This window comes from Streptomyces dangxiongensis, from assembly GCF_003675325.1.
GTDB lineage: Bacteria > Actinomycetota > Actinomycetes > Streptomycetales > Streptomycetaceae > Streptomyces > Streptomyces dangxiongensis.
In genome coordinates this window covers 7513734-7569271 of sequence record NZ_CP033073.1, presented here as the reverse complement: position 1 = coordinate 7569271, position 55538 = coordinate 7513734, and the positions used below count along the sequence as shown (strand labels likewise).

Genomic DNA, 55538 nt, shown 5'->3' with positions numbered 1-55538 from the left:
GTGTTCGGCGAGGTCCGCGACGCCGGCCGGACGTGGCGCGGCGCCTCCGGGGTCGCCGACGTCACCAGCGGCCGTCCCGTCGAGTCCGGCATGCGCCAGCGCGTCGGCAGCATCACGAAGTCCTTCACCGCTGCCGGGGTCATGCTGCAGGTCGAGCAGGGCCGCATCGGGCTCGACGCGCCGATCGGCGATCTCCTGCCGGAACTGGTGCCGGGAGAGCGCGGCCGGAGGGTCACGGTGCGGATGCTGCTCAACCACACCAGCGGCATCAGCGACTACCTCCCCTACGCGTTCCCCTCCCTGCGCGGTCTGCCCTCCGGGCCGGACACCTCGCCCGAGAGCCTGGACGACAACCGGTTCAGGCGGTTCCGGCCCGCCGAGCTGATCGAGATGGGGCTCACGGCACCGCCCGCCGGAGAACCCGGAGGCCCCACCGGGGTGTACTCCAACACCAACTACCTGCTGCTCGGCCGGCTGTTGGAGCACGTGACCGGCACCTCGGCCGAGGAGTGCGTCACCCGGGACGTCATCGAGCCCGCCGGGCTGCGGCACACCGGGTTCCCGACGGGGCCGCACGTCAGGGGGCCGCACCCGCGGCTGTACGAGGTTCTGTACGGCCTGATCGACCCGCCGCGCGACTACAGCGTCTACGACATGTCCTGGGTGGGGCCGTCGGCGGCCCTGGTGTCGGTCATGGAGGACCTGAACCGCTTCTACGGCAAGCTGCTCGCCGGCGAGATCGTCAGCCGGTCCTCGCTGGAGCAGATGCAGCGCACGGTCCCGGTGCGCGCCCTCGACGGATCGATGATCGACTACGGCCTCGGTCTGCAGAAGGTCACCGCTCCGGGCGGCGGCATCTTCTGGGGGCACGAGGGGTCGGTCTGGGGGGCCGGAACCACCTCGCTGACCCGGGCCGACGGTGGGCGCCAGATGTCCGTCACCGTCAACCTCGCGCGCTGGAACGAGCCGGACTCCTCGGGAAGGCCGCAGCCTCATCCGATCGACGGTGCCCTGTCGTCGCTGTTCCGCCTGGCGATGGGCGGCGACCAGGACGCCTCCGCACCGGCGTGAGGGTGCGCCGGCCCCCGCAGTATTAGGAGGTGCAGGTTCCACTGCGGATGCTGCGGAGACCGACGCTCTGCTCGCATACCCCCGGATGCGCCCGATACGCCCGTTCTCTCCCTACCCTCCTTCGCGAAGTCGCCCCGCACGAGTGGGGTCGCGCAACACGAGTGGGGCCCGGCCGTCCCCGGCCGGGCCCCACTCGCTCCACTCACCCCACGCGGTACGTCCGCGCGCCGGCAGCCGTCGGCTACCAGCGATACCAGCGGCCCTTACGGCCGCCGCTGTCCGCGGACCGGACGACGAAGCCCAGCACCCACACGATCAGCACGATCACCGCGATCCACCACAGCGCCTTCAGCGCGAAACCCGCGCCGAAGAGGATCAGAGCCAGAAGAAGAACCAGAAGCAGGGGAACCATTGTTATCAACCTCCTGGCCACCTAGTGCCCTTACTTCACCCCTACAAGCCCGCAAATCACGCGTTTCTTTGCGACGGTACGGGGCATCCGCTGAGGTTCGCGGTTCCTGCGGCCGTCCGCCGGATCCCGCCGTACTGCTCGGCACGACACTCCCCCGGGGTGAGCGCGCCGGGCGGCGGGTGTCGCAGCGACGGTGCGGATGTCAGACGGACGGGGCCTTGCCGGGCGTGAGGCTCATGACGGTGTCGAGCCCGAGGATGGTGAACATACGGAGCAGACCGTCATCGAGTCCGGTGATGCCGAGGGAGCCGCCGACGGCGTCCAGCCGCTGGTACCAGCTCACCAGGGCGCTGACCCCGGTGGAGTCCATGTGCAGCGTGCGGGAGGCGTCCAGAACCAGGTGACGGCACCCCGCGTCGATCAGGCCGCCGACCGCCGTCCGAAGCGAGGACGCCGTGTACAGATCCACGTCCTCGGGCAGTTCCGCCCTCGTCCGGTCGCCCTGACTCTCGATGATGTGCAGCAACGTCCCACCTCCCCGTCCCGTGCGGTGCCCGCTGTCGGGTATCCAGGCTACCGGGCGGACATCCGGCCGACTTGTCACACCGCGCGGCCCGGGTGGCCCGTGAACCGGAAGTAGAGCGTCCGCCGGGCCGGGGGCGGGGCCGGACTCCGGGGCTCCACCGGGGCGGGGCCGAGGCGTCCGCCGGGCATCCCGGGGCCCGGCGCGTCACTGCCGTGCCGGGGGACGGCCCGTGGGCGGGTCCTCTTCCGGGCCGCGGTCCGAGGGCAGGGCGTCCGCTTCCGGAGGGCGTCTCATCCGGGGCAGGGCGTCCGGCTCGGCGCCGCCGGCGTCGGTCTCGGCGTCGGTCTCGGCGTCGGACGCGCGGGGTGCCGCGGAGAGGACGACGACCTCGTCCTCGGCCGCCCACACCCGCCGCTCGGACTTGCCGGGGGCGAGCCGGATGCCGTCGTGGCGGTGCGCGGTGCGCGGAAGGTGCGCGCGGTAGCCGATGGCGCACTCACCACGCCGCAGCGAGGCCGCCACCACCGTCGCGAAGGTGGCCTCACGGCCGGGCCGCACGTACAACCCGGCCGGGCGCAGGCCGAGTCCGCCGCCCCGGGCGGAGAACACCTCCTCGAACACCGTGGCGAGCGTGGGCTTCAGTGAGATCTGGGCCATCAGCAGAGCGGTCAGCTCGCCTCGGACCACCGCGTCGGACGCCGGGCCCAGCGGGGCCAGGGCCCTGCTGCGGTGATCGCACAGCTCGGCCACCACCGGCAGCGCGCGCCCCGCCTCCTCCTCCTGTGCGCGCAGCATCAGCAGGGTCAGCAGGGCCCGGTCGTCGGGCCGCCCGGAGCCGGCGTCGGCGTCCGGCCCCAGCACGATGACGCTGTCGTAGCCGAACAGGTCCAGGGCGCGCAGCGTCTCGGGACGGGCGAGGTCGCCGACGTGGTGGGTGACGCCCGGCCATCCGGTGCCCGCGAGGCCCTCGACGTGCCCCGGTACGAGCCCGTCGTCCGGGTCGGTGACCACGTCGAGGACGGCTCCCGGCCGGGCGGTCCGGCGCAGGATGTCCGCGATGAGGGGCGCCCGGCGGTTCCAGCCGAGCAGCAGTACCCGTGCGGGGTTCTGGGGCCCCGGACCGGGCGGGGCCATGGCAGTCTGGTCGATGTGCGCACGGGAGTCGGCCGGCGCGGGCGCCGTGTCGTCGTGGGCGACGACGACCAGTCGGTCCCCGGCCCCGAGGACGGTCTCCGGCCCCGGGGCGAGCAGGGCACTGCCGTCGGCCCGCATGATCCCGACCAGACAGGCGGACTCCAAGCGCAGCGCGGTCTCCGCGAAGGCCGGCCCCGCAGGCCCGGGCGCCTCGATCACGTGGAACTCGGCGCCGGCCACGTCGAGGAGGTCGTGCAGCACGGCCGGCAGGCCGGGGCGCCAGGCCGACTGCACCAGCAGCCGCGCCGTCGTCGTGTCCGTCTCCAGTACGACGCCTCGCGGTCCGGCCGCCAGCCGCGCGGCCGGCAGGTAGCGGCCGTCCCGTACGGCGGCGACGACCGCCGGCCCGGTCTCCGTAGCCGTCAGCGACCGCAGCGCCAGCAGGACCCGTACCACCTCCAGGTCGGCGTCGGTGTCCTCGGCCGGCAGCACCAGTACGGATTCGGCCACGGCGGGGGCCACCAGGGCCAGCGCCCCGGGTGCCGTCAGCGCTCCGGTGCGGCAGACCAGCCGGGCTCCGCCCGCTGCCGGCACGGCGGCGAGCGCCTTCTCCATCTCGGCCGTGTCCCGGTCGGCGAACACCGCCACGATGCCGCGCCCTCGGCCGCCCCGCGCCGCCGTCAGCTCGGCGACCACCGTGAACACGTGCTCCGACCAGCCGAGCACCACCACGTGATCGCGCTCCAGCACGGTCGAGCGTCCCCGCCGCAGCTCGGCCAGCCGGTCCCCGAGCCCGGTGGTGATCACCCCTGTCAGCGTCGACACGCACAGCAGGGCGATCAGTCCCAGCAGCACGGAGAGCAGCATGCGCAGCGGTGTGCCGGTCGCCACCCCGAGGCGCAGGGTCTCCGCGCTGGTGCGCCACACGGCCGCGAGCCGGCCGGACAGGGAACGCGGCGCGCTCGGGTCCATCCACACCAGCAGGATGCTGACGGGCACGACGACCACGAGGCAGCCCAGGGCGAGCCAGCCGAGCAGCGTCCCCGTGCTGCGGGCCAGCCTCGTGTCGAAGAGATAGCGCGCCCGGTCCCGTAACGAAGCGTGCCGCCGCCTCACAAGCGCCCCCTGACGTCCACGGTCCTCGGAGTGACAGCGTGCTGGTGCGGCGCTCCCGACACGCCGTGCCACTGGGCTGTTCATCCTTTCGGGAGCGTCCTCCCGGCTCGCCGGCCGACGGTCCGCACCACCCGCGAGGCCGTCGAGAACCCCGCCCGCAGGCCGACTTGGCGCGGTCCGGCCTTCAAGGGACGGTTTCGTGTGTGGTGAAGTCGTGTCGGGTGGGTACCGGCAGGACGAGGCGACGCGACTCCCCGGAGGGGTGACGATGGGTTCGGTAGGTCAGCTACGGCAGTTGAGGGCCGTGTACGCAGGCGGTGTGGCGGCCTGGTCCTTGTGTCTGCTGTGGGAGATGGTCCGGGACGACGGGTCGGCGCGGCAGACGGTGGTGCTGCTGGCACTGCTCGCCGTCTTCCTCGTCGCCCTGCTGTGGTCGACCTGGCGCCTCTGGGAGGCCGGGACGCACCGCCCCGGCCGCCGGACGGAGGTCATGGTGGCCACACCCGCCGACCAGGTCTGACGCGCGGAGGGCGCTCCGCCGGCCCGGGCATCGCCCGGCGCAATCGTGGAAGAAGGGCCCCATGACTTCACTCACGGAACAGCAGAACGCCGCCGACCTCTACGACTTCGAGAGCGCCCTGACGGAGCAGGAACGCTAGGTCCTCCTCCGCACCAGGGCGTTCATGCGGGACGAGGTCGGGCCCCTGGTCGCCGAGCACTGGGCCGAGGGCACCTTCCCCGAGTAGCTGATCAGTCGTTTCCGTGAGAGCGGGCTGGTCGGGCTGGCGTACGAGGGGTACGGCGATCACGGCCCCGCCGCCAGCCATCTGCTGACGGGGATGATGGCGATGGAGATGAGCCGCGTCGACGCGTCGGTCGCCACCTTCTTCGGCGTCCACAGCGGACTGGCGATGTGCGCGATCCACCTGGGCGGCGACCAGGCCCAGCGTGACCGCTGGCTGCCGGGCATGGCGAGGATGGACACCATCGGGGCGTTCGCGCTCACGGAGCCGCTCGACGGTTCGGACATCGCGGCCGGCATGCGCACCACCGCCCGTCGCGACGGTGACACATGGGTTCTCAACGGTGCCAAACGCTGGACCGGCAACGCGACGTTCGCCGACCACGTCGTCGTCTGGGCCCGGGACGTCGCCGACGACCAGGTCAAGGGCTTCGTCGTCGACAAGGGCACCGAGGGCTTCACGGCGGAGAAGATCGCCCACAAGACGTCGTTGCGCACCGTCGAGAACGCGGACATCACCCTCACCGACGTCCGGGTGGCGGAGGCCGACCGGTTGCAGAACGTGTCCTCCTTCCGGGAGGTCGCCGAGATCCTGCGGGCCACGCGCAGCGGCGTCGCCTGGCAGGCGCTCGGCGTCATGATCGGAGCGTATGAACTGGCCCTGCGCTACGCCACGGAGAGGCAGCAGTTCGGCCGGCCTCTCGCGGGCTTCCAGCTCGTGCAGGACCTGTTGGTGAAGAGCCTGGGGGACATCACGTCGTGCTGGGGGATGCTGTCGCAGCTCGCCCGGTTGCAGGATGCCGGGGTGTTCCGGGACGAGCACTCGGCACTGGCCAAGGCGCACGTCACCGGCCGTATGCGCGAGGTCGTGGCGTGGGCGCGGGAGATCTTCGGGGGCAACGGCATCGTCCTGTACTACGACGTCGCACGCTTCTTCGCGGACGCGGAGGCCATCTACTCCTTCGAGGGCACCCGGGAGATGAACACGCTGATCGTCGGCAAGGCGATCACCGGGGAGAGCGCCTTCGTCTGACGGGCCCGGGTACGGCGCCGGCCTCCGCGAGCGCGCGCCCCGGACGGCCGGCACCGGACAGCCTCCACCGACCCGGAACGTCAACTTCCTCCTATTGCAAGGAATTTGACCAGCCTGCCGGGGCGGACGCGGGGTACGCGCACAGCCCGGACAACGATGGAAGGAGGAGGCCCGTGGTGTCACGGAAAGCCTTTCAGGCCCCCGCGGTCGGGGACCTCGGACCCGGGACGAGACAACGCGAACAGCTCCGTGCCCGCCTCTCGGACATCGCCTGGACCTGCCTGTGCGTGGTGCTGGCGGTGTGGGCGGTACTGGAATCGGTCGGCTCGCTGCACGGATCGGCACGGTGGGCCTACTCCGGCGCGGCGTGGGCCCTGCCGGCCCTGGCGCTCGTCCTGCGCGTGTCGGCCGTGCGGCGCCGGACGCGGTCCTTCCCCGGGGACCGGCGATGAACCGCGTCCGTCTGCTCCTCGCCCGGCACCTGTGGTTGCAACTGACGCTGTCCCTGCTCGTGGCCGTGGCGCTGATCGTGGTGCTCTTCCCCGGGCGACCGGTGCTGTCGGTGCTGCTCCGTACGGCGTTCACCTCCGTCGGGGCGATCGCCGTGGTGCTCACCCGGCGGCGCAAGGAGAGGCGCGCCGCCGGCGGCTCGGCGGACGCGGTCGTGGCACTGGACGCCAAGCTGCGCCGGGGCGAGGTGCCGTCGGCCCCCGAGGAGCGCGGGGCCATGCGCGAACTCGTGGCACAGCGCCTGCACCGCATGCGTCACCGCGTGCCGGCCCTGATCTGCCTGGCAGTGCTCTTCACCGCCGTCACGCTGTTGATGGTGTTCACCGGCACGGTCCGCCAGGCGGTCGGGTTCGCGGTGCTCACCGTGGTCTTCGTCGGCTGGATCATCTACCACGGCAACCGCCGGCACGAGCGCCTGCGCACGATGGACGCCGCGCTGAAGGCCGGAGAGCCGGCCCGGGCACCCCGGTAGCGAACACCGCCGGGGTGCCGGGCACTTCTCGTGCCGCTCAGTGTCTGCGGCCCCGGGCCGTCCAGCCGCTGCCCACCCCCGCGAGGTGCAGGGCGAGCACGGTCAGCCCGAGGAGCATGATGTTCGTCGAGGTGAAGGTGTCGTTGGTCGAGATGTCAGCCGCGTTGATCAGGAACGCGATGAAGAACAGGACCGCCGAGACGATGGCCAACATGATGCTGATCCCTTCGAAGCCGGGTGGTGACGCACTCAGTGCACTGCGGATGCCCCTGACCGGACCGGCCACACCCTGACGTCCCGTACGGGGCGGCGGACGTCGTTCGTCCGCCGCCACGACGGGAGAAGGACGGGACGGTCGAGGGCGGTTCAGTCGCGGCGCGCGTCGACGTCGCCGTTGACCGTGGTCAGCTTCATGGCGGGACCGTGGCCGGCCTTCCGCGCGGGAACGTCCACGGTGGCGCGGCCGTTGGCCGTGGCGGCGGTGACCCGGTAGGCGGGGCTGTCGTGCGGAACGGTCACGCCGACCGAGCCGTTGGTGGTCCTCGCGGTGACGGCCGTGGGCGCGGTGCCGCACGCCAGGATCACGTCCCCGTTGGTGGTCACGGCCGTCAGCCGGCGTGCGTCGAGAGCGACTGCGCGCACCGAGCCGTTGCGGGTGGCCAGCCGGGTCACGTCCCCGCTCCGGCCGGAACGGGTCACCGTGACATCGCCGTTGACCGTCGTCAGGTCCAGGCCGGCCGGGACTCCCACGGCGTCGATGCCGGCGTTGCGGGCGCTCACCGTGACGCTGACGCCGTCGGGGACGTCCACCTCGGGCATGCGGGGGCATGGGGCGTCGTCCCGGCCGCGGTCCGCGTCGTCCCGGCGCCCGCAGGACAGGTCCAGGACCCAGGTCCCGGCATGGTGGGACCAGTGGCGGTCGGCCTGGTCGACGTGGCCGTCCACCGTGACCCGGTGGCCGTCGGCCGGACGTAACCTCAGCCCGTTGTCGCTGGTGACGACAAGGGTGTCGCCCAGCGCGCCGGGCGCCGGTCCTGCCGCCGCCGTCCCACCGCCGGATCCCTGGTGTGCGCCGCCGCACGCCACGGCCAGGGGCAGCAGCGCCAGGACCGCGGTGAGACGGGGCAGGCATCTTCTCTCGGTCACCTTCATGCGCCTTCGGGTGCCCCGGCACGACCCCACCACCCGCCCGCCGCTCGGCCATTCGGATGGGACCGGGGTGCCGTGGGCCGCGATCCGGCGGAACTTCGGATGTGCGCGTCCATGGTGGGACGACGTTCCCTTCCCAGTACCGAGGGACGCCACGGCCACCGGCGCGGGAGGTCCCATCATGAACACACCGCCGCCTTCGGGAGGGGCCACCGCCGGGGACGGCCACTACGGCGAGGACCTGTTCGAACCGGACCGCCCCGGGGAGACCGCGCGGATCGACGCGGCAGCACTGGTCTACGACCCCGTGACCACACGGCGCCTGCGGGCTCTCGGCGCCGGACCGGGCAGCCGCTGCCTCGAAGTGGGCGCCGGCACGGGGACCGTGGCGCGCTGGCTGCTGGAGGAGGCGGGTGTCGACGAGGTGGTCGCCCTGGACCGGGACACCGGCCGGCTGGACGTCCGCGCGGACCCCAGGCTGCGGGTGGTCACCGGAGATCTCACCGACGAGAGCCTGCGTCCGGGCAGCTTCGACCTCATCCACGCCAGGTTCGTCCTCATGCACCTGCCTCAGCGCCGCCGGCTCGTCACACGGCTCGTGCGATGGCTCGCTCCCGGAGGCCGGCTGCTGCTGGGCGACGCCCTGGAGGTGCCGAACGCCCTGGACACGTCCTCCGCCTACCGTCGCACCATGGACGCGCTGTGGCAGGCACTGCGGACGACGATCGGCACCGACACCTCCTCCGTCCCGGCGTACCCGCACATCCTGAAGGAGGAGGGTCTCCAGCACGTCGCCGCGGAACTGTTCATCCCGCCGCTGGTCGCGGGCGGCCCACTGGCCCGGTTCTGGTCCGAGACATGGAGCCGGATGCGCCCCGCGCTGGAGGAGACCGGCCTGGTGGACGCCGCGGTCATCGACGAGGCACTCGCCTACCTGGCCTCGCCCGGGCTCGCCGAGCTGGGCCCCGGCATGGTCATGGCCTGGGGACAGCGGACCTGACAGTGCGTCAATACCGCCCACGGCGGGTCGGGGTGTGCCGGCCGGGCCCGGCGGTCCCGTCCGATGGGACGCCGACCGGCGCCGGCCCCAGCCCTCACCGCGAGCGCAGGTCGGCCGCCACCGGCCACCGCGCCGGCACCGGTGAACCGTGGCCGTTCCGGCAGGCGTCCGGGCCGGGTGGGTGCGCGCGCTGTAACCACTTCCGGTAGGCCGGTGCCTCCTGGGCCACCGCCCAGTAGGCCGTCTCCAACTCCGGGTAGACGTCGTCCAGGTCGTCCTCCGTGCGGGCCGCGAGCAGCAGACGTACCCCTATCGGGTCGCCCTCCAGGGGGCGGATGGCGAGATCGGTGCGGACAGGGGCGGTCGGCTGGCTGACCGTGACCACCTCGCCGATGGCGGCCAGCGAGTAGGCGGTGAGGTAGTCGCCGTGCAGGATGTCGGAGTTGAGGCCCGCGGCCCGCAGCACCCGGCACAGTGCGTCCCACTCGCCGTCGACCGTGGAGTCGATCATCCAGCGGTCGCCGGACAGGTCGGCCAGGCTCACCTCCGCCCGCGCCGCCGCCGGATGGTCCGCGGCGAGTGTGACGAACTGCGGTTCGCGTTCGACCAGCACGCGCAGACGCAGGCCGGGCGGAACGCGCAGCGGACTGCCCTCGACCTCGTGCACGAACGCCATGTCGAGCCGGCCGGCGGCGACCATGCCGAGCAGGGCATTGGCGGAGGCGTTCATCTCCAGCGTCGGTTCGACGCGCGGAACCCGGGCCCGTAGCAGGCGCAGCCAGCCCGGGATGGCCCGGCTCGCCGTGGCACCGATACGCAGCCGGCACCCCCCGGCGGCACGAGCGGCGGCCGCCCGGGTCTCCGTGACCAGCGCCGCGAACTCCGCCACCAGCGGCCTGGCCCGGCTCAGCACCACCAGCCCCAGCGGGGTCGGCCGGCAGCCGGTCCGGGTCCGCACGAAGAGCTGCGCACCGAGCGCGCGCTCGATGCGTGCCAGTTGAGTACTCAACGTGGGCTGCGCAAGGCCCAGTTGCCGTGCCGCTTTGTGCAGACTGCCGGTGTCGGCGATGGCGCAGAGAACGCGCAGATGCCTCACCTCGAGCTCCATGGGGGGAGCGTAAGGGGGCGCGCGGCACCGCACCAGATGTTCAAGTTCCAACGAAAGTGGACGAGTCGGCCGCCGATAGCCCCGTGCAATCCCCGATTGCCATCATCCGCCGTCCCGTTGGCCTGCCGGAGACTCACTGGCAACCGATCGTTCAACCCCACAGGACGAGTAGGAGCCCCCCATGACGTCGTTCCGCACCAGCACCGGGCCGAAGAACAGACGACTGCTGGCCCTCGCGCTCGGTGTCGGTCTGGCCTCCGCCGCGCTCGGCACCGCGAGCCCGGCGAGCGCCCGGAGCACCGCCACGATACCGGCCCACTCCGCCACCGCCGGCTACGTCGGCTCGAGCGAGAAGACCGGCAACAAGGCGTTCTTCGACGCCGTACTGAAGTCGGTCGCCAAGCGGCAGGCCGCCCAGCCCACCCTCAAGGTGGTGACCGTCTACTACAACACCGCCCAGGCGCCGAGCTTCCGCTCCCAGATATCGAGCGCCGCCTCCATCTGGAACAGCTCCGTGTCCAACGTCAAGCTCCAGGCGACGACGGGCAGCGCCGACTTCTCCTACTACGAGGGCAACGACTCGCGCGGGTCGTACGCCTCCACCGACGGCCACGGCAGCGGCTACATCTTCCTGGACTACACGCAGAACCGGCAGTACGACTCGATCCGGGTGGCGGCCCACGAGACCGGTCACGTGCTGGGGCTGCCGGACCACTACAGCGGCCCGTGCAGCGAGCTGATGTCGGGCGGCGGCCCCGGCACGTCCTGCACCAACCGGTACCCGAACAGCACCGAGCGCGCCCGTGTCAACCAACTGTGGGCCAACGGCCTCACCAAGGCCCTCGCCCAGGTGGCGAAGACCGGCTGACCCGGTGAGCGAGCGGGCCGGCCTCCCCCACGGGCCGGCCCGCCACGGCGGTGCGGACCACGGCGTCGATCCGCGGTCCGTGCCGCCGCCGTGCACGACGGCAGGGGCCCGGCCTTCGTTCAGTGAGATGCTCAGCACCTCGTTCAGTGAAGACCGGGCCCCTGCGTCGAGAAGTGTGCGCCTGGCGCGGCCGGCCCCGCCGGCCCCGCCCGCACGTCCGCGGCACGGCTTCACGCGGGGCGTGTGCCCGCGTGCGCCGGCCATGTGTCAGAAACGGCCCTGGGTGAGGCGCGTGAGCGGCCCGTGGGTCTGGCGCTCGGCCCGGCGGCCCATCGCGTACGACGCCACGGTCATCGCGGTCAGGCCCGCGCTGACACCGGCGGCGACCAGCTTGCGGTGGGCGACCACCGTCCAGGCCGTCTTGGCGGTGGACGCGACCTGGCCGGACGCCGTGACCAGCGCCTGACGGCCGGTCTCGACGCCGCGGGCCGCGGTGCGGACGGCGCCGCTCGTCACCTCCGCCGTCCGCTCGGTACCGGCCTTCACGGCCGACGTCGCGCCGTCGGAGGCCGCCACGGCCTTCTTCGCCGCGCGACCGGCCGGCGCCGTCGCCTTGTCCGCCGTCCGCCGGGCCTTCGAGGCGGTCTGCCGCTCCTGATCGGACTTTCGACTCGTCCCGCTGTTCGATTCAGTCATGGGCTTCGCGTTGCCCGCCACCGCACGGGCAAACGTACCGGTGCGCACCCAAGAGCCGCGCCGGCGGCGGGAGTAGGGCACGACCGGCGGCTTCGACCCGCGGAACCGACGGTGCCCGGTTCGGGTTGATCATGACCGCTGGTAACGGTTCACCGTGTTGGCGACCGCGCGCTCCGGCGCGCACGCAACACCCGTGAGCGCGTTCCGCATGTACCTCGGGGTGGTCAGCGGGTCCCTGCAACCTCAGGGGATCTCCGCGAGGCTGTGGGCCGCACCCGACGAGTCGGCCGCGATCGGCAGCCGCAGGCGCCCCCAGTCGCCGCCGCGCTCGCACGGCCCGCACGGCCCGCACGGCCCGCACGGCCGGAGGATCTGGAACCGGTGGTCCTCGGCCGGGGGCCGGAGTTCGCCGCCGCCCCGGGGCGGCTGGCCCGCTCCGGGGACGCCGACGTCTCCCCGGTGCTCGTCCAGTCGATCACCGATCCCGACGACCCGCAGCACAAGGGCGTCTTCCTCGGGGCGGACCTGCTGGCCTGGCTCGCCAGGGCCGGGGCGTCGCTGGACATCGACCAGTACGTGTACCACGACTGCGGCGACGACGAGGACGGTTCCCAGGCACCGGAAAGGGCGGCCGAGCGGCGGCGCGGGGACGACTCGCCGCCGCTCAGCCGCCGGTTTCGGAGACCGGGCGGCGCAGTGTCACCGGCCGGTCGCCGTCAAGAGGGCGGCACGCTGTCTTCGGCCGGTCGGCGTCAAGTCCCGAGTTCCCGGAACATGACGCCCCTGTACGGTCCCGGGCTCACTGGAGGTGATCCGTCACCCGCCCGGCCCCGACGCCTGAGCGGGATCCACCCGGCGTCGACAGCGACAGGCAAGACCATGATCCACGATGGCCACTCCGACCACGCACGCCCCCGGCCCACGGGGCACACCGCCCGTATCACCCTGGTCGTCGCCTCGGCCGCGACGCTCTGCGCCGGTGTCCTGCTCCCGGCGACCGCCGTGCCCACGCTCCCGGGGCACGCCACGGCGACACCCACCGCGGCCCCGCCGGCCGCGCAGCCGGGCGCACCCTTGCCCGCCTCGCTCACAGGGCAGAGACCCGCCTGGCGGAGCTGCCGGGCTCCCACCGCCCTCCAGGCCTCGGACGCCGAGGCGCCGAAAGCGCTGCCGGACGGCACATCCTGGGAGTGCGCCGCCCTGAAGGTCCCCCTCGACTACGCGGACCCGGGCGGCGACACGATCACCCTGGCGCTGATCCGCGCGAGAGCCCGCCCCGGGCACGGACAGCGGCGCATCGGCTCGCTCGTGTTCAACTTCGGCGGCCCCGGCGCTTCCGGCGTCGCCGGTCTCCCCCAGCTCTCGGGGCAGTACGCGGCCCTGCACACCCGCTACGACCTGGTCAGTCTCGACCCGCGCGGCGTCGGTGCCAGCGCGCCCGTGCGCTGCCTGGACGACAAGGACACCGAAACCCTCGACCAGTCCGACGGCACCCCGAAGAACGACAAGGAAGCCCAGGCGCTCCTCGCGCTGTCGGACAAGTACCTGCCGGACTGCCTGCGGCACTCCGGGAAGGTCCTCGCGCACGTCGGCACGGTCGACGCCGCCCGGGACCTGGACCTGCTCCGCCAGGTCCTCGGCGACGACAGGCTCAACTAACCGACTCGACGCGCGGCCACTGCCCACCGGCGACGGCCGCAGGCTCACCCGTGGTCTGGCCCTCACGGGCATCACCGCGGCGCTGTACTCCAAGGACTCCTGGCCCTACCTGACACAGGCCCTGCGGGAAGCCGGACAGCACGGGACGGGGACCACGTTCCTCCTGCTCGCCGACGCCTACGACGGGCGGGACTCCAGCGGCCATTACACCAACTCGGCGGACGCCTACCAGGCCATTCACTGCGCGGACAGCGCCCGGCGCTACACGCAGCACGACGTGGAGCGGATGCTGCCCCGGTTCCGGGCGGCCTCGCCCGTCTTCGGCGCGGATCTGGCCTCAGGCCTGCTGTCGTGCAGCGACTGGCCGGTCAGGGGCGCGTCCGACGATCCGGACGTCAGCGCCGAGGGAGCGGCCCCGATCCTCCTCGTCGGCAACACCGCAGACCCGGCCACTCCGTACGCGGGGGCCAGGCGGATGGCCGACGAACTCGGCGAGGACGTCGGCGTCGAGCTGACGGTCAAGGGGCAGGGGCACGGGACGTACGGCACCGACACCTGCGTGACGAACACGGTGAACACCTATCTGCTCGACGGCACGATGCCACGGGACGGCACGGTGTGCGAGTAGCCCCGGCCGGGGCGTTCCCCGCCGGTCGTCCGATCATCGGCCGATGTCGTGCCGTCGGCCGACGGGCAGGCACCCCGGCCCTCCCCTCGCCCTCCTTACTCGCCTCTGTCGTGCGGTTCCGGGGCGGCGCCGGGCGGGCTGTCCGGCCGGGGCGGGTAGAAGGTGGTGTCGCCGGCCGGTGGTGCGGCGTTGCCGGGCCGCCGTGCGGTGCCGAACGCCGGGTAGGTGAGGGTGTCACCGGTCCCCCACCCGAGCAGCACGGCCGCGAGGACGAACAGCAGGGTCAGGGCGGCGAAGGCCAGGCCCAGCCACAGGCCCACGCCGGTGCCGATGCTGGCGCCGGTGAACGATGCGGCCAGCCGGCTGTACAGGTCCGCCAGGTCGGACACGTCCGCCGCCTTCAGGACGTAGACGGCCAGCAGGACGGACGACGGGACGAGCGCCGCTTCCAGGTACCGTCTGCCGCCCGTTGCCACGGCCAGGGCCAGGGCCAGCAGGACGACCGTGGCGAACGCCATGGCGACGATCAGCGCCGGTCCCGCGGTCGGGAGGTCCACCCCGAAGGCGTTCTCGCTGTCGCCCGCGCTGGTCGTCAGCCAGGGCAGGAAGAGCATCACGAGACTCAGCAGCGCGGAGACCGCGGCCGCGGCCAGGGGCCAGTCGCGTGACGTCTTCCATCGCGGAGCGAATCGGGGGCGGCGAGCCGGAGCCGTCGTCATTGCGTCCTCCCGGGAGTTCCACGACACCCGGGAGACCGAACCCGGTCCCGGACGCGCCGAAGGCAGTGACCTGGTGGCTCCCACCATCCCCCGGGTCGGGGGCAGCCGCACGTCGTACCGCGCCGGGACCACCGGTGTCCGTGTGCCGTGCGCGTGTGACGGTGCCGGGGTGGTCGCTGCGCCCGTGACGGGCGGGGGCCGCCGTGGGCGGGGTCCTAGAGATCGAGGACGTCGAACATCGCCGACGCGTCCGGTGCCGTGGTGCGGTCCAGGTTCTGTTCGGCCCAGATGACCTTTCCCCGCGCCGCGTAGCGGGTCCCCCAGATGTCCGCGAACTGGGAGACGAGGAAGAGGCCGCGGCCGCCTTCGTCGGTGGTGGCCGCGTGCCGCAGCCGGGGTGAGGTGTTGCTGCCGTCCGACACCTCGCAGACCAGGGTGCGGCCCAGCAGCAGCCGGACGCAGATGGGCGGGGCGCCGTAGCGGAGGGCGTTGGTGAGGAGTTCGCTGAGGATGAGTTCCGTGGTGAAGGCCGACTCCTCGAGCTGCCACTCGGCGAGTCTCCGGCTCACTTCCTTGCGTACTCGGGGCACCGCCGTGACGTCGAACGGTACCTCCCAGGTCACGGCGCACGAGGGGTCGAGCAGCCGGGTCCGGGCGACGAGCAGCGCCACGTCGTCACTGGGGTGTTCGGGCAGCATCGTCTCCACGAGGGCGCGGCAGGTCTCCTCCGGTGACGGGTCCGCGCGGGCGATGGTCGAGGAGAGCATCTCCAGGCCCTCGTCGATGTCCCGTCCGCGGTTCTCGACCAGGCCGTCGGTGAACAGCACGAGGCGGCTGCCCTCGGGCAGATCCAGCTCGCCGGCCTCGAAGGGGTGCCCGCCCACGCCCAGGGGCGGCGACAGGGGCAGGTCGGGGAAGGTCACCCGGCCCTGGGGATCCGCGACGGCGGGCGCGAGGTGGCCGGCGCGGGAGAAGGTGCAGCGCCCGCCGACCGGGTCGTAGATGGCGTAGAGGCAGGTGGCGCCGGTGAGAGGTTCGCCGTCGTCGTCGGTCGCGGTCTGCGAGTCCAGCCGGGTCACCATCTCGTCCAGATGGCCGAGCAGTTCGTCGGGGGCCAGGTCCAGGGAGGAGAAGTTCAGCACGGCCGTGCGGAGCCGTCCCATGGTCACGGCGGCCTGCAGCCCGTGTCCCACGATGTCACCGACGACGAGCGCCACCCGGAAACCGGGCAGCGGGATGACGTCGAACCAGTCGCCGCCCACACCGGACTGCGCCGGCAGATAGCGGGAAGCGATCTCCAGCGCGTCCTGTTCCGGGAGCCCCAGCGGCAGCAGGTTCCGCTGGAGGGTCATGGCCATGGCGTGTTCGCGGGAGTAGCGGCGTGCGTTGTCGATGGCGACGGCGGCCCGGGCCACCAGCTCCTCGGTCACGGCGACGTCCTCGTCCTCGAACCGGGGGGTGTCCGCGCCGCGCCAGAAGTTGACCATGCCGAGGACCACCCCGCGTGCCCGGAGCGGCACCGAGATCAGTGAGTGGATGCCGTGGTCCAGCGCCCGCCGTGCCCCCTCGGGGTCCTGTGCCCGCCAGTCCCGGGCGGTGTCCAGGTCCGCCACGAGGACGGCCCTGCCCCGGCGCAGCGCCGCCACCGTCGGGGTGTCGGCCATCACGAACCGGATCACGTCGCCGACCGGCTGCAGGGGGTGTCCGGGCCGCGAGGCGCGCAGCGCGGTGCGGCGCATCTCGTGCACCGCGCTCGTGGGCTCCTCGCCGCGCAGCACGGAGTCGAGGAGTTCCACGGTGACGATGTCGGCCATGCGGGGGACGGCCACCTCGGTCAGCTCCTCGGCCGTGCGCCGTATGTCGAGTGTGGTGCCGATCCGCATGCCCGCCTCGTACAGGAAGGACAGCCGGCCCCGCGCCAGTTCGGCCTGCCCGGTGAGGGCCCTGAGGTCGGTGGTGTCACGGAAGGTGGCGACGAGTCCCTGGGCGCCGCCGTACGGGGCGGTGGGCCGGATGTTGACCGCCAGCAGCCGGCCCCCGGTCGGGATGATCTCGTCGGACACGGCCTCACCCGCCACCAGCAGCCGGGTCAGGCCCGGCCCCAGGCCCAGCTCCCGCACGTGCCGCTGGTCGGTGTCCTCGGGGAGGCCCAGCAGGCGGCTCGCCTCGTCGTTGGCGAGCAGGATCCGCCCGTCACCGCCGACGATCAGTACGCCCTCGCGCACCGCGTGCAGCACGGCGTCGTGGTGCTCGTACATCCGGGTCATCTCGGCCGGGCCGAGTCCGTGGGTCTGCCGCAGCAGCCGACGGCTGATCAGCGCCGCGCCACCGGTGGCCAGCACGAGCGCCCCGGCCGCGGCGCCGAGCAGCATCGGGAGCTGCTGGTTCAGCACGTCGCCCACGTTGGCGTACTCGATGCCGGCGGCGACCATGCCGACCACGCGTCTGCTCGCGTCCGTCACCGGTACGACCGCGCGCACGGCGTCGGCCGGCCGGCCGTGGAACGTCTCCGTGAACGTCTCCCCCGCGGCGGCCCGGCCGACGCCCTGCGCCTTGGTGCCGATCAGTGCGGGGGCGGGATCGGTGAGCCGGACCCCGTGCTCGTCCAGGACGGTGACGAAGTCGACGCCGGAGCCCTTGCGTGCCTGTTCCGCCGCCCCCTGCAACCGGGCCGTGGGGTCCGGTGACCGGAGCGCGAGTGCCGTGCCGGGCGCGTGCGCGAACGACTCCGCGGCGGCCAGGGAACGATCCCTGGCGCTGCGTTCGGCGTCGTACCGGCCCTGCACGACGAGGGCGGAGGCGGCCACCGCCACCAGGACCAGCATGATCAGCGCCTGGAGCAGGAAGACCTGCGCGGCGAGCGTGCGGACGCTCAGGGAGGAGGACAGGCGGCGTCCGCGCGGCGGCCAGGACTGCCTTCTCCTGCGGGACGGATCGGATGACCACCGGGTGCCGGACGGCGGCGCCGCCCTCGCCCATGGCCAGCGGGAACGTCCGCTCATCTCCCTGTTCTAACACCCCCTCTCCGTGATCGGCGACCGGTGCGCCGGCCGAGGGGGGCGGGGATGCCGGCGCGCGGGGCGGTCGCGGGCCGCCTGCCGGCGCGGATGCGGGGTCACCCGAACATGCCGTGAGGTGGAGCAATCACCGGTGTGCCGTGGCCCGGCACACCAGGCTGGGGATCTTGTCGAGTTCCTGTGACAGGAGTCCGTGTGCGAGGACCACGTATGCCGAGGCCCGGACATACCGGTCGGGAGCCGGAGGGCGGCACGGGTACACGGACGGAGCTGCCGGCGCCGCCGGCGTGGATGCGGTGGCTCCCGGCCCTGTACGTCGCGGTTGTCCTGCTGCTGGAGCCCGTCACCCCGGTGGACTGGCCGGTCAGTTTCCTGCTGGTCGGCGTTTCCCTGGTGACCGCCTTCGCCCACGGTCCCGTCGTCGTCGGCGTCGTCACGGTGCTCGCCATCGTCCTGGAAGGCGTCCTGGCCGGTACCCCGTGCTGCGCCGGCCGGCCGGTCGGCTACCTCTGGGACCGGCACTACGTGGCCGACTACGTCTGCACCGCCCTGGTGGGCGTCCTCGCCACGATCCTGGCCGCGCACCGCATCCGCCGTGAACGCACGCTGGCCGACGTGCGGTCCGTGGCCGAGATCGCCCAGCGGGTCCTGCTCCGACCGGTTGCGCAGCGGATCGACGGTCTCGTGCTGGAGAGCCTCTACCTGTCCGCCGCCGCGGAGGCCCGCATCGGCGGTGACCTGTACGAGGCGGTCCCCACCCGGTACGGGGTCCGGGTGGTCATCGGTGACGTGCGCGGCAAGGGGCTGCTCGCGGTGGAGACCGCCGCGGCCCTGCTGAGCGCGTTCCGCGAGGCGGCGCACGACGAACCCGCCCTTCCCGCGCTGGCCGACCGGGTGGAGACGAGCATGAACCGCAGGGCGGTGCAACTGGGCGGCGGCGAGCTGGGCGAACGGTTCGTCACCGCCGTCTTCGCCGAGATCCCCGCCGACGCGCCCGTGGTCCGCGTCGTCAACTGCGGCCATCCGCCGCCGGTTCTCATCCGGTCCGGTGAGGTGCGGGAACTGGACCGGGGACGGTCGGCGCCGCCGCTGAACCTCGGCGTGCTGGTCGGGGAGCCGTACCACGTCGACGCCTACTCCCTGCGGCCCGGCGACCAGCTACTGCTGTACACGGACGGCATCACGGAGACGCGGGACGCGGACGGCGCGTTCTATCCCCTGCTGCCGCGGCTGCGTCGCTGGGCCGCCCTCCCGCCACGGGAACTGCTGGAACGGCTCCACCACGACCTGCTTCTCCACAGCGGCAACCGTCTCCAGGACGACATCGCGGCACTGGCGGTCCGCATCCCCGACGGCGAGCCGCCCCAGGGACCCCCGTCGCCGGCCCGGTGAACACCGGCCCCGGCCGGCCGGTGGGTCGTCGCGGCCGACGCCCGTCCGCCGCCGTCGGCGCCGTGCCACGCGGACAGCGGCCGGGACGTGGCGCACCGCAGCGCGCCCCGACCGCCTCGGGACCGCCGCTCGACCGCCTCCGGGACCGCCGCTCGGTCGGCGGCGGGTGCCGCCGGTTAGGCCGCGCGGTGGACGGGAACCTGGTTCGCCGGGGTGCCGAGCTGGTGGGAGGAGTCCGGTGACAGCGTCGACGTCAGCGGCAGGCGGTCGCGGCCCGGGCGCTCAGGAGAGCGGGTACGAGCCGGATCCGCGGCGGTGGCGTGCCCTGTGGGTCACTCTGGTGGCCGGATTCATGAGCCTGCTCGACGTGACGATCGTGGCGGTCGCCCTGCCCACCGTCCAGCGGGACCTGCACGCCTCCCCCGCGCAGGTGCAGTGGGTGGTGTCCGGGTACGCCCTGACCTTCGCCCTCGCCCTCGTCACCGCCGGCCGCCTCGGCGACGCGCTGGACCGGCGCCGCATCTTCCTGCTGGCCCTCGGCGGCTTCGTCCTCTTCAGCGCGGCCTGCGGAGCCGCCCCCGACATCACGCTCCTCGTGGTCGCCCGCCTCGCCCAGGGCCTGGCAGCCGGCTTCATGGCTCCCCAGAACTCCGCGCTCATCCAGCAGATGTTCCGCGGCGCCGAACGCGGCCGGGCCTTCGGCTTCTTCGGCGCCACCGTCGGCATATCCTCCGCCGCCGGTCCGATAACCGGCGGCACCATCCTCGCCCTCGCCGCCGGCGAGCAGGGCTGGCGTTGGATCTTCTATGTCAACGTGCCCATCGGCATCCTCGCCGTCCTCCTCGGCCGCCGCCTGCTGCCCCGCACCCGGCGCTCCGGACGGGGCCACCTGGACGTGCCCGGCATCCTGCTCCTCGGTCTCGGCGTCCTCGCGCTGATGTACCCACTGGTCCAGGCTGACTCCGGAGGCGTCAACCGCCTGTGGTGGCTGTTCCCCGCGGGTGCCGCGATCCTCGTCGTCTTCGCCCGCTGGCAGCACCGCCTCGTCGCCCGGGACGCCCAGCCGCTGCTCGACCCCCGCCTGTTCACCACCGTGCGCGGCTACGCGGTGGGCGCCGGCATCGGCACCCTGTACTTCATCGGCTTCAGCGGCGTCTGGCTGGTCTTCGCCCTGTTCTACCAGCGCGGCCTCGGCTTCTCCCCGCTCCTGTCCGGCCTCGCCGTCACTCCCTTCGCCATCGGCTCGGCCGGTGCGGCCGTGATCGCGGGACGGCTGGTGGAGCGGTTCGGCCGCCTGCTCACCGTGTGCGGCCTCACGGGTGTGATCGTCGGCTTCGGCGGCACCGCCCTGCTGCTGCGTCTCGCGCCCCTGCACAGCGCTCCGTGGCTCGCCGCCCCGGTCCTGTTCCTCGGCGGCATCGGCAGCGGCTTCGTTGTCTCCCCCAACATCACCATGACCCTGCGGGACGTGCCCGTCCGCATGGCGGGCGCGGCGGGCGGCGCCCTGCAGACGGGACAGCGGCTGGGCGCCGCGCTGGGGACCGCCGCCCTGCCCGGCCTGTTCTACCTGGTGCTAGGCGGCAGCGGCGACTACCGCGGCGCCGTCGTCACCGCACTGTGCTCCGCCCTCGTCGGCATGCTGGCCGCCCTGGCGCTCGCGCTGTTCGACCGGCAGCGCGACCGGGGGGCGGACCGGCCGCACCGCAAGAGCCCGGACGAGACCGCCGACGACCCGATGCACGCCCGGCACACCTGACCCGCCCCCGAAAAGAGCCCCATGCCCGCTCCCCTCGGCGAAGACCTGTCGCTCACCCAGACGTGGGTCGACACCGACGGCGAGTGCATCCTGATCAACGGTGTCGAGTCGCGTCAGAGGACCCGGAACACAGCGCGCGACCCGCGGGGTGCCGTCGCGGTCGTCATCGAGCCCGGACGGATCGGCGGCCCCCGCGGCTGAACCCTGAGCGGCCGTCCGCGGCCCGGTAGTCGGCGGCCTGCCCCTCCGGCGCGGAGGAACAGACCGCCGACGCCCGGCGGGCCGGGTTACAGCGCGCGTTCCAGACGGTCCGCCATCAGCTTGACGAAGCGGGCCGGCTCCTTCGGCTGGCCTCCCTCGGCGAGGACCGCGAGGCCGTGCAGCAGCTCGGCGGTCTCGGCCAGTTCCGCTCGGTCCTCGCGCTCCTTGTACGCCTGGTTGAGGCCCTTGACGAGCTGGTGGTCCGGGTTGAGTTCCAGGATGCGCTTGGCGCGGGGCACCTCCTGGCCCATCGCGCGGTACATGTTCTCCAGGGCCGGGGTCAGGTCGTGCGCGTCGGAGACGACGCAGGCCGGGGAAACGGTCAGCCGGGAGGAGAGGCGCACCTCCTTGATGTCCTCCGTGAGCTGCTCCTTCATCCAGTCGAGCAGCCCGGCGTACTCCTCGCTCTGCTTCTCCCGCTCACCGTCGGCGGTGTCGTCGTCCTCGGCGTCGAGGTCGATGCGGCCCTTGGCGACGGAGCGCAGCTTCTTGCCCTCGTACTCGCCGACGGCGTCGGCCCACACCTCGTCCACGGCGTCGGTGAGCAGCAGCACCTCGATGCCGCGCTCCCGGAAGGCCTCCATGTGCGGGGAGTTCTCGATGCTCTGCCGGGACTCACCGGTCAGGTAGTAGATGTCGTCCTGGCCGTCCCGCATCCGCTCCACGTACTGCTTGAGGGTGGTCGGCTCGGTGTCGTGGTGCGTACTCGCGAACGAGGCGACGGCGAGGAGGGCGTCGCGGTTCTCCGAGTCGGTGACCAGGCCCTCCTTCAGTGCCGTGCCGAACTCACGCCAGAACGTGGCGTAGCGGTCCTGGTCCTTGGCCATCATGTCCTTGACCGTGGACAGGACCTTCTTCGTCAGCCGGCGCCGCATCATCTCGATGTGGCGGTCCTGCTGGAGGATCTCCCGGGACACGTTCAGTGACAGGTCCGCCGCGTCCACGACGCCCTTGACGAAGCGCAGGTACGGCGGCAGCAGCGCCTCGCAGTCGTCCATGATGAACACGCGCTTGACGTACAGTTGCACGCCCCGCTTGGCGTCCCGGGTGAACAGGTCGTGGGGGGCGTGCGCGGGGAGGAACAGCAGGGCCTGGTACTCGAAGGTGCCCTCCGCCTGGAGGCGGATCGTCTCCAGCGGGTCGCGCCAGTCGTGGGCGATGTGCTTGTACAGCTCGTGGTACTCGTCCTCGGACACCTCCTCGCGCGAGCGGGCCCACAGCGCCTTCATGCTGTTGAGCGTCTCGGGGTCCGGGCGTCTCGGCGTTCTCGTCGGCCGTGGCGGGCGCCTCGGGCACCATCCGGATCGGCCCAGGTGATGAAGTCCGAGTAGCGCTGGATGATCTCCTTGATCTTCCACGGGGCGGTGTAGTCGTGGAGCTGGTTCTCCGGGTCGGCCGGCTTGAGGTGGAGCGTGACCGAGGTGCCCTGCGGCGCGTCGTCGACCGCTTCGAGGGTGTACGTGCCCTCGCCGCGTGACGTCCAGCGGGTGCCCCGGTCCTCGCCGGCTCGCCGGGTCAGCAGGGTGACCTCGTCCGCCACCATGAAGCCGGAGTAGAAGCCGACGCCGAACTGGCCGATGAGCCCCTCGGTGCCGCCGCCCTCCTGTGCTTCCCGCAGCTCCCTGAGGAACTCGGCGGTGCCCGAGTTGGCGATCGTGCCGATGAGCTGCCCGACCTCCTCGTACGACATTCCGATGCCGTTGTCCCGCACGGTCAGGGTGCGGGTGTCCTTGTCGACGTCGATCTCGATGTGCGGGTCGGACACGTCGGCGTCGAGGGAGTCGTCCCTGAGCTTCTCCAGACGCAGCTTGTCCAACGCGTCGGAGGCGTTGGAGACGAGTTCGCGCAGGAAGACGTCTTTGTTCGAGTAGACGGAGTGGATCATCAGCTGGAGCAGCTGACGGGCCTCCACCTGGAACTCGAATGTCTCGGTCGGCATGTTCGCGTGTACCTCACAGGTCCTGTTGCCGGAACTGGTGCCAGACACTCTAAAACACCACGTCACGGTGGTGGCCGGTATACGGTGGCGGTGGCTGGATCCGCATCGGTCATGACCGGTGCCTCCTCGGGTACCCGACCGGCCCCGGCCCGCCGAGTGGGCCGACGGGCCGTCCGGCAGTCGAACCAGGACAACGGAGGCGCACAGATGAGCACGATCAAGGAAGTGGTGGAAGTCGACGTCCCCGTCCACACCGCCTACAACCAGTGGACGCAGTTCGAGGAGTTCCCGAACTTCATGGAGGGCGTCGAGGAGGTCACCCAGCTCGACGCGCAGCACAATCACTGGACCACGAAGATCGCCGGAGTACGCCGGGAGTTCGACACCGAGATCGTCGACCAGCTCGCCGACGAGCGCATCACCTGGCGCACCACCACCGGCGACACCCACCAGAAGGGCATGGTCCGCTTCGAGCGCCTGGACGACTCCCACACCAAGGTGGAGCTGGTGCTGGAGGTCGAGCCCAGCGGAGCCGTCGAGAAGGTCGCGGACATGGTCGGTACCATCGACCGGCGCGTCAAGGGAGACATGCGGCGGTTCAAGGAGTACATCGAGGAACGCGGCGCGGAATCCGGTGCCTGGCGCGGCCGCGTCCGGCCCGGCGACTCCGGTTCCTCCCTCTGACCGCACCCCCGCAGGAGGCACACGGCGCCGGCACGCCCCGGCCAGGAGCACGGGACGCCGTCGGCGTCTGCCTCGCCCACACCGGTCGTCGCCGCCCGGACACCGACCGTACCGCTGTTCCAGCAGCTCTCACCGGGTGCGAATGTCAGGCCGCCGGGACGACCTCGTGTCCCGCGGAACGCAGGACGCCGACCGCGTCGTCGTACCGGTCGGCGGGGACGAGTACGAGGTCCGAGTGGAAGGTGGAGGTCACGAACACCGGAATCCCCGCCGAGCCCAGGGGCCCGACCACGGCGGCCAGCATGCCCGGCAGATCGAGATCGTGAGGGTCGTCGCCGTACAGGCCGGCCCAGTGTTCGTGTGCGCCGGAGGCATCGGGGGAGACCTCCCGGTGTGCGCCGGCGGCGTCGAGGGGCACCTCGCGCAGGACGGTCAGGCCCTCGGGAGCGCGTACGACCGCGTACCAGTCGTCATCGGCGGGCCGCGCACCACCGGAGACGTGCTCGATCCGGAAGAGGGCAGGCAGAGTCAGCAGTTTCCGCCGGGGAGGAGTCATGCGGTGAGCGTAGCCGTGCTGTCGCCCCCTCCGGCAAGCCGCTATGCCGTCATGTCGGCTCCCACTGCTCGCGGGGAGGCGGCGGGCCGTCCAGGGCGCTGCGGAACTTGTCCTTCAGGCTCTTCGGCGGAGCTTCCTTCTCCTCCGTCGTGTGCATGAGCCGGGCCGTGGTCACCCGTATGTGACACTCCCGCCGCCGCTGCCTCAGGAGCACGATCCAGGCACCGTCCCGGGTGAGGAGGGCGTGCCGCGCCGGTTCGTCTCCGGGCCGGGCGTGGCGGGCCAGCATGTCCGGCAGATAGTGCAGCGCCGCGTCCTCGGCCGCCGCGACCGCCCGCGCCTCGTCCCCGTCGACGGGGTGAGCGGCCGCCAGCATCCAACGGTGCAGTCTCAGTGACGTGCCGTCGACGCGCTCCGTCGTTCTCGTGTCCTCCTCGACGAGGACGTACCACTCAGCAGTCATGCGCGATGCCCGTCTGTCTGCACGTTCGGCTCTCCGCATCCTGCCATGTGGATCACCCGCGGCGGACGTCAGTGCCGCGCGCACCGGGAGCGGGGGGCCGGGTCGTCCACCGCTCGGCCGACGGGGGTGACGCATGCCCGTCCACCTCACCTCTGGTGCGGGGACGACCGGCCCGGCGGGCCGTCCGCCCGCCCGGCGCGCAGTCGGAAACGGTGGTCCCCTCCACCGGCCGTGCGTGACGGCCACAGCCTCGTGAGCCGACATCGGCGCTACGGGCGCGTGAACTCGACGGGCGACGTGAACTCGACGGCACACCCGGCCCGGACGTGAGCGCGGCACTCAGACCTGGTGAGCCGCCTCCAGATCCCGCTTGAGGTTCCGCAGGGTCCTGTCGATGTTGCCCGTCTGGAAGTCGGCGAACGTCTTCCCCCCGGTGGCGACCCGGTCGAAGAGCTGGGCCACGGGGCCGGGCCACGAGCGCCGGTCGTCCGTCCAGGTCTCCGTCACCCGGCTGCCGGTGCCTTCCGGCGCGAAGGTGTACTCCCAGGTGGCGATGGGGCCGCGCAGACGCGGGCGTCTCACCCCGATCGCGTGGACGCGGAAGGCGAAGCGGTGGCCGGGATCGGCCGCGGTCACCGTGCACCGGGTGACCCAGCGGAACGTCCCCCGCTTGTTGCGTCCCTCGAACGTCGTTCCCACGGCGGCCCGTTCACCCGGCACACCGCCCACCGTTCCCAGGTTCTCCGGGCTCCACCGGCCCATGTCACCGGGACGGCACACCGCCTCGTAGACCGTCTCGGGCGGGACGTCGATGAAGATACTGCGGGACACGGTGAATACGCGGGTCACGGCGACGCCCTCCCGGGGGACACGTTCGGTACTTGCGAGTAGCAATCGTGTCACGCCGGGAGCGGACCGTCGTGACCTGTGCCCGGAAAAAAGGCGAAGTGGTGCCGGCCCCCGGTGGCAACGGAGGACGTGCGCGGCCGGATCCTTTCGGTCGGATCGGCGTTGGCGAACATTCCCCGCACGTACGGCATCTCACCCGGGGAAGGCAGACCCGGAAGCCGACAACGAAGGAGCACCCGACTCATGACGACTCGGCAGCACAGGAGTCACATCACCCAGGCCGCGACCGCCGCCCGGTCCGCGCGCCGCCGACACCTCAGCCGGGCGATACTCGCCGTGACCACCGCCGCCGGACTGGGCGTCGCCGGCACGGGCGCCGCGCGGGCCGCCGGGACGGGAACGGCGGCCGCGACGCCCACCTGCGCCGTATCCGAGCTGAGCGCCTCGTTCGGCAAGCAGCTGGCCGGCGGCATGAACCACCAGGGCGTGGTCGTCGAACTGACGAACACCGGTGCCCGCACCTGCCTGCTGCGGGGCTATCCGGGCCTCGGCCTGGAGAACGCCGCTCACCGCACGCTCCACTCGACCACCCACTGGGGCGACACCTGGTACGCGAAGAGTCCCGCCAAGTCCACCCTGACCCTCCGCAAGGGCGGGAGCGTCGAGGCGGTCATGTCCTGGACCCATGCCGACACCGGCACCCCGGACGCGGTCCGTGCCGCCTACCTCCAGGTGACGCCGCCGGCTGCGAGCAGCCACAAGACGCTCGCGTTCCCGCAGTGGGTGGACCACGGTGACCTCCGGGTCACCGCACTGGCGTACCGGATCGACGTCGAGGACTGAGCGCGCCGGGGCCGCGCCCCCTCCCCACCACGGCGGAATCGAGCCGACATCACACCGGCCGGTGCGGACTGCACTGACCGGTGCGGGCCGGGGCCGGTGGGGGTGCCTCGCAGAACGCCGGGCCGGACGGCCGATCACGCTCGTGCCCTGCCGCTCTCCGGCGCGCGGAGGCGCCACACTCGACGGGCCGTGACATGCACGCGCGCACGAAGGGAACCCGCCCGCTCATGCACATCGATCTGACAGGACGCACCGCACTGGTCACCGGCTCCACTCAGGGCATCGGCGCGGCCATCGCCCTCGCTCTCGCCCGGGCCGGCGCCCGCGTGGGCGTCAACGGCCGCGACGAGCAGCGGGTGGCCGACAGCGTCGAGTCGCTGGCCGGCCGGGCGCCCGGCGCGGAGCTGGTGCCGGTGGCCGCCGACGTGTCCGGCGAGGAGGGCGCGGCCCGGGTGGCCGAACTGCTGCCGCGGGTGGACATCCTCGTCAACAACCTGGGGGTCTTCGGCACGGCCGACCCGCTGGAGATCAGCGACGCGGAGTGGCGGCGCTATTTCGAGGTGAACGTGCTGGCCGCCGTACGGCTGACCCGGCAGTACCTGCCGGGTATGACCGAGCGCGGCTGGGGGCGCGTCCAGTACGTCGCCAGTGACTCGGCGGTCGCGATTCCCGCGGAGATGATCCACTACGGGATGTCGAAGACCGCGCTGCTCGCGGTGAGCCGTGGGTTCGCCAAGAAGGCGGCGGGCACGGGAGTGACGGTCAACTCCGTCATCGCCGGGCCCACGCACACCGGGGGCGTCGAGGACTTCGTGTACGAACTCGTCGACCGGGACGTGCCCTGGGACGAGGCGCAGCGTACGTTCATGCGCGAGCACCGCCCGCAGTCCCTGATCCAGCGGCTGATCGAGCCGGAGGAGATCGCCCACATGGTGGTGTACCTCAGCTCGGAACAGGCGTCGGCCACGACCGGCGGAGCGCTGCGCGTCGACGGCGGGTACGTCGATTCGATCCTTCCCTGACCGGGTGACCGCGCGGGCACGGCGGGAGTTCGGACGCGTCGGGCCACCGGTTTCCGTGCGGCGTCCGTCGGCGGGGCCGGGCGCGACCACGCCGTTCACCCGTCAGGACCAATCTTGGGGCCGGCTCGGCGCTCGGGCGCATGACCGGCCCGCTGTAGGCGATATATCGGACATGGACGAACCTGCACTGGGCGGCCCGCTTCCGGGGCCGCGCCGCCCGACCGTGTACGACGAAGTGTTCAGGGCGGACTTCACCTCGGCGACGCAGTGGGTCGCGGGCCGCTCCTGGGCCTATCCGGGGGGAGGCCCGGTCAACCCGGGCGACGACAAACTGGACTACCTGGTGCCCGACGCCGAGTACAGCCGCTCGGGAGTCTTCCGGGCCGGCCGCCGGCCCGACGGCAGATGGAACACGGGCCTGCTCACCACAGAAGGCAGCGAGGAGGGGTTCACCGTCCAGCCGGGGGACGTCCTGGAGGCCCGCGTACGGCTGCCGCGGGAGATCGGCGCCTGGCCGGCCATCTGGACGTGGCGGGACGGCGACCAGGAGATCGACGTCTTCGAGTACCACCCGGACAACCCGGACCTGCTGGAACTCACCAACCACGTGCACGGTGCCAACCGTTACGTCCGGGACCACGCCGTCCGCCCCGGTGCCTGGATCGAGCTGCGCACCGAGTTCGGGCCCCACTCCGTGGTCTGGTGGCTGAACGGCGCGCGGGTCTTCACGGACGGGCGGGGCGTGGGGCACCGCTGGCACGCCTATCTCATCGTCAACCTGTCGGTGTGCGGCGGGCGTTACCACCCGCCACCCGAACCGGGGACGACCGAGATGTCGTACGAGGTGGCCGACCTCGTCGTACGGCGTCCTGCCGCGGGCGGCGCCGGACACGGCACGGCAGCCGCCGCCCGGCACCCCGGCGGGGCGTCCCCGGCAGGAGGCGACGAGCGGAGGCCGGCCGGGCCGTGAACCCCGCCGTACGGGTCCGGCGGATCAGCCGTGCGAGACCGTCAGCCCGTAGAAGGCGACACGTGCTCCCTTCGTGGTGCTGTCCGAGGACGACTGGTTGTACGAGCCGGCCTTGAAGTACTGCTTGTACGGCTTGAAGGAGGACGGGACGGCGTAGTGGGTGGTGCTGCCGTTGACGGTCAGGTCGACGGTGCTGCCGCCGGAGACGGCGATCGTGTAGGTCCAGGTCTTGCCGATCGCCACGTGCCCCACGGTGTGCGGTGTCTGGCCGCCGGACGGGGAGCCCTCGGTGCCCAGGACGATGTCGCCGTCGGCGTGCTGGTACAGCTCGACCAGCGGTTTGGTGGAGGAGCCCCCGGTGCCGAGGTGGATCTGGCCCACGCAGACGTTGGACGTCACCGACACCACGCGCAGTGTGGCGCTCATCCGGTGGGAGCCGCTCAGCGACCAGTTCGCGGCGCTGCCGTCGCGGTTCATCTCGCGCAGTTCGGAACGGGCGTAGTGGGAGTTCGGGGTCGTGACCCCCTTCTCCGGCGCCCAGAACGTCATCGCCCCGTCGCGCGTGTCGGTGTAGAAGTACGCGTCCTGGTAGCCGCCGGCCCCCTGGAGGCGGGAGGAGGGGATGGTGGTCGGCGATCCCGGGGAGCCGACCGGTTCCTGGAGCTGCCATACGGACAGGTCGAAGTTGCCGCCGGGCGCGACATGCGGATCCGCGGCGTTCGCGCTGCCGTTGCCGAGTGCTGACAGGGTGCCGACGAGGCCCGCGACGGTCATCGTCGCGAGGAGCCTGGAACGGGAACGGGTCATGTGGGGGGGAACCTCCGAGGCGCGATGGAATCACGACAGTCGTTCAGCCTGTTGAACGCCGAGTGCATTCTTGGACGGGCCGTGGGTCCGTGAACCTAAAAGTCTGAACCAGACACGTCAAGAGGTGGAGCGGGAACCCGTCGCGGCAGGCCGCCGTGGCTCATCGGCGCACGACCGGTGAGATTGCCGGTCCGGTCGTCCCCGCACGGCGCCCGCAGTGGCACCTGCGGCCCGATGGCAGCGGTTGTGCCGGTGCACCGAGTGGCGGCTCGGATGTTGTGCCGCGTCACAAGGCGGGGCGCGCCGGCTACCTCGGAAACGCGCAGGTGGCAGCGGTGCCGACCCGGCCGGACGACCCGGACGTACGGCTTCCGCCCTTCTTTACGCGTCAGTAAGGTCGCGGGAATGACCGGACAGACGCCCCTGGGACCCGCCCCGCGGTACCGGCCGGGTCCGCAACGGCACGTCATGGCCGCGCTGTGGGACCGGTTGCGCGGCGAGGGTGCGTGCGTCGTGACCGGTGACCCCGGCAGCGGTCGCTCGGCCTTCCTCGCCTGGGCCGCGGGCGCGTTCACCGCCGGGCCCGTCGTGACCGTACCCGCCGATCCCACGTGGTCCCGGCGACCGCGGGCCGGGCTCAGCGCGTTGTGCCACGCGGCCGGGGTGCCGGCCGGCGCCGTGCGCGCCGCCGACCCGGAGCGGGAGATCATCGGTGCGCTGGGGGCCACGGCCACGGCCCCGCCCCGGACCGTACTCCTGTGCGTCGACGACGCCCATCTCTGGGACGCCCCCTCCCGGGCCGTTCTCGGCCGGCTCGCCGCCCGCCTCGCCGGGGGCAGCCGGGTCGTCCTGCTGCTCAGCGTCGCCGGACACCGGCCCGTGGACCCGGAGTTCGCCGGTCTGCCGCTGCTGCGCCTGGATCCCCTGGCCCCGCAGGACGCCGCGTCGCTGCTGGACGACGCCGCGCAGGGCGCGCTGGACCGCGCGGTACGGGACGAGATCTCGGCCGCGGCGGAGGGCAACCCCGCCCTCCTGCTGCGCCTGCTCCACCGCCTGACGCCGGCTGAGCTGCGCGGCCTCGCGCCCCTGCCGCGTCCCCTGGCCGACACCGGGGCACTGACCGCGCTGGCCGGTCGACATCTCGCCGGACCGCTCCCGGGGCAGCGGGACCTGCTCCTGGTGACCGCGGCAGCCCTACAGGCCTCCGGTGAGCCGACCGTCGAGGCCGAACTCGTGCGCCGTGCGACCGCGCGGCTCACCGGGCACACGCCCTGGCCCGACCCTCCGGCGGACCCACGTCCCACCGCCGCCGGCCTCACACCCGACCCCCGTACGCGGCCCCACCACATCCACTCGGACGCGACCGGCCCCGCTCCGCGACTCCACCACGCCGACTCGGACGCGACCGGCCCGGCTCAGCGACCCCTCCGCGCGGACCGCGCCACTTCACCGGGCTCCGGTGCGCAGCCCCCGGCGCCCGACTCGGCCGAGTGCCACTCCGATCCGCGCCTCGTGGCGCTGCCCGCGTCCCTCGATCACCTCGAACCGCACCCCGGTCCACGACCGCGTCCTGTCCCGTTGCCCGAGTCGCTCGTCGCCGCCGATGGCCGGCTCGGCTTCCGCAGTGGGTTGCTGTGCCGCACGGTGTACGCGAGTGCGCCGGCCGAGCGGCGCCGTGCCGCCCATGACGCCCTGGCCGGTGTGCTCCCCGACGGGCGCGGTCTGCCGGCGTTGCTGCACCGCTCCTGGGCCGTCACCGCCCCCGATCCGTCGCTCGCCGCCGGTCTCGCGGCCGCCGCGTCCGACCCGGCCCCGGCGACCCCGCCCGCACTGCGCTGCACCGCCCACACACGCGCCGCCGAACTCACGCCGGACGGGACCCAACAGGCCAGGTGGTACACGGCCGCCGCCGAACAGGCCCTGCTGGCCGGGCAGTCCGCCCGCGCACTGCGACTGCTCGACGCCGTCCGCAGTCGCCCGGCACCACCGGCGCTACGCGCGCGTGCCGAGCTGCTGCGCGGGACGGTACTGCGCTGGGACGGCCCGGTGGACGACGCCCACGAGACCCTGCTGCTCGCAGCGGCGTCGTTCGCTCCGCACGACCCCGAACGGTCCGCCGAGGCCGCCTTGGACGCCGCGGACGCCGCCTGGTCGGCGGGCGACCTCGCGGCATGCCTGCGCGCGCTGGCGGAAGGCCCCACCCGCGCCCCCTCCTCGCCCGGCACATGCGGCGGGGACCGCCCGACCCGGCCGGGTCACATGCATCCGCCGGCCGGGCAGCCCCTCCTCCCACCCACCGACCCTCGCCTCCCGACCCGCCCGGCCCGTGGCGCCGTCGTGCCGTCCGCCGTCCTGCGTGACCACCGCGCGGGCCTACGCGCCGTCCTGCTGGGCCACTTCGGCGAGGCTGCCGCCCCTTTGCGGCGGGTCGTGAACCACGCGTGGACGGCGGACGCCCCCGAACGGCCACCACACGCGAGGGACACCCCCGAACCACTCCCCCGCACCACGGACACCCCCTCTCCGCTCCCCCATCCGGCGGACGACCCGGAGCGGTTTCTGCGGGCGGCCGCGGCGGCACTGCTGCTCGGGGACACCGCCGCCGCCCGGCGGGCCGGTGCGCGCGCGCTCGCGGTGGCCCGTACGCACCGGTGCGACGTGCACGAGGCGCAGGCACTGGAGTACCTGGCCTACGGCGAACTCCGGGCCGGACGGCACGCCCTGGCCCGTACGCACGCCGAGGAGGGCCTGCGCACCGCGTACCGCACCGGGCGGCGCAACACGGCCGCCCACCATCACGCCGTACTGGCCCTGGCGGCGTCGATCGAGGGCGACGCGCTCACCGTCGCCGAGCATGTGACGGCCGCGCTGGCCGTCGCCCGCGGGCACGGGCTGGCCCAGGCCGCCGCCCTGGCCCAGTGGGCGACCGCCCGCGCCGATCTGGGCCACGGCCGGCCCCGCGAGGCCGCCGAACGGCTGGGCCCGCTGGTCCGGCCCGGCCCGGGGCGCGGTCACTTCGCCGTGTGGATGCTCGCCGTACCCTGCTACGTGGAGGCGTGCGCGCTCGCCGGGCAGCCGGAGCAGGCCCGGGACGCGGTCGAGGACTTCGCGCGCTGGACGGCCTGCGACGCCGACCCCCAGGCCCCCGCCCAACTGCTGCGTTGCCGCGCCCTGCTGGCCTCGCCCGAGACCGCCGACCCGCTGTACCGACAGGCGCTGCGCCGGCACGAGGAGGCCGCCGGCGACTTCGAACGGGCCCGCACGGAGCTTCTGTACGGCAAATGGCTGCGCAGACGCCGCCGGCTGCGCGAGGCACGCATCCGGCTGCGGGCCGCCCAGCTCGGTTTCGAGCGGTGCGGCGCCCGCCCGTGGGCGCAGCAGGCGGTGGCGGAACTCCGGGCGAACGGGGTGGCCGGGGTGGGCGGAGCCGTGGCGGTGGGCGGAGCGGTGCCCCGGGGCGACGGCGTCCGGTCAGACCCGCCGGCCCGGCTGACCCCGCAGCAGTTGCGCATCGCCCGCGGTGTCGCCCAGGGACTGACCAATCGGGAGGTGGCCCTGAGTCTGTCGGTGAGCACCCGCACCGTCGACTACCACCTGCGCAACATATTCTCCGCTCTCGGTGTCCGTTCCCGGATGGAGCTGGCGCGCCTGCTGGCGCGGACGGAGAAGTCCGCTGCACACCTCTAGGGGCCGACCGGGCGGTATGCCATTCTTCGAGCACGACGAATCAGCCGCCCCCGGGGGAGAACCGCGATGCACCCTGCCGTACGGCCACGGCCCGTGTTCCGGCCGGGATCCCCGCCCGCGCCCCGGTCGCGCGCGCCGCGTTCCCGGTCGCTGATCGACGCCGAGGCCCTGCGGGTGCTGCACCGTGCCGCCCGCATGCTGCTGGACGGGCTGCCCGGCCTCACCGACCGGCTGGTCGACGCCCTGCGGGAACGGCAGCCGGCGTACCGGGCCGCGCTGGACGACGACCGTCCCGGCACCTGGCAGGAGGTGCACCGCTCGCTGCGGCACAGCGTCTCCTCGCTGCTCGATCCGCGCGGCACCCGCGACACGGCCCGCCAGTGCTCCTGGCGTATCGGTGTCACCCGCGCCGAGCAGGGGATCCCGTTGGACGCGGTGCTGCACGCCTACCGGCTGGGCGGTGCTCTGGTGTGGCAGGAACTCGTCGACGTCACCTGCCGTACCGCTCCCGAGGACGTACGGCTCCTGGTGCATGTGGCGGGCGACGTCTGGGACTTCGTCGACGAGCACTGCACGCTCGTCGCGGACGCCTACCGGCAGACCGAACGGCAGCTCACCTGGCGGCGTGAGAACCGGGTGCGGCTGCTGGCCGCCGCCCTGCTCGACGGCACCGGCCGCATCGCCGATCTGCCGGAGACCGCGCAGGCCCTCGGACTGCCCGAGCAGGGCCGGTACACCGTCGTCGCGGTCGCGGGCGCACGCTCCGCCGACGCCGTGCGCGCCCTGCTGCCCCCGCGTGTGCGGGTGCACTGGCACACCGGCCCGGAGACGGACTACGGCATCGTCGCGGCCGAGGACGGCAGCGTCGCGGCCGGAGACGGCAACGCCGCCGTACCGGCCGCAACGCCGTCCGGACTGCGCGTCGGGATCGGTCCGGCCGTGGCGGGGCTGGCCGCGGTCGGCGAGGCGCGCCGGCTGGCGGACACCGCCCTGGGCCTGTGTCCCGTCACGGGCGGCACGGTACGGCTGGCCGGTCACCTGCCCGAGGCGCTCGTGGTGTCCCGCCCGGACCTCGCCTCCTTACTGGTCGAGCGCGCGTTCGGTCCGCTCGGGCGGCTGGAGCCGGGCGACGCCGACGTGCTGCTGGACACGGTGGCCGCCTGGCTGGCCTGTGACGGTTCCGCGCAGCGGGCGAGCCGTCGGTTGTACTGCCACCGCAACACCGTCCTGAACCGCCTGCGCCGCTACGAGCGGCTGACCGGCCGTTGCCTGTCCCGCCCGGCCGACCTGGTCGAGACCGCCCTGGCCCTGACCGCACGCCGGCTCCTCCCCCCTCCCCCGGCGCCGTGAACGCCCGCCTCCCCCGGTGCCTCGCCCTCCTCCCTGTCAGGCGGCCCGCCACAGAGCGGGTACCGCCGGGGGCTCCCAGCCGGGCTGGGCCGTGTGCGGCTGCAGGCAGGTGTAGGCGCGGCCCGCGTAGGTGACCCGGTCCCCCGCCCGGTAGGTGAGGCCCACCACCCAGGTGCCGCCCGGCGGAGTGTCCGTCGGGGTGGGGCCGGGTCCGGGGTCCTGCGGGACGTCGAGGACGAAGTCGAACGCCGCCTCCCGGCCGCCGCCCGCGTCCCGCACGGTCATCACCAGCCGCGGGTCGAAGATCGTGTCGGTGGTGTTGCGCGGCTCGTTCGGAAAGTAGAGCTGCGTGGTCAGCACGGACCGGCCGGGCGCCTGCACCTTGACGTGGAGGTGCCGGGTGCGGCCCGGGTAGAGGCCCGGCACGATCGTGGTGAGCGCGAACGAGCCCTGCGAACCGGTGTACTGGTGCCCCCGCAGCCGGAACCCGGTGTTGTCGTACGCGCCGTTGGTGTCGGCCTGCCAGAAGTCGAGCAGGACGCCGGTCAGCGGGCGGCAGGCCCGGCCGAAGACGTAGCCCGTGACGGTGAGCGGGGTTCCCGGCATGCCCGGTTCCAGGAGGCTGGTGCGCTCCGGCGAGCGGGGCTTGAAGTAGGGGCCTTCGATCTGTTCCGGGGTGGGATCGTCGCCGTCGTCGCACGGCGGGGTGAGGCCGGGTGCCGTGCCGCCCGCGGTCAGGGTACGGGCGAGGGCGGGGCCGCCCATCAGGGCGACGGGGATCGCCGCGGTGGCCGCGAGCGCCGCGCGCAGCACCGTCTTGCGGCCCACGAGCCGGGGAGACCTCGTCCCGTCCGCCGCGCCCGGCTCGTTCGCACCCACGTCGTCCATGTGCATTCCGTCCGCGTCTGCCCCGCCCGCGTGCGCTCTGTCCGCGTGTGCTCCGTGCATGGCTGCTCCTCCTGTGGGGGGTCGGATCGGCAACGAACCTAGGCGTGGGCCGACGGGGCTTCGAGGGACTGGTGAGGGCGGCTGTGGTGTTTTCGGAAGTCGCCGGGGCTGCTGCCGGTCTCCCGCCGGAAGAACCGGCTGAAGTAGGCGGGGTCGGCGGACCCGGTGCGGGCGGCGACCTGTCGTACCGACAACTCGGTGTGGGCGAGCAGCCGTTGCGCCTGGTACGCGCGTGCCTCGATGAGCAGCCGTCCCGGCGGGCGGCCGGTTGAGGTCCGTACCGCCTGTGTGAGGTAGCCGGGCGTCACGCCCAGCCGGTCGGCGCACTCCCGCACGGACCACCCCGCCGCCCCGGGGCGGGTGAGCAGCCGCGTGAACGCCTCGGCCACGGCGGCCGGCCGTCCCCCGGCCTCCGGTCCGCGGCCGTCGCCGGTACGGTCCGGCAGCCGGGCGGCGCGCACGACGAGCACGTGGAGCAGGGAGCGCAGGACGCTCTCGTGTCCCGGAGCCCGCTGCCGGTGTTCCGTGACGAGTTCGGCCATCAGGCGCCCGACGGAGCGGTCGTGTTCGGCGTCCAGGGCGAACCAGCACTGCCGGCCGAGTCTCCGCAGTGTCTGGCGGTCGCGGGGGTGGTCCACCAGGAAGTCGTCGGTGAACAGCGCGAGCGTCCCCTCCGGCCCCCGGCCGCCCTCCCAGTGGTGCACCTGGCCGGGCAGGACGACCGCCGGGTGCGGGGGCCGTACGGGCCAGCGGGCGAGGTCGACGACGTGGGTGCCGGAACCGGCGCTCACATGGACGATCTCGTAGAAGGTGTGCCGGTGCGGCCGGTCCCAGCGGGACAGCGGTCCGACCGCCGCGAAGGTGCCCGCGGCGAACGGAACGGCGTCCGGCCCGTCCACCTCCAGCCGGTGCAGGGGTACGTCTCCGACCGGAGGCGGAAGGCCGGGGGTTCCCTGGAAGACGGTGGTGCTGCGCATCGGCCGTGGTCCCTTCGGTGGAAGGTGTCGGGTCACCCATCGGTACCCCACCGGCAGGGGTCAGGTACAGACCAATCGGGTCGGTGTGACGATGCCACGGACGGGGGCCGGTGAACGGCGCCGGGCCGCCGCTTGCACTGTGGCTGAGCATTCGCCTCGTGCGGATGCGCAGCGGACAACCCCGCGCTTACGCCGCCCGCCACCTCGGCATCCCGCCGGGAAACTTCAAGGCCCGCTCAGCCGCTCCACGCCCCGGCCGGCCGGGCACCCCGAGCCCCGACGGCCCCGGCGCACCGGCCCTTCAGGCGGACAACCGGCCTTCGTCACGGGCGCGGCGGCACGCTCGGGCCGCTTCCCACTGGTGGCGGGTGGCCGCCGGGCCGTGCCGGCGGCCCCGGCGCACGGGCGCCTCAGGCGAACGGACGGCCGTCGGGGTCGAAGCTCGCGAAGTAGGCGGCGGCCATGTCCTCGGCGCCGTGGCCCTGCGCCGCGGCTCGCTCCAGGCGCTCCGCGCTCGCGGCGGCCACGTCCAGGCGCACGCCCTCGCGTCGACCCGCCTCGACGATGAGCCGGGCGTCCTTGGCGGCCGTGTCCACCGCGAACTGGGGCGGCGACAGTTGGTCGTCGAGGATCAGTCCGGACTTGACGCGCAGGTACGGCATGTCGAGCGGGCCGCCGTCGATGGCGTCGAAGAAGCTCTGCGGGTTCACGCCGAGCGCCTGTGCCAGGGCCATCGCCTCGCCGGCCGCGGCGGTGGCCGCGATGACCCAGCCATTGGCGACCAGCTTCAGCCGTGTGGCGCTGCCGGCCGCGCCGTCCTCGCCGGTCCACACGGTGCGGGAGCCGACCGCGTCGAACACCGGTGCCACGGCGTCGCGGTGCTCGACCGGCCCCGCGGCGAGGACGAGGAGCCGGCCGGCCTCGGCGGGCTGGCGGGTGCCCAGCACGGGTGCGTCGAAGAAGACGAGGCCGTGCTCGTGCGCGAAGGCGGCCAGTTCGCCGATGGTGTCGAGCCCGGCGGTGGTGGACTGCGCCCAGAGGGTGCCGGAGCGCAGTGCGGGGGCGGCCTCGCGCAGGACGTCCAGGACGGCCCGGCCGTCGTAGAGCATGGTCAGGACGGCGTCGGCGCCCTCGACGGCCTCTGCGGGCGTGCCGGCGACGTGCACGCCGTGGGCGGCGAGGGGTTCGGCCTTGGCGCGGGTGCGGTTCCAGGCCCGGACGGTGTGCCCGGCCCGAACGAGGTTGCGGGCCATCGCGGCGCCCATGATGCCGGTGCCCAGGACACTCACGGTCAGCTTGGCGGACATGTCGTCACCTTCCTGATGGTTGCTTGCGGGCGTTGGCCGGACACGTCACGCGGGTCGCGGGGCGCGTCCGGGTGGCGCGGAGCCGGTCCGGTCGGAGGCCGGCGCGGACCGTTCGGGCGGCGGTCCGGGACGGGCCGGGGCGGACTGGGCCGCCGGGGCCACGCCCGGTACCGTTCCGGCATCGGGTCCGGCGTCGCGGGGCCGGCTCCGCAACCGGACGGCCGGACGGCCGTCCGTCCGATCCGTCTCTCCTGGGTGAGGATACGGACCCGGCCGCCGGGCAGCTCCTCCACCGGCCCGTTTGCGCGTCGCCCTCCGGCACGCGGCCCGGAACCGGTAGCGGAGCGACACGTCGGCTCCGGCGGAGGACGCCGGCCGGATCACGCGGGCGTACGACCGTGGGCGCGGCGCCCCGCGTCCCCTACCCAGGGACCCGGCGCCCCCGCCCCGCTCCACCGCGTCCCGCGCCTCCCATTCGGCCCCCGCATGCGCCGGGGACCTAATCCGTGCACTGTGGCTACACCGGCGGTGCGCTGACGGACAAGCGTCCCGAGCCCGGCGGTTTTACGGTGGCGAGGCACCCCCGAACCGAGGAGAACGTCGATGTCCGATGCCGTAGCGCCGGTGAAGCCGGTACTGGAATCCGCCGCAGCAGAGTTCGCCGCGGCGACCGCCCAGCCGCCGTACCTGTTCGACCTGCCACCGGCGGAGGGCCGCAAGGCGGTCGACGAGGTGCAGTCCGGCGCCGTCGACAAGCCCCCGGTCGACGAGGAGTGGATCACCGTCCCGGGCGGCCCCACGGGCAGCGTCCGCACCCGCCTCGTCAGGCCCGCCGGTGCCACCGGCACCCTGCCGGTCATCCTCTACATCCACGGCGCCGGCTGGGTGTTCGGCAACGCCCACACCCATGACCGTCTGGTACGCGAACTCGCCGTCGGCGCACAGGCCGCCGTCGTCTTCCCCGAGTACGACCTCGCCCCCGAGGCCCGCTACCCCGTCGCCATCGAGCAGAACTTCACCGTCGCCCGGTGGATCGTGGAACAGAACAGGGCGCGGACCACGGCCTGGACGCGGCCCGCATCGCGGTCGCCGGTGACTCCGTCGGCGGCAACATGACGGCCGCGCTGACCCTGATGGCCAAGGAACGCGGCGGCGTCCCGCTGCTCCAGCAGGTGCTGTTCTACCCCGTCACCGACGCCGGCTTCGACACCCCGTCCTACCACCAGTTCGCCACCGGCTACTTCCTGCGCCGCGACGGCATGCAGTGGTTCTGGGACCAGTACACCACCGACGCCGCCGAACGCGCCCAGATCACCGCCTCCCCGCTGCGCGCCACCACCGAGCAGCTCGCCGGCCTGCCCCCGGCCCTCGTCATCACCGGCGAGGCCGACGTGCTCCGCGACGAGGGCGAGGCGTACGCCAACAAGCTGCGCGAGGCCGGCGTCGCCGTCACCGCCGTGCGCTTCCAGGGCATCATCCACGATTTCGTCATGCTCAACGCCCTGCGCGGCACCCACGCCGCCACGGCCGCGATCGACCTGGCCGTCCGCACCCTGCGCACCGCGCTGCACACGGACTGAGCCCGGCGCCCGGCTCGGCGCCGGGGCGCCAGCGGTACCCGGCACCGGCCGCTCCGCCCACGACGGCGGGCCGGCCGGTGCGGGTGTCCGGGCTCGTCATCGGCCTGCGGCAGGACCGGTTCGGCCCCGGCGGCGGGCGGGCCGAAGAGTCGCTTCCGGTGTCAGGTCTCGTCGAGGCGGCGAACGTCCTCCTCGTCCCACTTCCTGGTGTCGCGCGGCTGGGTGTACGGCTCGGCCTCGGGCGGATGACCGCCCGCGATGGCCCGCTGACGCACGGTCTCCGCGTCGAACTCCAGGCCGAGCAGGATCGCCAGGTTGGTGAGCCACAGCCAGACCAGGAAGATGATGACGCCGGCCATGGTGCCGTAGGTCTTGTTGTAGGACGCGAAGTTCGCGACGTAGAAGGCGAAACCGGCGGAGGCGACCATCCAGATCAGCAGGGCGAGGACGCTGCCCGGGGTGAGCCATTTGAAGCCCTTGACCTTGGCGTTGGGGGTCGCCCAGTACAGGATGGCGATCATCACGGTGACGAGCAGGACCAGCACCGGCCACTTCGCGATCGTCCAGACCGTCAGCGCCGTGTCGCCGATCCCCAGCGCCTGTCCGGCGCGGCGGGCCAGGCCGCCGGTGAAGACCACGATGAGGGAGCTGGCCACGGCGAGCACCATCAGGACGACGGTGACGCCGACACGGACCGGCAGGATCTTCCAGACCGGGCGGCCTTCGGGCATGTCGTAGACGGCGTTGGCGGCGCGGATGAAGGCGGCGACGTAGCCGGACGCCGACCACACGGCCAGCACGATGCCGATCACGGCCACGAGCGAGCCGGTGCCGGAGCCGTTCTGCAACTGCCGCACGGCATGAGTGATGATGTCCCGGGCGGGGCCGGGGGCAAGGTTCTTCAGATTGGCCAGCACCTTGTCGGTGACGGACCTGCCGGCGACGGCGAGCAGCGAGACCAGCACGAGCAGCGCCGGGAACAGGGACAGGATCGCGTAGTAGGTGAGCGCCGCGGCCCGGTCGGTCAGTTCGTCGTCCCGGAACTCGCGCAGGGACCCCTTGAACACCGCCGCCCAGGCCCCCCGGGGCAGTTTCGCGGGATTGTCCGGGGCCCGCCGTTCGACGTCCTCGCCGGGACCGGCCTCCTCGGGCGCCGGGATCCGCGTCGCCGGGGCCTCGTCGCCGGGCTGCCGGTTGTGTCGCCAGGGGAGATGCAGCTTCGCCATGGGCCCCGGGTAACCCCGCGACGCGACCTCAAGCCCTCGGGCTCGCACGAACGCCCGCACGAGGACGCCCGGTGGTGGCCGGGGTCGGAGTCCCGGAGGGTCAGCCCCGGCCTCCGCTGAGGTTGCCCCACCGGGGGCCGATCTGTTTCCACTCCTCGTCCCACTCGGCCATGCGCCGCCGGATGAGGCGGTTCCGGATCACCCATCCCACCCCCCAGACCGCCGCTCCGGCCGACGGGGCGAGGAGGGCTCCGGTGAGGGCCGCCTGGAGATCCGCCCCCGCGCCGATGACGGGCGCGGACACGATCCGGTCCGCCTGGTTCGTCCACACCGTGACCGGGGTCCCGGCGGGGTGTCCCGGGAGGACCTTCGTCCGGTCGGTGTGCACCGAGCCGTCCGGGTCGGTCCAGCGCACCACGGCCCACACGCGTCCGTCGTCGTAGCCGGTGCCGGCCGCCGGGGTCGTCGCCACGTCGTCGGTGAGCACGGCGGACACGGCATGCAGCCGGGCCTGCCGCGCCGTGAACACCGACTCGGCGGTCTGGGCCGCCACCAGGCCCGCGAGGACGCCGACGGCCAGCGCGAGCACCCAGGTGACGAGGACGATCCAGGCCTCGACGACGTCGCTGTGCCGCCGGAGCGGGTTGCGCCGCCAACGCCACAGCCGCACCTGACTGACCGTCGTGGGAGGTGTCCGTGTCATTGTCACCGCCTCCTGGCACGCGGTCTTGCGGACCCGGTCCGCCGAACCTCACGACACCATCGTGCACCCCAGCCGGGGCTGCGGCGCGTCCGCGTCGGGGGAGACGCACGGGCGGCCTCCCGGCGGACCTCCCCGGCCTCTAGGAGGGCGTGAGCGGCAGGTCGTCGGTGTAGGCGTTCACCGGCCGGGCGACGGGGCGGGCGTCCGCGACGTCGAGGGCCGCCTCGGCGGTCGCCGTACCGAGGGTGCCCCGTGGGTGCCAGGTGCCGGTCACCGCGAGCCAGGTGTCGGCGGGAGGCGCCTCGGTGCCGTACATGCGCACCTTGACGGTCTGCGAGTCGGCCGCGCAGCACGAGAAGACGATGCGGGTGAGATACCAGCCGCCGTCCTCGCCGGCCGGTGTGACGAAGCCCGTCAGCCGGACGGTCCGGCCGCGGACGGCGTGGCTGCGGTCCTGCTGGACGTGCCTGCTGAAGTCCGTGAGGGTCAGCGGCAGCGGCGAGGTCGCGGGCAGGGGGGCGAAGCCTCCCCGTAGGGCGAGGGGCTTGCCGTTCGCGCGGGCCGCCGTGTAGGCGCCGAGTGCCGGCGGCGCGTGGAAGAGCAGGCTCAGCGCCGGGAGGAACAGCAGCCAGGCGATGCGCGGGACGGCGGTGTGGTCGTGGCCGTGCCCGGGTTCCTGACCGTGCGTGGGAGCGTGGTCGTACGCGGGGTCGCGGTCGTACGCGGGGTCGCGGTCGTACGCGGGGTCGCGGTCGCCGTGGGACGCGGGTCGGTGTCCGCCTCGGGTGACCGCCGGCAGGCCGGAGCCGAGTCCTAGGGCCAGGCCCAGGAGCAGCAGGATCACGCCGGAGGCGATCAGCGGGGGACGCAGTCCGGCTTTGACGTAACGCAGGTAGGTGTCGGTGAGCAGGGCCGTGTGCAGCAGGCCCGCGCCGGTCAGTGTCAGGAGCAGGGTCTGGACGTGGCGTCTCACAGCAGCGCGCCTCCGGTCAGGACGCTCAGGACGACCGCGACGACGGTGGTCGCCGCGGAGAACCGCCACGCGAAGGCACGGCCGAAGGTGCCCGCCTGGAGGGCGATCAGCTTCAGGTCGACCATCGGGCCGACCACCAGGAACGCGAGCCGGGCGGTCGGCGGGAAGCCGGTGAGGGACGCGGCGACGAACGCGTCGGCCTCCGAGCAGACGGCCAGCAGCACGGCGAGACCGGCCAGGAAGAGCACCGCCGGCCAGAGCGTGCCGGAGAAGGCGTCCAGGACGGTGCGCGGCACGGCGACGTTGAAGGTGGCGGCGGCCATGGCGCCCAGCACCAGGAAGCCGCCCGCGTGCAGGAAGTCGTGCTGGAAGCCGAGCCGGAACTCGGTCCAGCGGCTGTGTCCGTGCCGGTGGCCGGTGTGCCCGTGGCGCAGGAGGGGCCGCAGCCACTCCTCCTTGCCGAGCCAGAGCCAGAGCCAGCCCATCACGGCCGCGGTGGCGAGGGAGGCCAGCAGGCGGGCGGCGACCATCGCCGGGTTGCCGGGGAAGGCGACGGCGGTGGCGGTGAGGACGACGGGGTTGATCGCCGGTGCGGAGAGCAGGAAGGCGAAGGCGGCGGCCGGGGTGACGCCCCGGCGGATCAGGCTGCTCGCGACGGGGACGGAGGCGCACTCGCAGCCCGGCAGGACCGCGCCGGCGATGCCGGCGACCGGTACGGCGAGGGCCGCCCGCTTCGGCAGCGCCCGGGTGAACAGTGCGGCCGGGACGAAGGCGTTGATGGCGCCGGACAGGGCGGTGCCGAGGAGCAGGAACGGCAGCGCTTGGACGGTGATGGCCAGGCAGACGGTGCGCCAGGCCTGGACGGCCGGCTGGTCCAGCCACCGCGTGCCCGCCGCGAGGAGTACGGCGGCGGCACCGGCGGCGAGCGCGAGGGCGGCGGCGCCGGGCGGCCGGGGCGGGACGCGGCGCTCGGGCGGGCCGGTGGGTACGGCCGCCGGCCCTTCCGTCACGCCAACCAGTTCATCCGTTTTTTCCATGATCGCTCCGGATGTCGGTGTCCGGCCGACGATAGGCGAGAGGGGCTGCCGCGACGGCCGTACACGCCGTGGAAAGGCCGCCCGGACGCGCGTATCACACCCCCGGGAGGGCCGCCCGGGCGCGCGTACCTGCCACCGGAAGGGCCGTCCGGGCACGCGCACCCACCACCGAAGGTGACCCGGCAGCACGGTGCGCCCCCTCGGTGGCTCTTCTCACAATTCGGCCCGAAAGGGCCTGGGAGTGACGGGTGCCACGTCGCCGGACGCGCGGGGTGGCTACCTTCGTGACCCATGCCGTCTCTCCCCTCTCCCACCGCACGTGTCCGTGCCGGCGCCCTCCTGGCCTCGGCAGCGGCCCTCCTGTCCGCCGGTCCCCTCCAGCCGGCGACGGCCGCCGCAGCGTCCTCCACGGCGGGCGCGGTGCACGCCACGGCCGCCGTCCTCGACCTGGACCGCACCGGCGGCACGCCCGTGGTCCACGGCCAGGACAGGGCGTACGACACCGCCAGCATCGTCAAGGTCGACATCCTCGCGGCGCTGCTGCTCCAGGCACAGGACGCGGGACGGCAGCTCACCGCGCGGGAGCGGGAACTGGCCGAGCCGATGATCCGGCGCAGCGACAACGCGGCGGCCGGCACGCTGTGGCGCCGGATCGGCCGGGCCTCCGGGCTGGCCGCGGCGAACAGGCGGCTGGGGCTCACCGCCACGACGGGCGGACCGGGACCCAAGTGGGGGCTGACCCGGACGACCGCGAGCGACCAGATACGGCTGCTGCGGGACGTGTTCGACCCCGGCGACCCGGCGCACGCCGCGCTGCACCCGGCGTCCCGTGCCTACGTGCGCACCCTGATGAGCCAGGTCGTGCCCGAGCAGTCCTGGGGCGTCTCCGCGGCGGGTGCCGGTGGCGCCGGGCGCATCCTGAAGAACGGCTGGCTGGAGCGCAGCACGACGGGCCGGTGGGACGTCAACAGCGTCGGCGAGGTCACCGTCGGGGGGCACCGGTGTCTCGTCGCGGTCCTGACGGACGGCAGCGCGTCCATGAGCGACGGGGTGTCCCTGGTGGAGCGGACGGCGCGGGCGGCCGTGGCCTGAGGGACCCGCCGGCCGACGGGGCCGCTCGAGTGGGACAAACCGTTGATCGTACCCCTGTGACACGCCTGTGACAGTCGGCGGACACGCCCATGAAGTCCGGCAATCAATCTGGTGGAACAAGGGCAAAACGCCCTAAGCGGACACCCCCCGAGCCGTTCTGCCGGAGGAACCACCATGAGCGCCACTCTCGCCCCGTCGCCCACCGAGGCCCCCGCCCCCGCGCTGGCTCCGCGCGAGCGGGAGACGCTCCGGCACATCGCCGCCGGCCGCACCTACGTGCAAACGGCCCGCCACATGGGACTCTCCACCCACACCGTGGACGCCTACCTGCGCCGCATCCGGGCCAAGCTGAACATCACCAACACGGCCCAACTGACCCGCACAGCCATCGCCATGGGCCTGTGACCGCCACGAGCCCGCGGCCGCGGCTCCGCCCGGGCTTTTCGGCCGACTCGGAACGGGCACGCGGCCGGGGTACGACTCCCGAACCGGAGGAGCGGTGCCGCGATGGCCGAGTACGAACGTTCCCGCACGATGCCGGCACTGCCCGAGCACGTCTTCGACCGGGCCGCCGACATCACGCAGCTCGATGCCTGGCTCCCCGACCGCCTGCACGTGGATGTCGAGAACCCGCCCGCCGTAACCGTGCACGAGGACAGCACCGGGCAGGTCGACGAGGGCCACGACCCGGGCGAGCAGGCCGTGTACGAGGCCCTGGACGGCAGTCTGGGACGGCTGGAGGAGCAGGTGCGGATCCGGGTCGACAACCCGGCCGGGTGACGGGGCGGGGCCGGTCGTCCGGCGTCCGCCGCTCCTGACCGGCCCCGTCGAGCAGCACGCATTCGGCGGCCGGCTCCCCACCTGGCCGTCCGTGATCGCCGCGCTCGGCCAGTGCCCCGCCGACGCCGGTCAGGGTGGGCGGTCCTGTCAGTTCGCGGAGGAGCCCAGGGTCCGGGTCGAGTAGGCGCATTCCGTGTAGATGTAGCCGGGCCTGAGCTTGGCGGTGTCCGAGGCCGGGGTCGCGGCCCTGTCACCGTGCGGCTTGTGCACGAAGTACGTGGTGCCGGCGGGCAGGCTGATGGTGCGCCGCGGATAGTCCCTGCCGCTGTCGTTGCAGGGCTTGAAGCGGGCGGCCAGTGTGTCGGCGAACGAGTAGGACCGGCAGCCCCCGCAGCCCTTGAGGGTGAAACTCCCGGTGACCGGGCCGGTGTACAGGACGGTGATGTCGTCCGGGCTGTCGTTCTTGACGGTGATGGAGATGCTGCCACCGGAGGCCGTGGTGGGCAGCTTCCGGCCGGCCGCGGGGAGCGTCTGGGCGACCTCGGCGGCTATGGCGGTCTTCTGCGCGCGCGCCCGGTTCCGGTCGTGCTCGTGGTCGGCGGCGAACCGTTCCATCGTCTTCTGGGCGGCGGCGAAGTCACCGTCCCGGTACTGGTCGACGCCGCAGGCGTACGCGCCCGAGTCACCGGAGCGGCCCGCCCGGCCCGCGGCCTTCGCCAGACCGCCGTCCGTGTCGCCGGCCGACCGGGACAGGTCGCCGATCCGGGTGTTCAGGGTGTGCAGTCGCTCGACGGCCGCGCAGGGTTCGTCACCGTCGACGGCCTTCTCCGCCGTCTTCACCGCCGAGTCGACGGCGGGCACCACCCTCGCCGCCGGCGCGGACCGCGGGAAGGTGTCCAGCAGGTCGCCGAAGCGGGTCACCCAGTCGGCCTCGTCGGCCGCGATGCGCTGTGCGCCGCACTCGTACAGGGCGGTCGCGAGCCGGCCGTCGGGCCAGTGGGCCAGCGAGCCGAGCCGGCCCTCCGGCATCGTGTCGGGCACGGTCCGCAGGTACTTCAGCGGCTCGACGGCGTCGCAGTACTCCTGGTGGCCGTACGGAGCGGCGACCGTCGTGTAGTAGGTCCGCAGGCTGTCGGGGACCTTGTGGGCGGCGCGGGAGCCGGGGTGGTCGGCGGCGATGTCGCGGTAGACGTCCAGGGCGGTCCGGTAGTCGGCCCTGGCGGTGCCGAACGGCTGCCGGCCGCTCGCGGCCACGAGGTCGTCGGCCCGCTCCAGACGGCCGAGAAGCTGCTGTTCCACGGCCTCGTCGTGGGCGTCCTGGTACCAGAGGGCGCCGCCGGCCGGTACGGCGAGGAGCAGCACGCCGAGCAGCAGTGCGAGGGGCGCGCTGCCCGGCCGGACCAGTGGGGTGCGCAGTCCGGTGAGACCGCCGTGGACGGCCGCCGCCAGCAGGAGGACGGCGTAGCCGGCGAGCGCGGCGCCGGGGACGCCGTCGGCGTCCGCGGGGAGCGCGAAGAGCAGGAACAGGCCGGTCACCACCCAGCACGCGGCCGTCGCGAGCCGGCGCCGCAGCAGGGCGTAACCGAGTCCGAGACCGCTCAGGTTGAGCACGGCGACCGCTGCGGCCCGCCAGACGTCCGGCGGCCCGGGCGGCGGGCTGGGCGGCGGGCCGGGCGGCAGGGGCGGCAGCGGCGGCGGACCCGGCGGCAGGGGCGGCTGCGGTGCTCCCGCGAACCCCTGACCCGAACCGTACGGACCTTCGGACATGTCGGCTCCCCCCGGTCAACTGCGCCCGCATGTCTGCGGATCGGCAGTGTACGGGGCCGGACGCGGGCCCGACAGAGCTCCCGAGAACCCCCTCCTCCACACATCGCCCACATCAGCGTCATGCCCCATTTGTCTGATCATCCTGGGCGGCCTATCGGGGTCCGTCCGGGCGGACCCGCCGGGAGAGGACCACAGTGCGACCGAGGGAGGCGGGGACGGCATGAGCGGCGCACGGTGGACCGCTCCGGCCACGCGGACCGGACGTACCGACGGCGCCGAGGCGGCACCGGCGACCGTGGCCCGCGCGGCCGGTTCCGCGTCCTGGCCGCCCGTGTCGAGGCCCACGCCGGCCGGCCGCCGGACGCTCCTGGTGGCGGGCCTGCGCCGGGACCTCGTCCGCCATGCGCACGGCGACCCCGGCGACGACGCGGCGCTGGTCACGCTGGAGCGGCTGCCCGGCCGCCGCACGGGCCGTGACGTCCGGGCGCCCCGGCCCGTGAACGGCCCCCTTTCGGCCCCTTTTTCCCGTCCGCGGCCCGGCGGGGCACCGTGTCGCCGATGATGGGCAGGACGAAGCCCGGCGAGGGGAGGGAGACGGCCGTGGGGTGGACGACCGAGGAGTTCGGGGAGTCGCACGAGGGCATCGTGGGTGCCGTCCTGGCCGACGGCAGCGAACCGAAGCCCGCCTGTTTCGACATCGGCAGCGGCGCCGAGATGTACGCGACCAGCGAGTGGTGGGCGTACGACGGCAGCATGACCCGCCCGAAGGCGGCGGCGGTGCGCGCCTCGTGCACCTGCGGCTGGCGCGGTCCGAGCGCGCCGGTCCCGTGGGAGGAACTGGCCGGGGACGGCCTGGAGGACCTGGACGTCTCGCGTGCGCGCCGGGACTGGAGCGAGCACATCCGTACGGTGGAGCGGCAGACGGTGCCGCTGCCGGACGAGCTGGCCCAACTGCTGAACGCCGTGGAGGACAGGCTGTTCGCGCTGGCCCCGAGGACGCGCCGGCCGCCGCCCTGCGGGCCGTCGTCGCGCTGGACCGCCTGACCCGGCGCGCCGGCCGGGAGGCGGCCTGCATGATCGAGGAGGACCCGGACCGGCGGTGGGAGGCCCTCGGCAGGGCCCTGGGCATCGGCGCGGACCGGGCGCAGTCCCTCGTCACCCACTACCTGCTGCTCCGCTGAACCTCGCCCCCCTGCCCCGCCGCGCCCGCGCCCGCGCCACCTCGGCGCCCCTTTCCCGCTGCGCCCCCGCCACCTCAGGCTCCCCCCTGCCCCGCCGCGCCCGCGCCATCTCGGCCCCGCTGACCCACCGCCGCGTGGCGGTCACGGCGCGTGCCCTCCCCTGTCCGGCGCAATGACGGTGCGCCTGAGGGGCGGGCGGGCGCGACGGATGTGACCGTGGGGGGGAGAACCGCGGACGCTCCGGTGAGGAGAGGGCATGGCCAACAGGGTCGGCGAGGGCTGTGAGCAGCTCAGTGCCGTGGCGGACGCCGTGCTGTACGAGGGCTATCTGCTCTATCCCTACCGCCGCTCCTCGGCGAAGAACCGGGTCCGCTGGCAGTTCGGGGTGCTGCTGCCCCGGAACTGGGTGGAGCGGGACGGTCCGGTCACGCCGGGGATCTCCGGCTCCGCCGACTCGTGGTACCAGCGGACCGAGTGCGTGCTGCGGGTCCACGGCGAGGACGCCGTCGTACGGGTGCGGGTGCGCTACCTCCAGATGCAGCACAAGCAGGTGGAGGCCGCGGACGGCGACGGGCGGCACCGCCCGGTCCAGTCGCTGCGGACGGCCGACGGCGTCACCCACCTGTCGTTCGAGGAGGCGGTGCCCCGCGAGACCGAGCTGGTGCTCCCGCTGGCCGAGCTGTCGCGCGGCGGGCGGACCGTGCCCGTGGGAGCGCCGGCAGGTGCGGAGTACGAGCCGTTGCCGTCGGGAGCCGGGCGGACGGTGCGGCGGCGACGGGAGGTGCGGGCCGGGACGACGGTCCTCGCCGAACCGCTCGGGCCGGGGCTGTACCGGCTGCGCGTACGCACCGAGAACACCGCCGACGCCCCGGACCCGCAGGCCCCGCGGGGTGCGGTGCTGGGGCAGGCGCTGCTCGCCACCCACACGCTCCTCGCCGGGGACGCGGTGGAGTTCGTATCGCCGATCGATCCGCCCGCCGCGCTCGCGGAACACGTGAAGGGCTGCCGCAACGCGTTCACGTTCCCCGTGCTCGGCGGGGCACCGCCGGCGTCCGCGGACGGCGACGGGGCGACGGGCGCCTACCTGCTCTCCGCGCCGATCATCCTCCCGGACCATCCGCAGGTGGCGCCCGAGAGCCCCGGCGACCTGCACGACGCCGCGGAGATCGACGAGATCCTCACCCTCCGCACGATGCTGCTGACCGACGAGGAGAAGGCCGAGGCCCGGGCCACCGACCCACGGGCCGCCCGGATCCTGGACCGCGTCGACACCATGCCCCAGGAGGTCTTCGCCCGGCTGCACGGCACCATCCGCTCCCTGGCACCCGCGCGGGCGCCGGACTCCGGCCGGCCCGCCTGGTGGCAGGAGCACGGCGACGACGGACTGTCCCCGACGACGGACACCGTGCCGGTCGGCGGGGTGCCCGTGGGCGGCGGCAGCCGGGTGCGGCTGCGCCCGCGCGGGCGGGGCGCCGACGCCCAGGACATGTTCCTTCAGGGGCGGACCGCGCAGGTCGCCGCGGTCTTCCACGACGTGGACGGCAGCGTCCACCTGGCCGTCACCGTGGACGACGATCCCGCCGCCGAACTGCACGGCTGGTACGGCCGGTTCCACTACTTCCGGCCCGAGGAGCTGGAGCCGCTCGGCACCGCCGGCGCACCGGGCCCGCCCGGACCGCCCCGGCCGCAGGCCCCACGGCCCGCGCGGCCCGCCGACCGGCGGCCGGAGAGCGGATGGTCCGATGCGTGCCCGTGAGACGCCGGAGGGCGTCCGCACGACGGCCGCCCCCGGCGAACCCCCCGCACCGACCCGCGCGGCCCCCTCGGCCGCGGCCCGAAACCCATTCCGTGACCGGCTGCAACGGAGGCCGCAGACATGACCACACAGAGCGGTACGACCGAAGTGCTTGGCGAGCCCAGCAGGGCCGAGGCGCGGGAGGGCTTCGACGAGATCACCATCCTGTGGATCTCGGAGGGGATGAGCTGCGACGGCGACACCGTGTCGCTGACCGCGGCGGGGCAGCCGTCCATCGAGGACGTGGTGCTCGGGCTGATCCCGGGCCTGCCGAGGGTGATCCTCGTCAACAAGGTCCTCTCGCCCAGCCTGGGCGGGGAGGACTTCCTGGCCCCGTACCGGGAGGCGGCCCGCGGCGAACTGGAGCCGTTCATCCTCGTCATCGAGGGCTCGGTCCCGAACCAGAACATCATCGAGGGCGACGGCTACTGGACGTCGTTCGGCAACGACCCGGAGACCGGTCAGCCGCAGACGCTGAACTGGTGGATCGACCAACTGGCGCCCAAGGCCTGGGCGGTGATCGCGGCCGGGACCTGTGCGACGTTCGGCGGCATCCACGCCATGGCCGGCAACCCGACCGGCTGCATGGGGCTCGCGGACTACCTGGGCTGGGACTTCAAGGCCCGGTCGGGGCTCCCGATCGTCAACGTGCCCGGCTGTCCCATCCAGCCGGAGAACTTCATGGAGACCCTGGTCTGGACGCTCCAGCACGCGGCCGGTGCCGCTCCCCCGCCGCCGCTGGACCACATGCTGCGACCGCAGTGGCTGTTCGGCAAGACCGTGCACGAGGGCTGCGACCGGGCCGCGTACTACGAGCAGGCCGACTTCTCCAGGGACTACAACTCCCCCAAGTGCCAGGTGAAGATCGGCTGCTGGGGTCCGGTCGTCAACTGCAACGTGCCCAAGCGCGGCTGGATGGGCGGCGTCGGCGGCTGCCCGAACGTCGGCGGCATCTGCATCGGCTGCACCATGCCGAGCTTCCCCGACGCCTTCATGCCGTTCATGGACGAACCTCCGGGCGGCACCTTGTCGTCGTTGGTGATCAAGCCGTACGGGGCGGTCATCCGCCGGCTGCGCGGCATGACCAACGACATGGTGAACCACGAGCCCAGGTGGCGTCACAACAAGGAGAAGCTGACCAGCGGTTACGACCCGCACTGGCGCGCGTGACCCGGCCGGCCGCCGCGCCCGTCCCGCAGTCCGTCACGTCTCCGCCGCCGGCCATCCACCCGTCGAACCCGAACAGCGAGGGGCACCACCGCAGATGACCACCACCGAGTCCCGGCCCACAGGACGCAAACCCGCCCAGATCGTGGACATGTCCTGGGATCCGATCACCCGGATCATCGGCAACCTGGGGATCTACACGAAGATCGACTTCGCCAATCAGGAAGTCGTGGAGTGCCACAGCACCTCGTCGCTGTTCCGCGGCTATTCGGTGTTCATGAAGGGCAAGGACCCGCGGGACGCCGGGTTCATCACCTCGCGGATCTGCGGCATCTGCGGCGACAACCACACCACCTGCTCCAACTACGCCCAGCAGATGGCCTACGGCGTCAAGCCGCCCAAACTGGCCGAGCACATCACCAACCTCGGCGAGGCCGCGGAGTACATCTTCGACCACACGATCTTCCAGGACAACCTCGTCTTCGTGGACTTCTGCGAGGCGATGGTCAAGGCCACCAACCCCGGGGTCCTGGCCCGCGCCGAGCGCACCGACGCGCCCCGCGGGGACATCCACGGCTACCGGACCGTCGCCGACATCATGAAGGCCTTCAACCCCTTCGAGGGCGAGGTCTACAAGGAGGCGCTGAAGGTCAGCCGGATCACCCGGGAGATGTTCTGCCTGATGGAGGGCCGGCATGTGCACCCCTCCACGCTGTACCCGGGCGGGGTCGGCACGATGCCGCAGCCGAGCACCTTCACCGACTACCTCAGCCGGCTGATGCGCGTCATCGACTTCATCAAGAAGGCGGTGGCGATGAACGACGACGTCTTCGACTTCTTCTACGAGGCCCTGCCCGGCTACGAGGAGGTCGGCAGACGCCGCATCATGCTCGGCTGCTGGGGTGCCTTCCAGAACCCGGACGTCGTCGACTACCGCTACGCGACGATGAACGAGTGGGGCCGGGCTATGTACGTCACCCCGGGCATCATCGTGGACGGCGAGCTCGTCACCAACAACCTGGTCGACATCAATCTGGGCCTGCGCATCATGCTGGGCAGCTCGTTCTACGAGGACTGGGTCAACGAGGAGCCGTTCGTCACCCACGACCCGCTCGGCAACCCCGTCGACATGCGCCACCCGTGGAACCAGACCACGGTCCCGGTGCCGCAGAAGCGGGAGTTCGACGGCAACTACAGCTGGGTGATGAGCCCCCGCTGGTACCACCGGCAGACCGGCGAGCACCTCGCCCTGGACACCGGCGGCGGGCCCCTCGCCCGGCTCTGGTCGACCGCGCTGAGCGGCCTGGTCGACACCCCGTACGTCAAGGCGACCGGCGGCGGTATCCGCATCACCCTGCCCAAGGGCGAGAAGCTGCCGGAGACGACCCTGGAGTGGCGCATCCCGAAGTGGAGCAACACCCTCGAACGGGACCGCGCCCGGCCGTACTTCATCGCCTACGCCGCCGCCATGGCCCTCCAGTTCCTGGAGGAGGCGATGCAGATGCTCCGCAGCGGCGACACGAAGGTGTACGAGAACTTCGAGGTGCCGGACGAGGCCATCGGCTGCGGCTTCCACGAGGCGGTGCGCGGGGTCCTCTCGCACCACCTGGTGATCCGCGACAAGAAGATCGCCAACTACCACCCGTACCCGCCGACCCCGTGGAACGCCAGCCCCCGCGACATCTACGGCACCCCGGGCCCCTACGAGGACGCCGTCCAGGGCCAGCCGATCTTCGAGGAGAACGGGCCCGACGACTTCAAGGGCGTCGACATCATGCGCACCGTGCGCAGTTTCGACCCCTGTCTGCCGTGCGGCGTCCACATGTACATGGGCAAGGGCAAGACCCTGACCACCGTGCACTCGCCGACGTACGGAGCCGACCATGGCTGACGCCGCGCGGCTCGCGGACCCTGCGGTGGAGGTGCGGCTCGCCCGCCTGGACGAGGTGCTGGCCGGGCTGGAGGCCGCGCCCGGCCCGGCGCTGGAGGCGGTGGCGCTGCTGAGCGAGGTCTACGGCGAGGCGCTCGCCCGGGTGCTGGATCACGCCGAGGGCCCGCTGCGGGAGCGGCTCGCCGAGGACGAACTGCTCGGACACCTGCTGGTCCTGCACGACATGCACCCCGAGCCGCCCGAGCGCCGGGCCGCCCGCGCGGTGGAGAAGCTGCGGCCGGCGGTGCGCGAGCGCGGCGGCGAACTGGAGTGGGCCGGCCTGGAGGGGCAGGTGGCGCGGGTGCGGCTGAAGACCGGTGGCGGCTGCGGTTCCGGCTGCGGCAGCGGCGGCGGCTCCTCGGACGTCACCGAGGCGGTCCGGGCGGCGGTGCTGGCCGTCGCCCCCGAACTGACCTCCGTGGAGACGGTGGAGGCTGCCCCCGAACGCGTGACGGCCCCCGCGTTCGTGCCGCTGACCAGCATCCGACGCCGGCCCGTGGCCCAGGAGACGCCGTGAGCGTGGACGGCGCGCTCGCCCGGGTGATCCGCTCCGCCGCCGACCGGGCGGAGCGGGCCGAGGCCGAGGTCTGCGAGCTGTGCGCCGCCCCGGTGGGCACCGAACACGCCCACCTGTACGAGACCGGGGCCGCGGAGGTGCGGTGCGTGTGCCGCCTCTGTTCGGTGCTGTTCGCCGCCGACGGGGCCGGCGAGGGCCGCTACCGGCTCGTGCCGAGGCGCCGGCTGCGGCTGCCGCCGGTCGACACGGCGGTGCTGGGCGTCCCGGTGGGGCTGGTCTTCTTCGTGCCACGCTCCGACGGCACGGTCACCGCGCAGGGGCCGAGCCCCGCAGGGGCCATGCGGTGGGAGGTGGACACGGCGGCCTGGCGGCGGCTGGCGGCCGGGGTGCCGCTGCTCGCCTCTCTGGCACCCGACGTCGAGGCGCTGCTGGTGAACACCGTGCGCGGCCTGGACGAGCACTGGATCGTGCCGGTCGACGACTGCTTCCGGATGACGGCCCTGATCCGCCGCGAGTGGCGGGGCCTGTCCGGTGGCGGCCGGGTGTGGCCGGCCGTAGAACAGTTCTTCAAGGAGCTGACCGAGCGGTCGTGAGACCGGGAAGGAGAGCGGACATGGGCAGCATCCGAGTGGGCCGCCCCCAGGCGAAGCCCGACACGCCCACCCACGTGCGCGGACTGCACCAGGGCAACTGGGGCCCGTACCGGCGCCAGACCGGACACCACGAGGACGGCACGTCCGACGCGCGCCGCTCCACCGGTATCCACTGGAAGCGGCACGACGCCCTGGTGAAGGAAATGCCGAACATCTCGCCGGGATGACGATGCGGGGCCTAGAGAGAGGGAAGTGACCGTCATGGATGTCCGCAGGCGAAGAAGGACCGCGCGCGCGGAGATGTCGGGACGCCGGGTGCTGCTGGTTCAGGCCGCGCTGGCCGGCGGCCTTGCCGCGGCGCTGTTCGTCAAGGAGTTCCCGGGCCTCGTGCGCGAGGTGCGGATCTACCGGATGACCGGGGGCCTGCGCGCCCGCCGCCGGTATCCGTGAGGGCGGCGTGCACGAGCTGTCGATCGCGACCGCGATCGTGGAGCAGGCCGGGGAGATCGCCCGGGCGGACGGTGCCGGCGATGTCTCGTCGGTGACCGTCCGCGTCGGTGAGCTGGCCGGTGTGGTGCCGGACGCGCTGCACTTCGCCTTCGAGGTGGCCCGTGACGGTACGGCCCTCGCGGCGGCCCGGCTCGTGGTCGAGCGGGTGCCCGCCCAGGCCTGGTGCGGGGAGTGTGCCGAGGAGTTCGCGCTCGGCATGCCGCCGTTCTTCTGGTGCCCGCGCTGCGACCGGCCCTCGCGGGAGCTGCGCAGCGGGCGCGAGCTGGAGATCACCGGGGTCGAAGCGGTGCCGGTCCCGCCCTGAGCGGTGGGGCCGGCACCGCCCGGCCGCTCAGCAGATGCGGGGCAGTTGCTCCCCCAGCGGCAGGTCCACCACGCGGGTGCCGCCGAGGCCGGTGGCGACGACGACCGTTCCGGGGTGGTCGGCCACGCACTCGCCGATGAGGGCCGCGCCGGCGCCGTGCGGGTGGGCCCGCATGGCCGCCAGCACGCCCTCGGCGTGCTCCGGGGGTACGAAGGCGACGAGCCGGCCCTCGTTGGCGACGTACATAGGGTCCAGGCCGAGGAAGCCGCAGGCGTTCGCGACCTCGTCCGGGACCGGGATGGCCCGCTCGCGCAGCCGGACCCCGGTGCCGGAGGCGCGGGCGATCTCGTTGAGGGACGCGCCGAGGCCGCCGCGGGTGGGGTCGCGCAGGACGTGGATGTCCGGGGTGACCGCCAGCATGGCCGCCACGAGGCCGGCCAGGGGTGCGGTGTCGGAGGCGATCTCGCCCCCGAACTCCAGTCCTTCCCGCACACTCATGATGGCCACGCCGTGCAGGCCGATGGGGCCGCTGACGATGACGGCGTCGCCCGGCCGGGCGCGCTGCGGGCGGATGTCGACGCCGTCCGGCACGAGGCCGACGCCGGCGGTGGTGACGTAGACGCCGTCGCCGTGCCCGGACTCCACGACCTTGGTGTCACCGGTGGCGACGGTGACGTCCGCCGCCCGGGCCGCCGCGCCGACGGCACGTGCG

The 55538-nt window shown here is 73.3% G+C and carries 52 protein-coding genes and 3 pseudogenes (2 of these 55 cut by a window edge); 32 read left to right on the top strand and 23 right to left on the bottom strand.

Annotation, left to right across the window (positions count from 1 at the left end; all coding sequences use genetic code 11):
• On the top strand, positions 1–1071 hold the 3' portion of the coding sequence (locus D9753_RS34095) for a serine hydrolase domain-containing protein (protein WP_240468360.1). The gene continues 33 nt to the left of window position 1, outside the view; only the last 1071 of its 1104 coding nucleotides appear in the window; its start codon lies off the left edge, out of view; its stop codon occupies positions 1069–1071.
• A gap of 241 nt (positions 1072–1312) precedes the next feature.
• Here D9753_RS34095 and D9753_RS34090 read toward each other — a convergent pair whose 3' ends face one another.
• From D9753_RS34090 to D9753_RS34080, 3 genes are all read right to left on the bottom strand, one after another.
• Positions 1313–1483, bottom strand: coding sequence for a hydrophobic protein (locus tag D9753_RS34090; RefSeq protein ID WP_121790506.1), 171 nt, complete (start codon positions 1481–1483; stop codon positions 1313–1315).
• 202 nt (positions 1484–1685) lie between these two features.
• The gene (locus D9753_RS34085) at positions 1686–2009 is read right to left on the bottom strand and encodes an STAS domain-containing protein (RefSeq protein ID WP_163010866.1); all 324 of its coding nucleotides are present in this window, start codon (positions 2007–2009) and stop codon (positions 1686–1688) included.
• A 204-nt stretch (positions 2010–2213) separates the two neighbouring features.
• Positions 2214–4259 carry a CASTOR/POLLUX-related putative ion channel gene (locus D9753_RS34080; RefSeq protein WP_240468359.1) on the bottom strand — a complete coding sequence of 682 codons (2046 nt, stop codon included), beginning with the start codon at positions 4257–4259 and terminating at the stop codon, positions 2214–2216.
• A gap of 268 nt (positions 4260–4527) precedes the next feature.
• On the opposite strand from D9753_RS34080, the gene D9753_RS34075 reads away from it, so the two are divergent.
• From D9753_RS34075 to D9753_RS34060, 4 genes and pseudogenes are all read left to right on the top strand, one after another.
• A complete protein-coding gene (locus tag D9753_RS34075) occupies positions 4528–4779 on the top strand; it encodes a hypothetical protein (RefSeq protein ID WP_163010865.1) in 252 nt (83 codons plus the stop codon).
• 61 nt (positions 4780–4840) lie between these two features.
• Positions 4841–6034: pseudogene (locus tag D9753_RS34070) on the top strand (acyl-CoA dehydrogenase family protein).
• 173 nt (positions 6035–6207) lie between these two features.
• The gene (locus D9753_RS34065) at positions 6208–6486 is read left to right on the top strand and encodes a hypothetical protein (protein WP_121790502.1); all 279 of its coding nucleotides are present in this window, start codon (positions 6208–6210) and stop codon (positions 6484–6486) included.
• On the top strand, positions 6483–7016 hold the full coding sequence (locus D9753_RS34060) for a hypothetical protein (protein ID WP_121790501.1): 534 nt from the start codon (positions 6483–6485) through the stop codon (positions 7014–7016). The genes D9753_RS34065 and D9753_RS34060 overlap by 4 nt, the downstream gene beginning before the upstream one ends.
• A gap of 37 nt (positions 7017–7053) precedes the next feature.
• Here D9753_RS34060 and D9753_RS36810 read toward each other — a convergent pair whose 3' ends face one another.
• Both D9753_RS36810 and D9753_RS34055 read right to left on the bottom strand, forming a co-directional pair.
• Positions 7054–7230, bottom strand: a complete 177-nt coding sequence (locus D9753_RS36810; RefSeq protein ID WP_163010864.1) for a hypothetical protein — start codon at positions 7228–7230, stop codon at positions 7054–7056.
• 152 nt (positions 7231–7382) lie between these two features.
• Entirely contained in the window at positions 7383–8168 is a 786-nt protein-coding gene (locus D9753_RS34055) for a DUF4097 family beta strand repeat-containing protein (protein WP_121790500.1), read from the bottom strand.
• A gap of 178 nt (positions 8169–8346) precedes the next feature.
• Between D9753_RS34055 and D9753_RS34050 the strand changes: the two genes are divergently transcribed.
• Positions 8347–9165 carry a class I SAM-dependent methyltransferase gene (locus D9753_RS34050; RefSeq protein ID WP_121790499.1) on the top strand — a complete coding sequence of 273 codons (819 nt, stop codon included), beginning with the start codon at positions 8347–8349 and terminating at the stop codon, positions 9163–9165.
• A gap of 94 nt (positions 9166–9259) precedes the next feature.
• Here D9753_RS34050 and D9753_RS34045 read toward each other — a convergent pair whose 3' ends face one another.
• On the bottom strand, positions 9260–10273 hold the full coding sequence (locus D9753_RS34045; protein ID WP_121790498.1) for a LysR family transcriptional regulator: 1014 nt from the start codon (positions 10271–10273) through the stop codon (positions 9260–9262).
• Between the two features lie 181 nt (positions 10274–10454).
• Between D9753_RS34045 and snpA the strand changes: the two genes are divergently transcribed.
• Positions 10455–11141 (top strand): snapalysin, encoded by a 687-nt coding sequence (snpA, locus tag D9753_RS34040; protein WP_121790497.1) that lies wholly within the window; start codon positions 10455–10457, stop codon positions 11139–11141.
• A gap of 267 nt (positions 11142–11408) precedes the next feature.
• Here the strand turns inward: snpA and D9753_RS34035 are convergent, their stop codons facing one another.
• Entirely contained in the window at positions 11409–11837 is a 429-nt protein-coding gene (locus D9753_RS34035) for a hypothetical protein (protein WP_121790496.1), read from the bottom strand.
• A 381-nt stretch (positions 11838–12218) separates the two neighbouring features.
• Here D9753_RS34035 and D9753_RS38430 point away from each other — a divergent pair, with 381 nt between their 5' ends.
• A complete protein-coding gene (locus D9753_RS38430) occupies positions 12219–13496 on the top strand; it encodes an alpha/beta fold hydrolase (protein WP_240468358.1) in 1278 nt (425 codons plus the stop codon).
• Positions 13497–13782: 286 nt separating this feature from the next.
• Entirely contained in the window at positions 13783–14124 is a 342-nt protein-coding gene (locus D9753_RS38425) for an alpha/beta hydrolase (protein WP_240468516.1), read from the top strand.
• 95 nt (positions 14125–14219) lie between these two features.
• On the opposite strand, the gene D9753_RS34020 is transcribed toward D9753_RS38425, so the two are convergent.
• Both D9753_RS34020 and D9753_RS34015 read right to left on the bottom strand, forming a co-directional pair.
• On the bottom strand, positions 14220–14843 hold the full coding sequence (locus tag D9753_RS34020) for a hypothetical protein (RefSeq protein ID WP_163010863.1): 624 nt from the start codon (positions 14841–14843) through the stop codon (positions 14220–14222).
• A 215-nt stretch (positions 14844–15058) separates the two neighbouring features.
• The gene (locus D9753_RS34015) at positions 15059–17845 is read right to left on the bottom strand and encodes a SpoIIE family protein phosphatase (protein ID WP_163010862.1); all 2787 of its coding nucleotides are present in this window, start codon (positions 17843–17845) and stop codon (positions 15059–15061) included.
• Between the two features lie 306 nt (positions 17846–18151).
• Here D9753_RS34015 and D9753_RS34010 point away from each other — a divergent pair, with 306 nt between their 5' ends.
• The 3 genes from D9753_RS34010 (at position 18152) to D9753_RS38420 (ending at position 21209) form a co-directional block, all read left to right on the top strand.
• Entirely contained in the window at positions 18152–19252 is a 1101-nt protein-coding gene (locus D9753_RS34010; RefSeq protein ID WP_121790494.1) for a PP2C family protein-serine/threonine phosphatase, read from the top strand.
• 238 nt (positions 19253–19490) lie between these two features.
• A complete protein-coding gene (locus D9753_RS34005; RefSeq protein WP_121790493.1) occupies positions 19491–21008 on the top strand; it encodes an MFS transporter in 1518 nt (505 codons plus the stop codon).
• 21 nt (positions 21009–21029) lie between these two features.
• A complete protein-coding gene (locus D9753_RS38420; RefSeq protein ID WP_240468357.1) occupies positions 21030–21209 on the top strand; it encodes a pyridoxamine 5'-phosphate oxidase family protein in 180 nt (59 codons plus the stop codon).
• An 86-nt stretch (positions 21210–21295) separates the two neighbouring features.
• Here D9753_RS38420 and htpG read toward each other — a convergent pair.
• A pseudogene (htpG, locus tag D9753_RS33995) lies at positions 21296–23208 on the bottom strand (molecular chaperone HtpG).
• Positions 23209–23415: 207 nt separating this feature from the next.
• Here htpG and D9753_RS33990 point away from each other — a divergent pair.
• Positions 23416–23892 carry an SRPBCC family protein gene (locus tag D9753_RS33990; protein WP_121790492.1) on the top strand — a complete coding sequence of 159 codons (477 nt, stop codon included), beginning with the start codon at positions 23416–23418 and terminating at the stop codon, positions 23890–23892.
• Positions 23893–24037: 145 nt separating this feature from the next.
• On the opposite strand, the gene D9753_RS33985 is transcribed toward D9753_RS33990, so the two are convergent.
• The 3 genes from D9753_RS33985 to D9753_RS33975 form a co-directional block, all read right to left on the bottom strand.
• Positions 24038–24448, bottom strand: a complete 411-nt coding sequence (locus D9753_RS33985) for an ACT domain-containing protein (protein WP_121790491.1) — start codon at positions 24446–24448, stop codon at positions 24038–24040.
• Between the two features lie 49 nt (positions 24449–24497).
• Entirely contained in the window at positions 24498–24911 is a 414-nt protein-coding gene (locus tag D9753_RS33980) for a hypothetical protein (RefSeq protein WP_121790490.1), read from the bottom strand.
• A gap of 339 nt (positions 24912–25250) precedes the next feature.
• Positions 25251–25760, bottom strand: coding sequence for an SRPBCC family protein (locus D9753_RS33975; protein ID WP_121790489.1), 510 nt, complete (start codon positions 25758–25760; stop codon positions 25251–25253).
• A gap of 243 nt (positions 25761–26003) precedes the next feature.
• Between D9753_RS33975 and D9753_RS33970 the strand changes: the two genes are divergently transcribed.
• The 3 genes from D9753_RS33970 (at position 26004) to D9753_RS33960 (ending at position 28595) form a co-directional block, all read left to right on the top strand.
• Positions 26004–26603, top strand: a complete 600-nt coding sequence (locus D9753_RS33970; RefSeq protein WP_121790488.1) for a DUF4232 domain-containing protein — start codon at positions 26004–26006, stop codon at positions 26601–26603.
• A gap of 227 nt (positions 26604–26830) precedes the next feature.
• Positions 26831–27625: an SDR family NAD(P)-dependent oxidoreductase gene (locus tag D9753_RS33965; protein WP_121791437.1), complete on the top strand. Its 795-nt coding sequence runs from the start codon at positions 26831–26833 to the stop codon at positions 27623–27625.
• Positions 27626–27797: 172 nt separating this feature from the next.
• Entirely contained in the window at positions 27798–28595 is a 798-nt protein-coding gene (locus D9753_RS33960; RefSeq protein WP_121790487.1) for a LamG domain-containing protein, read from the top strand.
• Positions 28596–28619: 24 nt separating this feature from the next.
• On the opposite strand, the gene D9753_RS33955 is transcribed toward D9753_RS33960, so the two are convergent.
• Positions 28620–29402 (bottom strand): polysaccharide lyase family 7 protein, encoded by a 783-nt coding sequence (locus tag D9753_RS33955; RefSeq protein ID WP_205614331.1) that lies wholly within the window; start codon positions 29400–29402, stop codon positions 28620–28622.
• Between the two features lie 405 nt (positions 29403–29807).
• On the opposite strand from D9753_RS33955, the gene D9753_RS33950 reads away from it, so the two are divergent.
• Positions 29808–33089 (top strand): LuxR C-terminal-related transcriptional regulator, encoded by a 3282-nt coding sequence (locus D9753_RS33950; RefSeq protein WP_121790486.1) that lies wholly within the window; start codon positions 29808–29810, stop codon positions 33087–33089.
• Between the two features lie 66 nt (positions 33090–33155).
• A complete protein-coding gene (locus D9753_RS33945) occupies positions 33156–34439 on the top strand; it encodes a helix-turn-helix domain-containing protein (RefSeq protein ID WP_121790485.1) in 1284 nt (427 codons plus the stop codon).
• A gap of 36 nt (positions 34440–34475) precedes the next feature.
• Here the strand turns inward: D9753_RS33945 and D9753_RS33940 are convergent, their stop codons facing one another.
• The 3 genes from D9753_RS33940 to D9753_RS33930 form a co-directional block, all read right to left on the bottom strand.
• Entirely contained in the window at positions 34476–35327 is an 852-nt protein-coding gene (locus D9753_RS33940; protein WP_121790484.1) for a dioxygenase family protein, read from the bottom strand.
• A gap of 98 nt (positions 35328–35425) precedes the next feature.
• Positions 35426–36364 (bottom strand): AraC family transcriptional regulator, encoded by a 939-nt coding sequence (locus D9753_RS33935; protein WP_121790483.1) that lies wholly within the window; start codon positions 36362–36364, stop codon positions 35426–35428.
• Positions 36365–36774: 410 nt separating this feature from the next.
• On the bottom strand, positions 36775–37671 hold the full coding sequence (locus tag D9753_RS33930; protein WP_121790482.1) for an NAD(P)-dependent oxidoreductase: 897 nt from the start codon (positions 37669–37671) through the stop codon (positions 36775–36777).
• Positions 37672–38274: 603 nt separating this feature from the next.
• On the opposite strand from D9753_RS33930, the pseudogene D9753_RS33925 reads away from it, so the two are divergent.
• A pseudogene (locus D9753_RS33925) lies at positions 38275–39251 on the top strand (alpha/beta hydrolase).
• A 161-nt stretch (positions 39252–39412) separates the two neighbouring features.
• Here the strand turns inward: D9753_RS33925 and D9753_RS33920 are convergent.
• The 4 genes from D9753_RS33920 to D9753_RS33905 form a co-directional block, all read right to left on the bottom strand.
• Positions 39413–40477 carry a YihY/virulence factor BrkB family protein gene (locus D9753_RS33920; protein WP_121790481.1) on the bottom strand — a complete coding sequence of 355 codons (1065 nt, stop codon included), beginning with the start codon at positions 40475–40477 and terminating at the stop codon, positions 39413–39415.
• 100 nt (positions 40478–40577) lie between these two features.
• Entirely contained in the window at positions 40578–41180 is a 603-nt protein-coding gene (locus D9753_RS33915) for an Rv1733c family protein (protein ID WP_121790480.1), read from the bottom strand.
• A 139-nt stretch (positions 41181–41319) separates the two neighbouring features.
• Entirely contained in the window at positions 41320–42153 is an 834-nt protein-coding gene (locus D9753_RS33910; protein ID WP_121790479.1) for a TIGR03943 family putative permease subunit, read from the bottom strand.
• Positions 42150–43190, bottom strand: a complete 1041-nt coding sequence (locus D9753_RS33905) for a permease (protein ID WP_205614330.1) — start codon at positions 43188–43190, stop codon at positions 42150–42152. Before D9753_RS33905 ends, D9753_RS33910 begins: the two co-directional genes overlap by 4 nt.
• A gap of 291 nt (positions 43191–43481) precedes the next feature.
• Between D9753_RS33905 and D9753_RS33900 the strand changes: the two genes are divergently transcribed.
• From D9753_RS33900 to D9753_RS33890, 3 genes are all read left to right on the top strand, one after another.
• Entirely contained in the window at positions 43482–44282 is an 801-nt protein-coding gene (locus D9753_RS33900) for a serine hydrolase (protein ID WP_121790478.1), read from the top strand.
• A 174-nt stretch (positions 44283–44456) separates the two neighbouring features.
• Complete coding sequence (locus D9753_RS33895) at positions 44457–44687, top strand: response regulator transcription factor (protein ID WP_121790477.1); 231 nt, start codon at positions 44457–44459, stop codon at positions 44685–44687.
• 102 nt (positions 44688–44789) lie between these two features.
• Entirely contained in the window at positions 44790–45062 is a 273-nt protein-coding gene (locus D9753_RS33890) for a hypothetical protein (protein WP_121790476.1), read from the top strand.
• Positions 45063–45209: 147 nt separating this feature from the next.
• Here D9753_RS33890 and D9753_RS33885 read toward each other — a convergent pair whose 3' ends face one another.
• Positions 45210–46742, bottom strand: coding sequence for a hypothetical protein (locus D9753_RS33885; protein WP_394346820.1), 1533 nt, complete (start codon positions 46740–46742; stop codon positions 45210–45212).
• Positions 46743–47049: 307 nt separating this feature from the next.
• Here D9753_RS33885 and D9753_RS33880 point away from each other — a divergent pair, with 307 nt between their 5' ends.
• The 10 genes from D9753_RS33880 (at position 47050) to hypA (ending at position 54826) form a co-directional block, all read left to right on the top strand.
• Positions 47050–47391, top strand: a complete 342-nt coding sequence (locus D9753_RS33880) for a hypothetical protein (RefSeq protein ID WP_121790475.1) — start codon at positions 47050–47052, stop codon at positions 47389–47391.
• The gene (locus D9753_RS33875) at positions 47388–47873 is read left to right on the top strand and encodes a hypothetical protein (protein ID WP_240468355.1); all 486 of its coding nucleotides are present in this window, start codon (positions 47388–47390) and stop codon (positions 47871–47873) included. The genes D9753_RS33880 and D9753_RS33875 overlap by 4 nt, the downstream gene beginning before the upstream one ends.
• A gap of 393 nt (positions 47874–48266) precedes the next feature.
• Entirely contained in the window at positions 48267–49766 is a 1500-nt protein-coding gene (locus tag D9753_RS33870; RefSeq protein WP_121790474.1) for a hypothetical protein, read from the top strand.
• Between the two features lie 120 nt (positions 49767–49886).
• Complete coding sequence (locus D9753_RS33865) at positions 49887–50975, top strand: NADH-quinone oxidoreductase subunit B family protein (protein ID WP_121790473.1); 1089 nt, start codon at positions 49887–49889, stop codon at positions 50973–50975.
• Between the two features lie 94 nt (positions 50976–51069).
• Positions 51070–52863 carry a nickel-dependent hydrogenase large subunit gene (locus D9753_RS33860; protein WP_121790472.1) on the top strand — a complete coding sequence of 598 codons (1794 nt, stop codon included), beginning with the start codon at positions 51070–51072 and terminating at the stop codon, positions 52861–52863.
• A complete protein-coding gene (locus tag D9753_RS33855) occupies positions 52856–53419 on the top strand; it encodes a NifU family protein (protein WP_121790471.1) in 564 nt (187 codons plus the stop codon). The genes D9753_RS33860 and D9753_RS33855 overlap by 8 nt, the downstream gene beginning before the upstream one ends.
• Positions 53416–54012, top strand: coding sequence for a DUF5947 family protein (locus D9753_RS33850; RefSeq protein ID WP_121790470.1), 597 nt, complete (start codon positions 53416–53418; stop codon positions 54010–54012). The genes D9753_RS33855 and D9753_RS33850 overlap by 4 nt, the downstream gene beginning before the upstream one ends.
• 20 nt (positions 54013–54032) lie before the next feature.
• Complete coding sequence (locus D9753_RS33845; protein ID WP_121790469.1) at positions 54033–54239, top strand: hypothetical protein; 207 nt, start codon at positions 54033–54035, stop codon at positions 54237–54239.
• 34 nt (positions 54240–54273) lie between these two features.
• Positions 54274–54462 (top strand): hypothetical protein, encoded by a 189-nt coding sequence (locus D9753_RS36805; protein WP_205614440.1) that lies wholly within the window; start codon positions 54274–54276, stop codon positions 54460–54462.
• A gap of 7 nt (positions 54463–54469) precedes the next feature.
• A complete protein-coding gene (hypA, locus tag D9753_RS33840; protein ID WP_121790468.1) occupies positions 54470–54826 on the top strand; it encodes a hydrogenase maturation nickel metallochaperone HypA in 357 nt (118 codons plus the stop codon).
• 27 nt (positions 54827–54853) lie between these two features.
• Here hypA and hypE read toward each other — a convergent pair whose 3' ends face one another.
• Positions 54854–55538 carry the 3' portion of a hydrogenase expression/formation protein HypE gene (gene hypE, locus D9753_RS33835; RefSeq protein WP_240468514.1) on the bottom strand. 305 nt of this gene lie beyond the right edge of the window, so 685 of the gene's 990 nt are visible here — the last part of the coding sequence; its start codon lies off the right edge, out of view — the gene reads right to left on this strand; it ends in the stop codon at positions 54854–54856.

What these genes read in the sequence shown, in the direction of transcription:
- D9753_RS33945 (WP_121790485.1), top strand. Translation starts at nt 33,156, where the DNA reads ATGCACCCTGCCGTACGGCCACGGCCCGTGTTCCGGCCGGGATCCCCG.
- D9753_RS33965 (WP_121791437.1), top strand. Translation starts at nt 26,831, where the DNA reads ATGCACATCGATCTGACAGGACGCACCGCACTGGTCACCGGCTCCACT.
- D9753_RS33940 (WP_121790484.1), bottom strand. Translation starts at nt 35,327, where the DNA reads ATGGACGACGTGGGTGCGAACGAGCCGGGCGCGGCGGACGGGACGAGG.
- D9753_RS33855 (WP_121790471.1), top strand. Translation starts at nt 52,856, where the DNA reads ATGGCTGACGCCGCGCGGCTCGCGGACCCTGCGGTGGAGGTGCGGCTC.
- D9753_RS33990 (WP_121790492.1), top strand. Translation starts at nt 23,416, where the DNA reads ATGAGCACGATCAAGGAAGTGGTGGAAGTCGACGTCCCCGTCCACACC.
- D9753_RS34015 (WP_163010862.1), bottom strand. Translation starts at nt 17,845, where the DNA reads ATGAGCGGACGTTCCCGCTGGCCATGGGCGAGGGCGGCGCCGCCGTCC.
- D9753_RS34035 (WP_121790496.1), bottom strand. Translation starts at nt 11,837, where the DNA reads ATGACTGAATCGAACAGCGGGACGAGTCGAAAGTCCGATCAGGAGCGG.
- D9753_RS33900 (WP_121790478.1), top strand. Translation starts at nt 43,482, where the DNA reads ATGCCGTCTCTCCCCTCTCCCACCGCACGTGTCCGTGCCGGCGCCCTC.
- D9753_RS33890 (WP_121790476.1), top strand. Translation starts at nt 44,790, where the DNA reads ATGGCCGAGTACGAACGTTCCCGCACGATGCCGGCACTGCCCGAGCAC.
- snpA (WP_121790497.1), top strand. Translation starts at nt 10,455, where the DNA reads ATGACGTCGTTCCGCACCAGCACCGGGCCGAAGAACAGACGACTGCTG.
- D9753_RS33860 (WP_121790472.1), top strand. Translation starts at nt 51,070, where the DNA reads ATGACCACCACCGAGTCCCGGCCCACAGGACGCAAACCCGCCCAGATC.
- D9753_RS33955 (WP_205614331.1), bottom strand. Translation starts at nt 29,402, where the DNA reads ATGACCCGTTCCCGTTCCAGGCTCCTCGCGACGATGACCGTCGCGGGC.
- D9753_RS33875 (WP_240468355.1), top strand. Translation starts at nt 47,388, where the DNA reads ATGATGGGCAGGACGAAGCCCGGCGAGGGGAGGGAGACGGCCGTGGGG.
- D9753_RS34075 (WP_163010865.1), top strand. Translation starts at nt 4,528, where the DNA reads ATGGGTTCGGTAGGTCAGCTACGGCAGTTGAGGGCCGTGTACGCAGGC.
- D9753_RS38425 (WP_240468516.1), top strand. Translation starts at nt 13,783, where the DNA reads ATGCTGCCCCGGTTCCGGGCGGCCTCGCCCGTCTTCGGCGCGGATCTG.
- D9753_RS33985 (WP_121790491.1), bottom strand. Translation starts at nt 24,448, where the DNA reads ATGACTCCTCCCCGGCGGAAACTGCTGACTCTGCCTGCCCTCTTCCGG.
- D9753_RS34020 (WP_163010863.1), bottom strand. Translation starts at nt 14,843, where the DNA reads ATGACGACGGCTCCGGCTCGCCGCCCCCGATTCGCTCCGCGATGGAAG.
- D9753_RS33905 (WP_205614330.1), bottom strand. Translation starts at nt 43,190, where the DNA reads ATGGAAAAAACGGATGAACTGGTTGGCGTGACGGAAGGGCCGGCGGCC.
- D9753_RS33870 (WP_121790474.1), top strand. Translation starts at nt 48,267, where the DNA reads ATGGCCAACAGGGTCGGCGAGGGCTGTGAGCAGCTCAGTGCCGTGGCG.
- D9753_RS33880 (WP_121790475.1), top strand. Translation starts at nt 47,050, where the DNA reads ATGAGCGGCGCACGGTGGACCGCTCCGGCCACGCGGACCGGACGTACC.
- D9753_RS34010 (WP_121790494.1), top strand. Translation starts at nt 18,152, where the DNA reads ATGCGGTGGCTCCCGGCCCTGTACGTCGCGGTTGTCCTGCTGCTGGAG.
- D9753_RS33865 (WP_121790473.1), top strand. Translation starts at nt 49,887, where the DNA reads ATGACCACACAGAGCGGTACGACCGAAGTGCTTGGCGAGCCCAGCAGG.
- D9753_RS34055 (WP_121790500.1), bottom strand. Translation starts at nt 8,168, where the DNA reads ATGAAGGTGACCGAGAGAAGATGCCTGCCCCGTCTCACCGCGGTCCTG.
- D9753_RS33970 (WP_121790488.1), top strand. Translation starts at nt 26,004, where the DNA reads ATGACGACTCGGCAGCACAGGAGTCACATCACCCAGGCCGCGACCGCC.
- D9753_RS33950 (WP_121790486.1), top strand. Translation starts at nt 29,808, where the DNA reads ATGACCGGACAGACGCCCCTGGGACCCGCCCCGCGGTACCGGCCGGGT.
- D9753_RS34050 (WP_121790499.1), top strand. Translation starts at nt 8,347, where the DNA reads ATGAACACACCGCCGCCTTCGGGAGGGGCCACCGCCGGGGACGGCCAC.
- D9753_RS33960 (WP_121790487.1), top strand. Translation starts at nt 27,798, where the DNA reads ATGGACGAACCTGCACTGGGCGGCCCGCTTCCGGGGCCGCGCCGCCCG.
- D9753_RS33930 (WP_121790482.1), bottom strand. Translation starts at nt 37,671, where the DNA reads ATGTCCGCCAAGCTGACCGTGAGTGTCCTGGGCACCGGCATCATGGGC.
- D9753_RS34090 (WP_121790506.1), bottom strand. Translation starts at nt 1,483, where the DNA reads ATGGTTCCCCTGCTTCTGGTTCTTCTTCTGGCTCTGATCCTCTTCGGC.
- D9753_RS36810 (WP_163010864.1), bottom strand. Translation starts at nt 7,230, where the DNA reads ATGTTGGCCATCGTCTCGGCGGTCCTGTTCTTCATCGCGTTCCTGATC.
- D9753_RS33895 (WP_121790477.1), top strand. Translation starts at nt 44,457, where the DNA reads ATGAGCGCCACTCTCGCCCCGTCGCCCACCGAGGCCCCCGCCCCCGCG.
- D9753_RS34045 (WP_121790498.1), bottom strand. Translation starts at nt 10,273, where the DNA reads ATGGAGCTCGAGGTGAGGCATCTGCGCGTTCTCTGCGCCATCGCCGAC.
- D9753_RS33980 (WP_121790490.1), bottom strand. Translation starts at nt 24,911, where the DNA reads ATGACTGCTGAGTGGTACGTCCTCGTCGAGGAGGACACGAGAACGACG.
- D9753_RS33935 (WP_121790483.1), bottom strand. Translation starts at nt 36,364, where the DNA reads ATGCGCAGCACCACCGTCTTCCAGGGAACCCCCGGCCTTCCGCCTCCG.
- D9753_RS33920 (WP_121790481.1), bottom strand. Translation starts at nt 40,477, where the DNA reads ATGGCGAAGCTGCATCTCCCCTGGCGACACAACCGGCAGCCCGGCGAC.
- D9753_RS33915 (WP_121790480.1), bottom strand. Translation starts at nt 41,180, where the DNA reads ATGACACGGACACCTCCCACGACGGTCAGTCAGGTGCGGCTGTGGCGT.
- D9753_RS38420 (WP_240468357.1), top strand. Translation starts at nt 21,030, where the DNA reads ATGCCCGCTCCCCTCGGCGAAGACCTGTCGCTCACCCAGACGTGGGTC.
- D9753_RS34060 (WP_121790501.1), top strand. Translation starts at nt 6,483, where the DNA reads ATGAACCGCGTCCGTCTGCTCCTCGCCCGGCACCTGTGGTTGCAACTG.
- D9753_RS33845 (WP_121790469.1), top strand. Translation starts at nt 54,033, where the DNA reads ATGGGCAGCATCCGAGTGGGCCGCCCCCAGGCGAAGCCCGACACGCCC.
- D9753_RS36805 (WP_205614440.1), top strand. Translation starts at nt 54,274, where the DNA reads ATGGATGTCCGCAGGCGAAGAAGGACCGCGCGCGCGGAGATGTCGGGA.